Source organism: Chitinophagales bacterium, assembly GCA_017303835.1.
GTDB lineage: Bacteria > Bacteroidota > Bacteroidia > Chitinophagales > Chitinophagaceae > JAFLBI01.
Genome location: JAFLBI010000001.1, coordinates 979,175 through 1,036,845 on the forward strand (window position 1 = coordinate 979,175; position 57,671 = coordinate 1,036,845).

Sequence of the window (57,671 nt, forward strand, 5' to 3'; positions counted from 1 at the left end):
ATGTATTACGCGAGCAGCTTGGACTTCGTGCAACCTGACAATGATCAGTTTTCCGCAAGGGAATTTCTGTATCTTAGCCAGCATAAATGCTTGCTTGCCAGCAATAAACAGTTTATTCATTTTAAAAACCTAACACATGGGTAAGTACAGAGCCGGCGTATTGTACGGCGAAGAACTGAAAGCACTTTTGGATGATGCCAAAGCCAACGAATTTGCATTACCTGCAGTAAACACCATTGGTACCAATACCATTAACGCAACGCTGGAAACGGCTGCGAAAGTAAACTCTCCTGTGATCATTCAATTCTCTAACGGTGGTGCACAATTCATTGCCGGTAAGGGTATGCCAAATGACCAGTTGCAGGGTAATATCCGCGGTGCTATTTCCGGTGCATTGCATATCCACAACGTAGCCAAATATTATGGTGTGCCCGTTGTATTGCATACAGACCACGCAGCAAAAAAATGGTTGCCATGGATCAGTGGTTTGATTGATGCAGGTGAGGAATATAAAAAAGAAAAAGGACAGCCTTTGTTCAGTAGCCATATGTTGGATCTGAGCGAAGAACCCATTGAAGAGAATATCCATACATCAGTAGAATTTTACAAGCGTATGGCGCCATTGGGTATGGCTATCGAAATTGAATTGGGTGTTACCGGTGGTGAAGAAGATGGCGTTGACAATAGTGATGTTGAAAACGACAAACTCTATACACAACCACAGCACGTTGCTTATGCTTACACAGAGCTGAGCAAAGTAGGTTCACTCTTTACTGTTGCTGCTGCTTTTGGTAATGTGCACGGTGTGTACAGTCCGGGTAACGTGCAACTGCGCCCTGAGATTCTGAAGAACAGTCAGGATTATATTGAAAAAGAACTGGGTACTGGCAAAAAGCCTGTGTACTTCGTATTCCATGGTGGTTCAGGTTCTCCTCAGCACCAGATTCGCGAAGCCATCAGCTATGGTGCCATCAAGATGAATATTGATACCGATTTGCAGTGGGCATTCTGGGAAGGTATTCTCAACAACTACAAGAAAAATGAAGGCTATCTGCAAGGTCAGCTGGGCAACCCTGAAGGCGCAGACAAACCCAATAAAAAGCATTACGATCCACGTGTTTGGTTGCGTAAAGGCGAAGAAAACTTCATCAAGCGTCTGGAAGTTGCTTTCGAAGACCTGAACTGCGTGAATAGAAACGCTTAATGCTGCTATCGCCCCTACGGGTATAGCTTAAGACATCATGGATAACCCTGTCAGAATCAATTTCTTGGCAGGGTTTTCTTTTTATCCCGATTTCCACATTCAGGCCTTTGCAAAGCCTTTCAAAAACTGTTTTTCCCTACCTTCGTTGGCCCAACCAGAATTAGATGAAAAAAGACAAAGACTTTATCAAGGAAGACTTTGATCATAGCCTCTCCGGTGAGGAATCGACCAGTGCGCATGAAGAGGCCAAAGCAAAATGGTTTCAGCGACTCAGAAAGGGTATTACCACTTCTACATCCGATAAGAAAGAGACACCTGAAGGTTTGTGGAGCAAGTGTCCGGAATGTAGCTATATCTGTACTGCCAACGAATTAAAGGTGAACCGCTTTGTTTGTCCGAAGTGTAATTACCACCACCGCATTGGCAGTCATGAGTATTACGAAATCTTATTCGACAATAATCAGTACGAAGAACTCTTCTCGAATATTCGCAGCACAGACCACTTGGGTTTTACTGATCTGAAACCTTACGGCAAAAGATTGAATGAAATCCACGCCAAAAAACCTGAACTGCACGATTCCATGAAAGTGGCTGTGGGTAAGGTGAATGGCGAGTTGATTGTGGTAGCTTGTATGGATTTCGAATTCATTGGCGGCTCTCTCGGTAGTGTGATGGGTGAAAAATATTCCCGTGCTGTTGATTATTGCATTGAGCACAAACTCCCCTATCTCGTGATCTCCAAAAGTGGTGGTGCACGTATGATGGAAAGTGCATTCAGTTTGATGCAATTGGCCAAGACCAGTGGTAAACTTTCTCAGTTAAGTGATGCGAAGTTGCCCTATATCTCTTTGCTCACAGATCCAACTTTCGGTGGTATCTCTGCGAGCTTTGGTATGCTGGGCGATTTGAACATTGCTGAACCCGGTGCACTGATTGGTTTTGCCGGTCCGCGTGTGATCAAGGAAGCAACGAAGAAAGACCTGCCGCCAGGTTTCCAGAAAAGTGAGTTCCTGTTGGAACATGGTTTCCTGGATTTCATCGTAGACAGAAACCAGCTGAAAGACAAGATTCATCAGCTGATTATTCTTTTCAAACATTAAGCAGCAATAAGCTTGTATTTTTGCATCCCGCCGCGTGCGGGATTGCTTTTTTATGGCAGCGAAAGAAATGCTCAACAGACAGGCCCGGTTTAACTACCACATAGAAGATAAATATGTGGCGGGCATTGTATTGCTGGGTACTGAAGTGAAATCCATCCGTGATGGCAAAGTGAGTTTCAACGATGCATTCTGTTTGTTTGATGATGGTGAGCTCTGGATTCGTGGCTTGTACATTGCTGAATACACACATGGTACCGTGAACAACCATATTGCAGTGCACGACAGAAAACTCCTGCTTACCAAAAGAGAATTGAAAAGACTGCAAGCTGCATTAAAAGAAAAAGGCTTAACGATTGTACCACTGCGTGTTTTTTTCAACGAGAAGAATTTGGCTAAAGTTGAAATTGGTTTGGGTAAGGGTAAGAAACTGCACGACAAACGTGAGACCATCAAATCAAGAGATACCGAAAGAGAAATCAAACGTTACCTGAAATAATCAGGCATCGTACTTGGGCTTGTCTTCTTCTTGCCAGCTCAATTGTTCCATCAAGGATTCCGGTGTAGGCTGATTGGTAACTGATACTGCAATCAAAAACATGGCTCCCAGCAAAACCAGTGAGCCCAGCAATTCATCCCACTTAAACCAATAACCCCAAAGCCTGTACACGCTTGCTTTTTCTGGTGTACCTGTCTCAAAAATTACGGTCAGTTTTTCGCCTTGTGTTGGATAGATTAATGGATATCGTGCATCCACCGCATAGGTTTTGCTATTGTGTACATACACCGCATAAGGAATGGCATTGCGCAATTCAATGATAGCAGGAGATTGTTCTCCATCCAGATAGTCGGGCTGCCGGGAGAATAAGAGATAACACCCAAAACAGACAATGTATAAAGTGAGTAGCAGGGAACGCATTACACAGTTTGTAATGCCTGTTCTTCCAGCCATTTGTTTCTGCCATAGCCTGGAATCACATGCTTCTCGCTGTGGTATGAAGAACGTACGAGTGGACCACTCTCCACATAATCGAATCCAAGTTCGTAACCGATAGCACGCAGTTCTGCAAACTCATCAGGATGTACAAAACGATGTACGGGCAAATGCTTTTTCGTTGGTTGCAAGTATTGACCGAGTGTTAAAACATCTACGTTTACACCTCTCAAGTCTTGCATGGATTGAATTACTTCTTCCTTGGTTTCACCTAAACCCAACATGATACCGGTTTTGGTACGCATACCGCCTTCTTTCAGCATACGCAATACTTCCAGGCTTCTGCGATACTTGGCCTGGATACGCACTTGTCTGGTGAGGCGTTCAACCGTTTCCATATTATGGCTCACTACTTCCGGTGCAGCATCAATGATGCGTTGCACCTGATCAGCATTGCCTTTAAAATCGGGAATCAGGGTTTCCAGCGTAGTCTCAGGATTCAACTGCTTGATGGCTTTGATGGTATTGTACCAAATAATGGAACCACCGTCTTTCAATTCATCACGGTCTACAGAAGTTACTACAGCATGCTTTACACGCATCAAGTGAATAGCTTCAGCTACGCGTTGTGGTTCATCCCAATCCACGGCTTCCGGTCTGCCGGTAGCCACAGCACAGAATCCGCAGCTGCGGGTACACACATTACCCAAGATCATGAAGGTTGCTGTGCCTTCGCCCCAGCATTCGCCCATATTGGGACAATTGCCGCTTTCGCAAATAGTATGGAGTTTATGGGTATCTACAAGACCGCGTACATGTTTGTAGCTTTCGCCGATAGGCAATTTCACTCTCAACCAGCTGGGCTTTTTTACCCTGCTGTTCTCTTCCTGAATAGCACTAATTACCGGTAATTCCTGCATCCTGCTAAATTGATGGTTACAAAGCTGATAACAAGCCCGCGTATGAAAGGTTGCGGGCCGGGCAAAAGTACTATTTTCTTCTGCCAAACAGCACGTTTACATAAGCCCCCCAGAATAACTTCTTATCCTCCTGCAGGAGCATCTGCTTGATGGGTTGGCTATAATATTCAGCCCTTAAACCTACTTCCAGGGCAGAAACAGTTTCATTGAAACGACCATAATCAAATCGAACGCCGGCTTTCAGGTGACCACCGGGCTGAAATTTCGACTCACCTACGCCTTTAAAAATACCGGCACTACCCAGAATGCTGTTTGCATCCAGGAATTCGGCATCATTGGTATTGTCGTATTTAATTTGTTTGGATTGTCCACTCAAAGGATCTTCCACTTCAATGTAATATGGTTTCAGGATAGCAGCAGAAAGTCCGCCCCCATACACTGCAGAAACAGCCACACCATTCTTATTTCCCTTGCCACCAATCAATCGCTGCTGACCAAAACCGAGTTTCAGGTAGAAGAAATTATTGACTTTGCCATAGATAAATGGATTGCCAATGATAAAGCCGGGTAGTACCACTTGACCCACGGTTAATTTTTCTTCTTTTTTATGCCTGCGCTCACCAAACTCTAACCACCACAAATTAGTTTTGGTAACCGTTTTGTATTTGCCCTTTTCATACATAATGCCATAGCCGTCTGTATTGAAGCGGATACCAAAAATGCCTTGCTTATTGTAAATCAGTGCGCCCTCTTCTTCTTGTTTGATGAGTTGATTGATGCGTTCACGACGCTCCATTTTCTTCAACTCTTTTGCACTCAGCTCACGGCGCTGTGCCGATACCTGAAGAGATGCTACTAAAAGGATGACAAATCCGATCTTTCTGATCATAGATTGAGGTGATGCTTGTAAATTTAGACAAAAATAGCGCATGACTGCTGAGATAATTTATAAAGGAAACTTAAGAACACAGGCCACACATCTGCAAAGCGGCACCAGTATTGAAACCGATGCACCAACCGACAACCAGGGCAAGGGCGAACGCTTCTCACCTACTGATTTAGTGGCTACAGCATATGGCACTTGTATGATCACCACCATGGCCATTCGCGCTGCAGACATGCAACTGAATTTCGACAATACCCGTATTGAGATCACCAAGATCATGAGCAGTGACGCACCACGCCGAATTTCCGGTATCAAATGCCATCTTTATTTCTCACCCACATTTGAAGCAAGTGAAGAACAAAAAGAGCAATTGATACGTATCGCGCGTTCATGCCCGGTGGAAAAAAGCCTGCATCCGGATATTCAATTGGATGTTGCTTTTCATTGGTGAGATACGAATGGCAGCTGATTCGCTGCCATTGATTTGTTAATTCCTGTCAGGATTACGGTTCAGAATGGCGTGCCCCAGCGCGCAATCCAAACAGCGCTTTTGATTGCAGTATTGCTTGCGCAATTCCAGCATGGCTTGGGTATCGCCTGCATGCTGCATCTTCACGCCTAATTGCTTCCAGAAGCGGATTTCTTTATTTGCCTCAGCCGGTAACTGCATCAGGAAATCAATCGCTTTTTCAATGGTTGTAGCGTCCTGCATAACCTGACCATAGCAAAACAAAACAGGAATAACAGTATTGATACAAATATTTTCAATCATGTCTGCACCTAGTTTCTTGACAGTATAAGCACTCATTTCATCAAACCGGTAATGCGCCGACCAATAATCAGCCGCTTGCACGGTAAACAAGGATTGCATTTCCTGCACTGATTGCAGCGCTAAAAGCTTACTGAATAAATTCGGGTGTTGATGCAATAAAGCTGCCAACTGCGCAAGTCGTATGGTAGGAAAAGCTGCAGGCCGCATTCGCAGAAAAACAGGATAGGCAGACACTGGAACCAAATGATATTTTGCTTTTAAGAAATGGTATTGCTCTTGTAACGACATAGGATATGCATCTGCGAACTGCTGATCCAATAAATGTGCCTGCCCCATTAACATAGCTTCCAAGAGCATAGGATCATGTCTGTTTCTTGCAATCAATAAGTATGGTAGCGATTCAGCAATTGCCTCGAACAAACCTGCATTTGCCTTCAATCCAAAATTAGCTGCAAGCATTCGCCAGAGTAATTCATCCCAATGATACACATCAGGCAGTTTTGTCCTGAATGAGGCTGTTTTTCTGATCAGCCTTTCACCAATCAATCTATCCTTCCAGGACTGCATGATGAGTGGAGCAATATCTTTCCATGCAGCACCGCATGGCACGGTTTCAGGAGAGTGCATCCAGGATTGGTATTGTTCAAGCAGGATACCTGAAATTCGAGAAGACAAATCCAAAACGGGTATGGATGCACCGTTGGCTGTGTGTACTTGAGCATTGTGATGCAAGACTACATGGAGTATCACATTGTTGTACTGCTGATCATGCTGATGTTGGTGTTGCAACCAATCACTGGCGTGCAGGTGTAATTCAATATTGCCCACAAACTGGGTTGTGCCAATGGTAATTTTCGCCAGTAAAAAATCTGGCCCCTGATCAAAATTCCAATGCCCGGGAAATTGAATACTAAGCGGTTCTCCCTGCTCAGTAGTTAAATTACGATTGTTAAATAGCTGGTTTTTCCAGATATACTGGAGTAATTGTTCAGTCATGGTGATGTATTTATGCAAATACTTCACCGGGGGTTAATGCTACAAATTACTGAAACCGTTTCAATTCTTGTAATACCCTGCTTACAGGTAAGCCCATCACATTATAAAAATCACCGTGAATTTTTTTGATGCCCGCAACACCAATCCATTCCTGGATGGCATAAGCACCGGCTTTATCGTAAGGCTGATATTTGTCTACATAGAAAGCAATTTCTTCTTCTGTGATCTCGTGAAAACTCACTTCTGTGGTATCTGCAAAAGCAACACGGGTCTCTCCTTTCAATAAAACCACCCCAGTAATCACCTGATGGGTATTACCGGATAAAGCTTGCAAAGTGGCAATGGCTTCATTCCGATTGGCTGGCTTTCCAATGATGGTATTGCCAAGCACCACCACGGTATCCGCAGCAAGAATAATACTGTCTTTATACACCCCATGAAAAGCTGTTTGCACATGCTGCTGCACGGTTATCGCTTTATTGTGTGCAATATGCACCGGCACTTCAGGTATGGTTAAATCAGCTGGATAATCTTCTGCTGTTTCTTTGACAATTACTTCAAAAGATACTTCAGCCCATTCGAGTAAGGTTTTTCTTCTGGGCGATTGTGAAGCAAGAATAATGGATGGATATTGCGGCATCAGAGATAAAAATAAAAAAAGATCATAGATAGAATACCCGTCAACATCACCAGTTTAATCATGGTGCTGAGGCGATGAAATTCAGCAGGCGACTGTGCAGGATACATTTTTTTTAAGACCATCAGTAGCGGCACCACAATAGCTGCAACACAATACAATGCACTGATCCACCACTGGAATTGAGATACGACATACACTTGCAAGACTACAAGTACTGCCATCAACACAATGATCCAAACCGCTACAAATACTTTGGTGGCATTCATCCCCCAGGCAATGGGCATGGTTTTGCAACCGTGTCTGCGATCGCCTTCCCGATCTTCCATATCCTTCACCACTTCGCGGATCAAAGAGATGATGAATGCAAAGCCGGCATACAACACACCTAGTCTGAATATTTTCCGGTGCGCTTCCTGAATGGCTTCAGGCTCTGTGCGAATAGAATGCATTTCCGCCAATGCCAATACCAGTATCACCCAGGCGGTGAGTAAAGAAATCAGCAGATTACCCGAGAGTAATTGCTTTTTCAAACTCATGGAATAGATAAACAGTAATACAATGCAAGCAGCATTGGCAATGGCCAACCAATAGCTATCAAGTTTGATAGACACATAGCCACTTAACAATAAACCAATCAAGCTCAAGAGCAGGTGCCAGAGTATTACCCATCGTCTATTGATGATTTTCTCTACCACCAACTTATCCGGTTTATTCACCAGATCTATGTTCAGGTCAAAATAATCGTTGATGATATAACCTGCTGCAGCAATGAATACTGATGCAGCAATTAACCAAATCAGCATGGTCGTATTTACAGTAGCCACACCACCAGCAGCCTGCATCACCGGCAATAAAATACAGAAGTAAAACATTGCCTGTGTAATGGCAATGAAAACAAGGTTGGGCCAGCGAATCAATTGTAAAAATGCAAGTGGTAAACGCACGGCAATAATTTATGCTGATGTAACAGTGGTTTCTTCGCCCCAATGTCCGCGAATGCGCAGTACCTTCTCAATCACATCCCGCACACAACCTCTTCCGCCAGCGATAGGAGAAATGTATTGAGCAGCTTCTAACGCATCTACTGTAGCATCTGCCGGACAAGCAGCAATACCCGCCATACGCATGATGGGAATATCAGGCACATCGTCGCCCATACACAAAATGGCTTCGGACTTTGTACCCGTCTTTTGCATAAACGCATTCAACACAGCTGCTTTGTCGCGAATATTTAGGTGAATTTCTTGTATGCCGAGTCGCTCAAATCTCTCACTCACTTCAGGAGCATTGCCTCCGGTGATGATGAGTACATGATAGCCTTTCTTTACAGCTAATTGCAACGCATAGCCATCCTTGGTATGCATGCTGCGTGCAAACACACCATTGGGCAGCACCACCAATGATCCATCGGTGAGTACGCCATCCATGTCGAATACAAACGTGGTGATTTTGCCAAAAGCTTCGCCCAAATGATTCATGCAGGCAATTTACGGCATGGGGCGCAAAGCCCATGCTTATTTCTGATTATCGCGCCATTCGTACACCCAACTGCTCTGGATCATTTCCAGATGGCCTTCGTTACTTTCTTCACGCTTACCCACAAAACCGGGCAGGGTTAATACCCACTCCAGCAAATCGGTAAAGCGCACACGATAGATTTTGGCTTCGGTAAATTCATCGCCGAACTTCTCATAAAGTTTCAGGGCAATGTCTTCATAATCGTTCCAGTGAATGGGTGGTTCAAACTGTGCCATAGTATCTTTTTTATTCACCCAAGAACTGGGTCTGATCAGGTAATGTAATATGAATACTGCCGCTGCCTTCTTGTAAAACGCACTGACAGCCGAGGCGACTGTTCAGTCTTGGATTCACGGCGCGGTCGATAAAATCTTCTTCCTTATCGGTGATTTCGGCCAGGTGCTCCTCGCCTTTTTCTACATATAAATGACAGGTACTGCAGGCACAAACTGCACCGCAGTTGTGGTGGAGTTCAATACCATTGTCCAGACAGATTTCCAACAAACTATCTCCTGGTGCTACTTGCTCCAGCGTAACCGGCTCCAATCCTTTTTGCTCGAAATTTACATGTATCGTATACATCACAGATTCGTTTTGGCGTGCGAAATTATCTGAATTTGGGGCTTGTTCCCAAAGAACCGCCTGCTTTTAACCTACGAAATGAGGAAAAGTTCTATTTCCGCACATCTAAGCGCGATTTTTTGTAATCAAGCGCTTATTTTCTGCACAAAATTGGAAACTTAGTTTTTTGGGGAATTCTTGTCAGATTCAAAAAGAATCCTAAATTGCTTTGTCTTAAATCAATCAGCATAGCTGTTAGGACCACAAACAAGTTTTTTTCGGTTGCTTGCTCATAACTCCCCGCCTGGTTCGTCCGGCGGGGACATTTTTTTTATAGCTTTTTACCAGGATGATAGGTATTGAGAATCTGCTGGCTCATGTACGCATATACTTCCTGCAGCGCAGGATCATCTGTCAATAACTGCAATTGCTCTTGCAATTTGGCAATATCTCCCCTGAATGCCGGACCAGCCTGTTGTGCCGATGGCGCATGCTGTTGTAAGCCTTTGAGCATATTGTCCAGAATACCCAATAAAAAATGCGGATCGATATCATGCGCTGCTGCATGTTGCCAAACCAGGTGCAATAAGTGATTGCTGAAATTCACCGCCGTTGCAGTTAACAAATGCATGCGACTTCTTTTTGCATCATCAGCATATAATGTTTTTGTTGAGAGCGCCGCAGCCAACACTTCCAATTGCTGCAAAGCTTTGGCATTATTTGCATCTACTACAACCGGAAATGCATCGGGTAAATTTTGTCCTTTTCGAATCATGTGCACAGGCCAAAGCACGCCATAGTGATTGCTGCATTGCAACAAAACATCTTTAGGTACTGCACCGCCGCAATGAAACACCAATTTGTCCTGAACCTGTAATTGTTGAGCAACAGCAGTAATTGCCGGATCTGCAACCGCAATCATATAGGCATCTGCATCTTTTGGTAAGGCAGCAATTGAATCATAAGCAGTTGCTTGCAAACTTGTCGCAAGCTCCTTTGCTGCAGCGGCATTCCTTCCCCACACACCAAGAATACTATGGCCTTTTGCTTGAAAAGTTTTGCCCAGCACCGTTGCTACATTTCCTGTACCAAGGATTGTCAACTGCATATCTTTGATCAATTATGTCGATGAAATTAGCACAAAGGTTGGTGATCGGTTATTATAAAACCAAACTCAATACTATTGCATTGGTATCACCCGCCAAAGCAGCCGAAGCCGCTTTTCGTTTGTTCTGTACGCCTTATAGCGGCAAGCCCAAAAGAAAACGCCCGGCCATATTTCATCATGGAGAGAAATTGCAATTCAAAGTTGCCAATCTCCGCATCAATGGTTATCGCTTTACAGCGGAGCAGGGACATGGTAAGAAATTATTGATTGTACATGGTTTCGATAGCTGCATGTATAAATTCGATCGATACATTTCACCCGCAAGGCGTGAAGGCTGGGATGTCTATGCATTTGATGCGCCAGGCCATGGCACCAGCGAAGGCAAATACCTCAACGCAGTTAGCTATAGTGAGATGCTGCTGGAAGCAGAAAAGAACTACGGTCCTTTTGATGGCATTCTGGCGCATTCCATTGGCGGATTGGCTGCCGTGCTGGCTTGGGAGCAATTGTCAACTGCAGGTCGAAAAATGATCCTCATCGCACCGGCTACAGAAACCACCAGCGCCTTGGATAATTTCTTTTCACTCATCAAAGTGAACCCCGTTATTCGTACTGAATTGGAAAAACTGATTATTGAATTGGCCCAACAGCCCATCAGCTATTTTTCCATTCGCCGCGCCATCCGAAATATTCCCGCCAATATTCTCTGGCTGCATGATGAAGACGACCGTATTTGTCCCTATGCAGACGTGCTGCCCATCCAATCAGACGCCCATCCCAATATCCAGTATTACACTACAAAAGGGCTTGGGCATAGCCGCATTTACAAGGAGAATAAAGTGAAAAAAGCCATCCTTGCTTTTTTGACCGAACCGGCCTGATTTTTTGGATTTTCGATGTTTCACCTAATATTGCAGGCGTGAAGCCCTGTTTGCAGTACTATTAATAGAGTATCAGCGCAGCTGTTTCATGATAGGCTATATTTTGTATAAGAGATTAATTATCAAGCACTCATGGCGAAGAACCTGTTGATTGTAGAGTCACCTGCCAAGGCAAAAACGATTGAAAAAATCCTGGGAAGCGATTTCCAGGTGAAGAGCTGCTATGGCCATATCCGCGATCTGGAGAAGGACGATATGGGCATCGATGTCAACAATCAATATCAGCCCAGGTATAAAGTGCCGGATGAGAAGGAAAGAGTGGTGAAGGAATTGCGCCAATTGGCTAAGAAAGCTGAGGAAGTTTGGTTGGCATCTGATGAGGACCGTGAAGGTGAAAGCATCTCCTGGCACTTAGCCGAAGTGTTGGGCCTGGACCCCAATACCACCAAGCGAATTGTCTTCCATGAAATTACAGCACCTGCCATCAAGAAAGCCGTTCAATCGCCCCGCCGTATCAATATGAATTTGGTGAATGCCCAGCAGGCACGCCGCGTGTTGGATCGTTTGGTGGGTTTTGAACTCAGCCCCGTACTCTGGCGCAAGATTGGTATGCAGCGCAGCCTGAGTGCCGGCCGTGTACAAAGTGTGGCCGTTCGCTTGATTGTTGAAAGAGAAAGAGAGATTAATCAGTTTATTGCTGAAAGCGCGTACAAAGTAGATGCAATTTTAGAAGCCACTGATATCAATAAAAAGAATATCGCCTTCAAAGCTGAAGGTCCGGCCAAATTGGGCACGCAAGAAAAAGCACAGGCTTTTCTGGATAGTTGTAAAGGCGCCAATTACCGCGTAACCGATGTTCAAGTAAAGCCTGCGAAGCGTACACCTGCTGCCCCATTCACTACTTCTACCCTGCAACAGGAAGCGAGTAGAAAACTGGGTTATGGTGTGAGCAAGACCATGTTGTTGGCGCAGAAACTCTACGAGAGCGGTTATATCACGTACATGCGTACAGATAGCGTGAATCTGAGTGATACTGCCCGCGCGGATATTGAAAAGCAGATCAGCAATCAGTTTGGTGCTAACTATCATCAGCCACGTTATTACAAGAACAAGAACGACAATGCACAGGAAGCACACGAAGCCATCCGTCCTACGTACATGAGTAACCAGACTGTGGCCGATCCTGATGCAAGAAGATTATACGAACTGATCTGGAAACGCACGATTGCTTCTCAGATGAGTGATGCGGTGTTTGAAAAGACGATTGCCAAAATCAATATCTCTACCAATAACGAAGAACTCACTGCTACCGGTGAAGTATTAAAATTTGATGGCTTTCTGAAAGTATATTTTGAAGGCAGGGATGAAGATGAGGATGACGAGAACACAGAAGGCATGCTGCCACCATTACAAGTGGGACAACAATTGGGCTTCCGTGAAATGTTAGCCACAGAACGTTTCAGCAGACCACCTGCTCGTTATACAGAAGCATCGCTGGTGAAGAAACTGGAAGAACTGGGTATTGGTCGCCCTTCTACGTATGCGCCAACCATCTCTACCATTATCAAGCGTAATTATGTAGAGAAGCGCGATAAGGAAGGCGTGAAAAGAAATTTCCGCATCCTGCGATTGAATCAAGCACAGCAAGTGGAAGTGGCAATGGAGCAAGAGAATACCGGTGCTGAAAAAGGCAAGCTCTTCCCTACTGATTTAGGTGCTGTGGTAACAGATTTTCTAAAGCAGCATTTCAGCAAAGTAATGGACTATAGTTTCACTGCCAAGATTGAAGAAGAGTTTGATGAGATTGCTTTGGGTAAGATGCAGTGGAGCAATATGATTGATGGTTTCTACAAGCCTTTCCATACCAATATTGAGCATACGCTGGAAACAGCAGAGCGCGCCAAGGGCGAAAGAGAACTGGGTGTAGAAGAAGCTACAGGAAAACGCATCATTGCACGCATGGGCCGCTTTGGTCCGATGGTGCAGATTGGTGAAGCTACCGATGAAGAGAAACCACGCTTTGCCAAATTGAAGCCTACCCAAAGTATTGAAACCATTACCATGGAAGAAGCCATGCAGCTCTTCCAGTTGCCCAAAGTATTGGGCGAATATCAGGGACAGGAATTAACGGTGAATGCCGGCAGATTTGGTCCTTACATTAAGTACGGCGAACAGTTTGTGTCTATCCCACGCAATGAAGATCCATTGGAAGTGGATATGGATCGTGCTGTTGCATTGATTCAGGAGAAGCAAGAAGCAGATGCACCGGTTGGTTATTTCAATGAATTGCCTGTAACAAAAGGTAAAGGCCGTTTTGGTCCATTCATTAAGTGGAATGATTTGTTCATCAATGTGCCGCGCAAATACGATTTTGACAATCTTTCGCAGCACGATTTGAATGAACTGATTGAAGCCAAGGTTGCGAAAGAAGCCAATCGTTATATACAGCAATGGCCTGCAGAAAAAATCTCGATTGAGAATGGCCGTTGGGGACCATTCATTCGCTTTGGTAAAAACATGCTGAAGCTGGGTAAGAAAGCAGATGGTACTAAGTATGCGGCGGAAGACTTAGCCAATGTGGAACTGGATGAAGTGAAGAAAATGATTGAAGCCCAGCTGCCCAATGCATTTAACAGCAAGGCCAAGAAAGCAGCACCGAAAAAAGCTACTGCGAAAAAGGCAGCTACCAAGAAAGCCGCGCCGAAGAAAAAAGTAAAATAATGGCTGTAGAATCCCGACTGAGTGTCGGGATTTTTTGTCTAAGGACTTTAATGTATTTTAGAGTTGGCTGTAATTTTTCAGACAACCTCAAACTATGAACCAATTCTCCCAAAAAGTAATTGACACATTTTTTCAGACGTTTTATCACGAAAGAATTGAGATTGCTAAACAAGTCGGGCAACATTATCATAAGCAGCTTGACACATCGTTATTGACTTTTTGGTTTTCGGTCCTTGACTTCTATGGCGGACTTTATTTCATTGGAAAAAAAGACACCAAGAAAACTTATAGAGACGGCAGGTTGAAACTTGCAGACAAAGCAACATTCACTATATTCATCCATGATTTTTTTCCTGAGCCTGAAAATGAACTTGGCGAATTTATTTATACGGTTTTTCGGTCAGGATTAGTTCATCAATTATCACCCAAAAAAGGAGAAATCATATGGGATGCAACCAACTCAAAACTTTTATGGCTAAAGGTGGACACAAGCAACCCAGATAACACTGCAAACAAAGTTGCGACTATAAACATTCATCAACTTGAACTTCTTGCATTCAATGCGTACAAAGAATTTAGGCGTAAAGTTGAAAATGATGAATTAATTACAGAATGTGAACGCATCTTTAATTACTTGCTAGCAAATCCCGACGGACTAGAAGATGGCAGTACTATTCATAATCAATACACGAAGTTGCCAGCTTCAGTCCAGACTGACATTACGATATAAAACTACATGCAACAGTGCATTTGCAATGCTATGACAGACCTCAAATATTTACTCTACATTGACATTTTAGGGTTCGCTGACCTTGTTAAAAGCGACTATAATAAAATCAGAAAATTATTTAAAAAAATAGACGAACTAAATGTTCATAGACATAACGCTTTTCAAACAATTGTTTTCTCTGACACAATTCTAATCATTAACAAGCAAGCACCAAGAAATACAGACGAACATGAATATCTTGTAATGTATGCTTGTGAGTTTGCCCAAGACTTAATGTTTCGCTGTATTGATTTAGAAATTCAGTTTAGAGCTATTTTGACGTACGGCGAATTTTACTATGAAAAACTTGAAAATATTGAGGCGTACCACGGTAAGGCTCTCGTAAACGCTTACTATAAGGAGAATGATATAAATTGTTTGGGCTTTTTCATTGACAAATCCATTTTGCAATACAATATCATTTTTAAAACAACTCAATTTGACAAGGACTTACATTTCGTTTTTCTGACACAGAATCTTGAACGGCTTTGTAATTTTTATGACGCAGCATATTTGCCCCTTGACCCAATTTTAATTGACCAAGCAGACGAATTTCCATATTTAAAGGAGGAGGTAAAAATTATTGAAACGTTAAAGAAAAACATTGACACTCAGATTGACTCAAGGGTTAGAGGAAAATATTTACAAGCATATCATTTTTACAATCAGCGTTACAAAGTATTTATTGACCAATTAGAAAAAAATAATTTTGACTATAAAATCGTTTCACCGACAGCAAAATGGACGAGGTAGAAGCACTACATACAACATTGGGTTTTATGCAAGTTGGGCATGACCAGCAAACTTCAGCAAAGTTGCATCGCCAGGCTGTGGTTCGGAGCTGGACCAGCAACTTTGAGCTATTGTACTTAACTTCAATCGGCAGCGGTTGTGTAGGCGGACGGAAGTCTATTTCCCAACCTACATAAAGCCCTGCCCGTTGGGTGAAGGCCTAAAAGACAACGACAGTGAATAAAATGAACGACAGAAATATAAAACCAACCGCACATTCAGGCACATTTGCTTTCCCTAACGCACAAGCGACCGCTTCCCAAGCAAAAGAGCCTGAATTTTTCCAACTACTTGACCCTAATACTAATGATTCAGAACTTGGACAATGCTAAAACGACTTGTAATATTTAATTCAGACATTTATTCAAAGGCTGACATTGAGTTAGCTGATTGCGATTCGTTACAAATAGTTGGACCAAACAATATTGGTAAAAGCACTCTGATTTATGCCTTGAACTTTCTTTATATCATTGACGGAAAGCAAATGACTTTCAGTGGCAACAGAACAGGCGACAAAACGACATTTAACCATTACTTCCCTTCAATCAGTTCAAGTTACATAGTTTTTGAAATTTTTAAAAAGAGATATTACTGCATCTTGGTAAAAAAGAACGCAGAGGGAAGTTTAGATTACTACAAAATTGACAGCGACTTTAAAGACGAACATTACTTTAAACAATCTACCGAAGGACAAACGCTAAAGAAATTTGATTCGTTGCTTGCTGACTTTTCTTCGTCAGGTGTAGAATACAGCAAATTCCCAAACAGACGAGACCTTTTCAACTTTGTTTATCAAAAGGGAAAGAAAAACAACGGTGTTGTGTGGCTTAATGAAGGTGCATCGCAAGACCAAAGAGAGATAACTAATAACTTTTCCAAAATTTATCGTTACCTAATAAACTCAAAACTTATTGACAACAAGACATTAAAGGAGTCTTTAATTATTGCTGATAATAAAGAAAACGAGCAAGTTGAATTTTCTAAGAAAAATCAAAAGGACATTCAAACACTCTTGAAACACAACAGAGAAATCAAAGTAATTAAGAGTATTCAAAAAAGTTTTACGGATTTCAAAGAACTAGTCAATCAATACAAAGCCAAAAATCAAATTTTATCTGAGACTGTATTTGCGTTTGACAAGCTCTACTCTTCTGTAAATATTGACATTAACACAAGACTGTTCGAGAAAAAAAATGAACGAGACAGAAACAGAACGCAATTAAGTGAGGATTTAATCCCAAAACAAAACAATCTGAATCAAACTATTGGAGAATTTAAAGCGACTATTTCTCAAAAAGGTTCAGCGAAAGAAATACTTGCAGAGAAAATCAGAAATATAAAATCATATGAGGGAATCAACTTTTTAAAACAGTCTTTTAGCAATTTAGACAACCAAAGAAAAGATATTGAAAGTCGACTAACTCAAATTGAAAACCAAAACCTAAACAGTCGAGATTTAGAAAACAAAATTTCTAAACTCAATCAAGAAATTTCAAAACTCGACGGACAAATTCAAACTTACTCAAATTTGCTTATTCACCAGATAAGCAAAAATGGGAAAGACAAAGAATTGCTAAACGCAATTCTTTCCGATTCCATTACTGCACTTCCGAAAGAAAATATTCAATCGGGAATTGAAAATCTATCTGATATAATGAAAATATTTGACGGAGCAATTAACATTCCCAAAGATTTTAAAGGGAAACCGATTCCGTCTATTGATGACTTAAAACTACAACGAGAAACTGCAATAAAGGAGAAAACAAGTAACGAAAAACTCTTGCCGATTGCAAAAGATTTAGAAAAATACCGTTATGAACTTTCTTTTATTCAAACAAAAATTAAAGAAACCGAGAAGAAAATTGAGGAACTTAATTCGTTACCCGAACTTGAAAAAAATCTTGCAGCATTAGAAGAAGAACTAAAAAAGCTTTTTCAAGAAAGAGATAATATAGAAAAAGAACTAAAACAAACAACGGAACTCATTTCGAGAATAAATGAGGCTATCACTATTCTTTCGGAAGACATTAATAAAGCAGAAAGTCGTATTAAAGAAATTCAAGGTTGGAAAGTAAAAATTGAGCAATCAGGAATAATCCAAATTGAATATCAAACAAACGAAACACTTGATAATCTTTTCAAAAATTTTGAACGGAACTTTATCGAGCGAGAAAGAATTAAGAATGACAAAGAAAGATTATTTGAAAATCTGAAAACAAAAACGGAAACCGTTTTTGCTTCGGAATATGAATTTATTAAATATCTTGATTCTGAACTTGCAACGCTTGATGACAAACAAAAAAGTATTGACGCTTTATTGAAAAACATTTCAACGCAATTTTCTATTCCTTGCAAAACGCTTCATTCAAAATTTCAAGAGTTTGAAGCGTTCATTAATAATCAATTCAATTCCAAAATCAGAAAAATTAAAATTTCTGACATTGATTCGCTGAATATTGAGATAATTCCGAACGAAAATCTAATCAAAGACCTAAAGAAGATTATGGAGATTAGAGACCTGACTTCTGAACTAATCTTTGACGACCAAAGCGAAAATCTAAATGTTCTAAACAGATATTTGGATAATCAATCCATAATCGAATTTAAAGACCTGTTTGATATTAAGTTACACCTTGACAAAAAAGGACAACACAAAATTGTTGATTTAAGAAATCAAATAGAATCGGACGGAACAGATAAAATGATTAGAATGGTCATCATTATGTCTATCATTCATCAAATTGTTATCAACGATGAAGAAAACAAAATAGTAATTTTCGTTGATGAAATAGGAACGATTGATGAAGCCAACAGAATTGAAATTTTAAATTTCTGCAAGGAAAATAATTTTCTTCCTATTTCAGCCGCACCGTTGCACCCATATGACGGTTTTGATAAATACTATTTAGTTAGAAGAAGTAAAGGAAAAATTGTTTTAAGTGAAAACAATGGAAATGTAATTTCCCGAAAAAAGAAAGCGAAGTGAATCAAACGGATTTTAATACATACAAGAAATTAAAAGAGGATTCTTTTCTTACAGAAAAGACAATCCCTAAAACTGTTATCAACTCGCCACATTTTAAAGGGTTGGTTTCTTCTTTAATTCTTGTTAAAACAAAATCAGGCAGAGGATTCAGATATAAAGTAAACAAAACAAAGGAATTTGAAAACTTCTTTGCAACTCATTTTCCCGAAGACATTGTAGTTAAAAACAAGTCCGACAATGTTAGAAAATTCAGGAACTCAAAAATTCAAAAAACAGCTTCAACCCCAATTTTTATGCTAAGAGGTTTTGAGCCGATTAGAGTAAATGGACTTGAATTGAATTTAGAATATTACACAAATAAATTTCAACTATTCGCCTGTAATGCCGAAAAAATTAAAGCTAGTCAAATCTGTATTGTAGAGAATTTAGACACGTTTTTAGTTGCGGAAAAATTATTAGGCAAAAGTTATGTTTTTCTTCATAAATATGGACGAATAGGAAAAGAATCACTTGGCAGTCTTTCTACAAAGCAGTTGCTTGTTTTTGTTGACTATGATTTTAACGGTCTTGAAGAATTTTTAAGAATCAAAGAGGTATTTGAATTTGCCCAATTATTCATTCCTGAAAACTATGATGAGCTATTCAAAAAATATTCTCAAAGTTTAAAAGGAAACAAAGCCGAAATGACAAACAGAATTAAGCAAAGTTTAGATAGCCACGTAATTAAAATTAGAGAAAGCATAATACGGAACAATCGATTTTTAGAGCAACAATATTGGAAATATGATTAAGTCCGAACCAAAATCAATATTGCAGTTTATAGCAAGTCATTACGATTTGCTTCGAGACCTTTTTGATTTACAGGTTAAGAATAATATTATTACTAAAGAAGCTCTAAGTATCTGTTTAGAAAACTACGATAAGAACATTCACGCACAACTAACTGAATATCAAATATTGGTTGAGCTGAATGATGACTTTGCATTTAACGAGCCTTATTTAATTCTTTTCGAATTCATACATCAACAATTTAAACCACTATTGCCTGAAGAAATTGAGCATTTCGGAGAAGCAATCAAAACGATATTTCTAAAAATTAAAGAAGGAATAAATGAGGATAAAAACATTTTATTAGAAAGAATTGAAGCCTTATCCAGTCAAATTAAAAAGTTTACAAATGCTGTTGTAAATAATACGAAAAGTTTATTGGCTGAATCAAAGGAGTTGAAAGCAAACAACAAAAAAATTGACTACCAAGAAAAGATTCAAAAAGCTCGGCATCTGATTGAAAACTACATTTCTCCACTCAATACAATATTGGATGTAAACCATAGTCAATCTATTTATAATGAGTTACTTAATATTTCTCAATTTACGAACGTAAAAAGGTTTGACTACATAGATGAAAGTACTAGAAGGGAATTTGAAAAGCTTTATCACTTGCTCCGTCAAGTTGTAAAAGATTTGAATTTACAATCAATAATTCTTACAAATGAATTATTGCCTTTAATTGACAGAATAAAAACCGAAAGTGAGTATTTAAGAGGTTTTCTTCACTATTTAACAAATGGTAGGTGTTACAAAGAAATTCAACCACCCAAAATATTCGTTCCAACGCGAGACAACATTTATAACAGATTTGTTTATGAGAACACGAAAGAATACTTTGAGCAGTTTAAATACGAAGATGAAATTATTGTTGTTGAAGATTCACAACAAACAAGTGATTGGATTTTTGACAAGTCAAAGTATAAAGAATCTTTGAACAAAAATTTACCAGTAGAAGATTTTTTCAAATGGTGCGAAAGTTCTATTAAGCAAGAAAGCGAGAATTTTTCGTTAGACAATTTTTTTATGGTAACAAGTTTACTTTTTGAAGATGATTATGAGATTTCTGTAAATAGAGACGATAAAAAGATTTCGGTTACTAACGAAAATTCGGAACTCCTAATGCCAAAACTTATAATTAAAAGACAAGAAGATGTATCCAGATAAGCACAAAGAAATAGTAACCTCTTTAATGGAAGGTAAATTTGTTACAGTTGAGGACTTGTTGTTTGAGACAATCAAGAAGAATGAAGAATTTTACATAACTTTTTTTGAAAATTCTTTCGGTTTTGAATTAATCGTCAATCAAGACTTTTATTATCTTGTATCAAACGAGACGAATGAAAACACTTCAAGAGACATTTCAATTTTCTTTTCAATCTTAAGTTATGAACTTGACAAAAACGGAAAGAACTTTTTAGAAGAACTTAATTATTCTGAATTCCACATTGACGAAATTGTTGAATACTTCAACAATTCTTCTTGGACAGATGTAATCAAAGCGAATAAACAACTAAACAATGAAGAAAATCTAAAACGACACATTGGAACAATGGTAAAAAGAAATATAGCTGTAAAGCAAAGTAATGACAGATATTCTTTTACCAAAGCACACAAACTGTTTATTGACTTTGCAAAGAAGTTAATTAAAGACAACAAAAATGAATCCATCGCATAACAGTCACACACATTGCTAAGTCGCACCTGCCGACACGCAAGCCAAAACTTAGCAAAGAGTGTGCCTGTTTCAACGACAACTGACAGACAATCAATACGCAAGAAAGAAGGCCAGCACCCAACAGCGATTTTGTGTAATGGCGGGTTCAATGGTAAATTCAAGCGCAGCTTTTCAAATCAACATTTGTGGTGGGTTGACAGTTTTGTGCTCCGAAATCCGCCACTGCGCCAAGCCGCAAACCGTTGTCAGCAAACCGATGGCACTCTACCCATTAGCTTAACATTATATTTTATAAATAAATTTTCATTAACACTTTAGTTATCGAATTTTAGATAACAATCAAACCTCATGAGAAAAACATTTCTTTTTCTTTTTACGATCATTTTATTTCAATCAAGTTTCGGTCAAATCTCTAAAGGAAATTGGTTAGTCGGCGGCTCCGGACAATTGTCAGCATATAGCAGCACGAATACAAATGTTTCACCTGCAAGGGAACAGAACGTAAAGGCTTTATACATAAGTGTTTCACCCAATATTGGCTACTTTATCAAAGACAAGTTTGCAGTTGGACTACGACCTGCCTTAACTTGGGAAAAAGGAAAAGCTGGAGATGCCTTTGCTCCTGATGGCTCGGTAGTAGGAAGCGGTGGGAAGCTTACACAAATCAGATTTGTGATAGGTCCGTTCTGCCGCTATTATTTGCTTGACACGGAAAAGCCATTTAATATTCTTATAGAAGCAGCTTACCAATATGGAATTGGTTCTCCAAAACCGCTTAACGAGAGACAAAGTATCTTTTCGGCAGGACTAGGACCAGTCATTTATTTTAATTCATCCGTCGGTTTGGAGTTCCTTTTGGGTTATAACAACACGATATTGAATGCAGAAGGATATTATAGAACTTCAAAAAATAGTATTCAACTAAACATAGGGGTTCAAATTCACTTAGAAAAATAAGTAGCATGACTTTATGAAGAGAGAAATCTGCTGACAACATCAGATTTTGTGCAATTGTTGCTAGACGTTGAAGCAATCAGCTGCAGTGCATATCCAAGCTTTGGTTTCGGCGGACGTGATTATGCCTACAATTAGCTCAAAACTTCGGCTTTTCTTGTCCCCACAGTGTCTTCCCCACCGCCGGAGACGCTGAGGAGACTAAATCGGCTCCACCCTTTCAGCTCAAAATAATCAGCGATTAAAAATTGCTTACTTTTATTTTATGAAACTCACGCCTGAAGAAATAGTAGCTATCCGTGAATACTTTAAGGACAAGCCAGTTCTTAAAGCATTTCTGTTTGGCTCATTTGCCAGAGCGCAGGCTTTGAGTAATAGTGATATAGATATACTAGTAGAATTAGATTATTCAAAACACATTGGTCTTGGCTTTGTGAATATGAAATTTGATTTAGAAGACAAGCTTCACAAGAAAGTAGACTTAGTTTCAAGCAATGCTATCTCAAAACATATACTCCCTTTCATTAACAGTGACAAAGTGTTAATTTATGAAAGGTAAGATCGGTGACAAACAAAGATTATTACACATACTCGAGTCCATCTCCCAAATTGAACGCTATGTATCCGGGGCGGACTTCAATATATTTTGCCAACATTCGATGATGCGATTTGCTACGATTAAGCAAATTGAGATTATTGGCGAAGCAGCTAATGCTATTACAGAAGACACCAGGAGCGCATTCAGCGAAATCCAATGGCGCCAAATCATAGGATTACGTCATATACTTGTGCACGAGTATTTTGGCATTGACGATAGACTTATTTGGCAAATTGTATCAAATGATATCCCTGTACTTAAACAGGAAATTAAGAAGATGCTTACTTCAATAGATACGGAATAGCAATTAACTGATATATTAAGGGAACCGTCTATCCATTATATATTTTAGCGTGACCCAACTAGCGCAAGTATGCAGGTTTGGCTTTGCCTATGGCGTGCTTGTGCATTAGCCGTTACCATCACTTTTTGCTTTTGAATTTTACCTTTTGACTTTTTGATTCATCTCTTTCCTCGCAAATAGACAAATCAACTATTCACGAAACCCGCATCGCATCACCAATCTCCAACTTATACCCTTTTCCGCGAATCACGCTGATACGAATATTGGGATCCAGCTCCAGTTTCTTTCTGAGTTTTGAGATAAATACATCCAAGCTTCGGCCTACAATGACGCCTTCGTCTTCCCAGATTTCTTTTTGCAATCTGCTGCGCTCGATGATTGCATTGGGCGCCAACGCAAACATGTGCAGCACACGAGCTTCTGTTTTCGTAATCTCAATGACGGTATCCTCATACAAGAGTGTACGCGCTTCCAGATCAAATACAATCTTGCCCAGCATAAACTGGCCTTCAGCTGCATGCTGCAAACTGTCCGATTGATGTTCAGCTACACCATTGCGCAGCTTTGCCGGCTTCCAGAAAACATAGCCCACCAGGGCAAGAAATGCCAGGCTTCCGAGCAACAAACCGTTCTTCGTATTGATTGGTCCCGCATTGGGGAATTTAATCCGGATAATATAACAGGCTTTCGGTTGCTTTCTGCCCAGGCAGGAAATGATATCGTCTTGTTTGTTCCCTGAAACTGCATATCCATAGACAACACCAGCATTACCGCAACGCAACACATTCACCACATGATCACTTGTATTGGCATCTTTGGCCAATAATCTTTGGGTAGTATTCACCAATTGCTCGGGTTGAAAACTAAATGCCTGTTCAAACCTAAGCTCGTATTCATTATCTGAAATTTGCTGCACAGGCAATACCCTGGATACACTATCACCTGATTGAAGCAATAGTTCATGCCCTATTCGGCGCAGCAAAATCTCCCTTCTGGCTAAAGTATACTCATCATTACCTGTGATGCTGAATGCCACACACACCAGACCAACAAACAAAAGCAATAGGATTATTCCTGTATGCTTTCGCCTGTTTGGCAGCAGATTTTCTTTGATCAACATGGTATTCTTCAATTATTTACAAAGTTTACAGCATTATTTACAAAGCATTTACCATCATCCGTAGCCGACCAGCGTAGTTTTATCTAACCAAGCACAGACGGCATAAAAGCAAGAAAGCTTCCTGTGTTTGGATGAATTGAAAATTAAATAAGTCTTCACTAAAACCTCCACAATTATGACAAAAGGTATCTACGCGCTGCTCTTTCTCTTGGTTATTGCTAGCGGACTGGCACTGGCTAATCGTGCAAACGAACCTGAAAAACCTCAAAAGTTTAGTTTGCAACCTGCAAATATTGCTGAAAACAAAGCTGCATTGAAAAGATGGGAAGCCAGTCCGGATGGCATTGCTTTTAACAAATGGAAAGCTTCTCCAGAGGGTAAAAAAGTGGTGACCAGTGCTGCTAAAATCTTACCTCATACCAAAGATGGCAGTAGCATGGAAGCAGTAGTTACTTCATTAACACTCCCAGCCGGCTCCAGATTAGGCTATGGTGTGATGGTGAAAATTGATGGCGAAGCATTCATTCTGAGTTTCGGCGTTTTAAAATTATCTGAGATGCAGCAACTCAATAGCCTGAAAGTAAATGACAAAATATTAATCAAAAGCCGCGCTGTTTCCTACGCACCCAAGTATGCTTATGCGATTGTAGCAGGTGATTATGTGGAAAGAGAAAAGAAAATTCTGTATAAGCGTATTCCACCAAAGGATGGATGCTGATCGCAGGTTTGATCTTCATCCTTAATAGCTTTATTAATAGTCTTTTATAGCATAATGCACGCCGATGAATTCCATCTAAAAATGACTTAGCAAAGCATTCAACGCATTGACCCGGGCTTCCGGGTCAATTTTATGTTTGGTATGGGCAAAGACTCCTCAAAGGCAACAAAATCGGCATTTTGGTATAAAACAAAATCGGCGTTGTTGTATACAAAAAAAGCAATATTTGGGTACATTCTATTCACTGAAAATCAGCCCTTTGTTCCATCATTAAGCAGTGAAAAAAGCTTGCATATCCATGCTGATTGCGGAAATGCTTATTGCCATTGAATTTCATTGAGCACCAAGATTTTAGTCAAATCGTTAGTTTTTGTTTTAGCATCCTAAGCGTTCTATTTTCTCAGCATTGTTGCTGATAATGCTCATATTTTTATATTGGTTCTCTGCTTATCTTAAGTCCGATTTGGGTATTACTTCAACGCCGGATAGCTCGCTGAGCACTATCCTCAAGTTAGACGTTTATGGAAAAACAGAATCTGGTCAGTTTGTTTCAATCCATGGCTATAGGTATTGTTTACCAAAACAGCAATGGTCAAATTATTTCTGCCAATCAGGCTGCTGAAGAATTATTGGGGCTGTCGCAAGATCAAATAATGGGTCGCACATCGATGGATCCGGAATGGCATGCCATCCACCCAGACGGGACAAATTTTCCGGGGGAAACCCACCCCGCAATGATCGCGCTTAAAACAGGTAAGCCTGTTTACAACACCCCAATGGGTATCTACCATCCTTTAAAAAAGAAATATACCTGGATCTTAATTAACGCTTATCCAGAATTTGAAAAAGGCGCAGAAACCCCGCATCAGGTTTATGCAACATTTACAGATGTAACAGAACTGATAGAAACAGAAAAAAGATTAAGAAAAGAAAGACGCTTACAAGAACTGCTGGCACTTGTTTCCAAAACATTCATCCATGTTGCACCGGGTGAACTCGATAAACAAATCGACAATATTCTGAAAGAATTGGGTGATTTTATTGAGGCAGACAGGATGTACATTTTTACATACGACTTTGTAAAAATGACGGCCACCAATACGTATGAATGGTGTGCCCCGGGTATTGAACCACAGATTGCCTATTTACAAAATACACCAGTTGATTTACTGACAGATTGGACAGAAAACCACAGAGAAGGCAAGACGATGTGGATAGATGATGTCTTTGCATTACCACCAAACAGCCAATTGCGTGTGATCCTTGAGCCGCAGGAAATCAAGAGCATGATTGCTGTTCCATTGATGGACGGCAAGACCTGTTTAGGTTTTGTGGGGCTTGATGCTGTTACCCACCACCACACATTCAGCAATGAAGAGGAAACACTCTTACGCGTTTTCGCTGATGCCCTGGTGAATCTGTACAAGCGAATTGATGCGGATAAAAGGCTGCGTTCTTCCAGCTACATGCTGAATGAGCGTATCAAAGAGCTTCGCTGTATCCATGCAATGACAGAACTGAGTGAAAAAATCAACCTCAGCACTGATGAGTTTTTTGAAAAAACCCTGGTGATCATTCCGCCCGGTTATGAATTTCCAGACAAGGTTAGAGTAAAGATTGACTATAAAAAGAAATCCTACACAACACTGGCTTATAGTCCTACAGACATATACATGGAAGCCGATTTGGTTGTGAACAATGAATTACTTGGAAAAATACGCATAGACAATCCATCGGGCTATCCTTTTATGGAGGAAGAATTTAGCCTGCTGGATAATATCAAAAGAAGTATTGAACTATATTTTGAAAAGAAAGAGTCCAGAAAAAATCTGGAAGAAGAGCGAGAGAAGTATTCCATTATTGCGAACAATACTTTTAACTGGGAATTCTGGAAAGACAGCAATGGCGACTATATTTTTATGTCGCCTGCCTGTGAAAAGATTTCCGGATACAGTAGCGAAGTTTTTTTGAATGGCACGCTGAATATTTACGATATCATACATCCTGATGATGTAGAATCACACAAGCAGCATCAGGAAGCAGCCATTAAGCAGAGCGAACCAGTTACATTCCAGTTTAGGGTTATCACAAAATCCGGTGCTGAGAAAATAATCGAACAAGTCTGCTTCCCTGTTTATGGTTTCAAGGGAAAGTTTCTTGGACTCAGGGGAACCAATGTTGATATCACTGAGAAAGCGCAAAAAGACAAGCTACTTGCAGAAAGTGAAGCAAGGCTGAGCAGCCTGGTCAACTCTCAATCGAATTATATTCTCAGAACTGATTTACTTGGCCGTCACACATTCTGGAACAAAAAATTCGAGGATGATTTTGGCTGGCTTTACGGAGGCACCAGGGGTCTGGAATTATCCAGTTCCATGGCATCTATCTGCTCTTACCACCAAGACAGAGCAAGAGAAGCCGTAAAAATCTGTTTACTGGAACCCGGAAAAGTTGTACCAGTAGAATTAGACAAGCCTACGCAAGATGGTGGCACTGTAGTTACCTACTGGGAATTTGTCTGCATCACAGATAGCGAAGGCAATCCTTCAGAGATGCAATGTGTAGGCATTGATATCACTGAACGCAAAAGAGCGGAAGAAGCTTTAAAGACAAGTCAGCAGCGATTGCTCAATCTGGTGAATAGCCAAACCAGTTATGTCTTACGAACAGATCTCTATGGCCAGCACACTTATTGGAATAATAAATTTGAAGAAGAGTTTGGTTGGATCTATGGTACTGATTTGGATCATGGTGATGCATTAAAGTCTATCTGCGACTATCACCACGAAAGAGCCAGAGTGGTGGTAGAAAAATGTATCCATCAGCCAGGCACTACTTTTAAAGTTGAGTTAGATAAACCCACCAAGGAAAAAGGCATCAGAACTACACTCTGGGAATTTGTCTGCCTTACAGACAATGATGGCATGCCAACCGAGATACAGTGCATTGGTGTGGACATTACGGACAGAATTCAGATGGAGCAAACACTCAGAGAGAGTGAAGACAAATACAGAACCCTGATTAACAGTGTCGATGCTGCCATTATGCAATTTGATCAGGCTGGCAATTGCCACTATATGAATTCCATAGCAGCAAGGCCGCATGAAGTAAGTCCGGAATCTTTGATTGGGAAGAATATTCGTGATTTACTGCCGGAGAAAGATGCTGTAAATATCCTTGCCATTATAGAACAGGTAATGCTCACCAATGAAGGAACTGTATTAGAATTATTGATTCATCCTTCTAATAAAGAGTTATGGGTAAGGAATAGTTTTCAGCCAATACGTGATCTTTCCGGTAAGCCCATTGCAGTACTCTCCTATGCCAGTGATATTACAGATAAGAAAAAAGCAGAAATCAAGCTGCAACAAAGTGAGCAGAAATACAAAGTGCTTTTTGAAGACTCACCAGACCCTTACTTAATATTCCACGAAGGAAGATTGATTGAATGCAATCAGCCAACCCTGGAACTACTCAAAATTTCGAAACAGGAGATTCTGGGCAGTGCTCCACATGAGTTTTCGCCAACTTTTCAGCCAAATGGGAAACGCTCAGAGGAATATGCCAAAGCACTCATTGAGGAAACGCTCCGGGTAGGAAAAAGCACTTTTGAATGGACGCATCTGCGAAAAGATGGTAGCACTTTTATTGTTGAAGTAAGTCTAAGCATGACGGAGTATAACAATATCCCTGTCATGTTTACTACCTGGAGGGATATTACAGAATTAAAACAAGCAGAGGATGCCATTAAAGCTGCTACAGATAGATTCAATGAAGTAACCAAACACAGCAAATCTGTGATATGGGAAGTTGACACAGTAGGCAAATACGTATATATAAGCGATGCAACTGAATCTGTTTTTGGCTACTCCCCTGACGAATTAATTGGTAAATACTTTTTTGATTTACATCCAGAGACCGAAAGAGAACAATATGCCCAAAATGGATTATCCCTAATCTCAACCGGAACAGAAATCGTTGATTTCCATAACCCAATAGTTAGAAAAGATGGCCAACTAATATGGGTTTCAACCAATGGTACACCTATCAGAAACAGTGAGGGTAAGGTTATTGGTTACAAGGGCGTGGATACAGATATCACTGCCAGAAAACTTGCTGAAGAAGACTTACGCAAGTTTAAAAATATCTCTGACAAAGCCAATTATGGTACAGCTATTGCCAACTTAAATGGCGAGTTGGTTTATTGCAACGAAGCATTTGCTTTAATGCACGGTTGGGGTATCGAAGAGCTATTAGGGAAAAAGTTGGATACAGTAATTGGCAGTACCCAATCTGCAGAAAACCAACAACAAGCGCAAAAAGCATTACTGACCGATGGGTATATTTATCAGGAGGTAACACACAGAAGAAAAGATGGTACTGAATTCCCAGCTTTTGTGAATATCAAAATCATCAATGATCCTGATGGCAAGCCTGAATACATGTCAGGAACAGTGGTTGACATCTCTGATATAAAAAATGCGGAATCTGCATTAAGAGAAAGTGAGGGCAACTTAAATCAGGCACAACAAATTGCCAAAATGGGCAGCTGGGAGTTGGACCTGAGGACTTATACAACTCAATGGTCTGACAACTATTACAACATCATTGAATTAGACAGAACAGTAAAACCTGATGCACGTTTGTTTAATGCCATGGCGCATCCGGATGATCGAGCGAATATGGCTGTTCAGGAGACCGCACTACTTCAGACCAAAAAGCCTGTATCATTTGAAATGAGGCTGGTGATGCCCGATGGGCGCATCAAATGGATTCAGAATAATGTGGTAGGGACATTTGAGCAGGATCAGCTGGTTGCTTTAAAAGGTGTAAACATTGATATCACCGAGAAAAAATTACAAGAAGAACAAATCAGGATTCAAAATGAACGCTTGTCTGCCATTATTGAGGCCATGCCGGATCTGATCTTTATCAGCGACAGAGAAGGCAATTATCTCGAGTTTATTCGCTCAGGTCATAAAACAGATAAACATAGCTACGCAAATGTGGTAGGAAAGAATATTGGTGATATCTATGGGGAGCAGGAGGCTAAAAAGCATATTAAAAATATTCAGCGTTGCTTGGAAACAGGTGAACGCATTACCTATGAATACGAATGGCTCGACAATGGCGAACGGATTTTCTTTGAAGGAACCATTGTTCCTTTAGATAAGAATCGTGTACTGCGCTTTGTGCGTGACATTAGCGACAGGAAAAAGATTGAACACGAATTGGTTGAGTTGAATGCGGGCCTCGGAAAAAGAATTCATGAACGTACCAGAGAACTGGAGCGTTCAAACATCGAACTCTTATATGCACGTGTTGAAGCGGAAGAAGCCAACAAATCGAAAAGTGAGTTTCTTTCCAGAATGAGCCATGAGTTGAGAACACCTATGAATTCAATTCTTGGTTTTGCACAGCTATTAGAAATGGGTGAACACTCTGAAGCGCAACTGAAAAGTGTACACCATATTTTAAGGAGTGGTAAACACTTATTAGACTTGATCAATGAGGTGCTGGATATTGCCCGTATTGAAGCAGGTAGGGTGTCCATTTCCGTAGAAGCTGTATCTGCGAAAGATATTATCACGGACTGTCTGGATACCATTCAGCCTTTAGCTGCATCAAAAGGTATTCGCATTCATACAGATGTTGCTGCGGAAACATTTATCAGAGCAGATAAGCAAAGACTGAAACAGGTATTGATCAATATCATGAACAATGCCATTAAATACAATAGAAACAATGGCGATGTTTGGATAAAAGCGATACCACTGCCTGGTCTTCAGAGCAATATGGTGAAATTGGTTATCAAAGATTCAGGATTTGGTATTGCTGAAAAGGATATCTCCAAAGTATTCCTTCCATTCGAACGTATTGGCGCAGAAAACCACAATATCGAAGGAACCGGACTTGGATTAGCTGTTGTAAAACAATTGACTGAGTTAATGGGCGGTAATGTTGGCGTAGAGAGCGAAGAAGGCAAAGGGTCTACTTTCTGGATAACACTTACTGAAAGCATTAGTGAACTCCAAAGAGTAAGAACCAATGGCGATATACATCAGATTGCAACCATTAGCAATTCAATCGGCGGTACTGTACTCTATGTGGAAGACAATGCATCAAATGTTGAATTAATTGAACAAATCGTACTCACAAAACGTAAAGATGTAAAACTGGATGTGGTGATGTATGGTAAACAGGCTTTACCGAGGGCCCTTGAGATAAAACCGAGTCTGATACTGCTTGACCTGAACCTGTCGGATATTCACGGATCAGAAGTATTGACTCAGTTGAAATCCAATGTACAAACTTCGGCTATACCTGTTGTTGTGATTAGTGCTGATGCCATGCCTGCACAAATCACCAAACTGAAAGAATCGGGTGCTGCAGGCTATCTGACAAAACCCATTGAACTGAATGAGTTATTGAAAGTGATTGATAATTACCTCACACAATCTTAGTCCAATGAATGCCAGTCTGAAAGACGCCAGAATATTGATTATTGATGACCAGCAGGCCAACGTGGAAGTATTGGAAAACCTACTGATGGTAAAAGGCTACTTACACGTTAAATCTGTAACGGATGCCCGTAAAGCCATACCTGCCATTAAAGAGATACAACCTGAGTTGATCTTATTGGACCTGATGATGCCCCATTTATCAGGATTTGAAGTGATGGCTAAAATGAAAGAAGAAGGGCTTATGAGTCGCTTTATGCCCATCATGGTACTTACTGCTGATGTGAGTATGGAAGCCAAACAAAGGGCGTTAGCGGGTGGTGCAAGCGATTTTACCACCAAACCCTTTAATCTGGTTGAGGTAGACTTGAGAATCAAGAATCTGCTTTTCAATGTGTATTTGCTCTCACAGCTAAAAGATCAGAATCAGGTACTGGAAGATAAAGTAGCTGAACGTACCCGTGATCTGGAACAAGCAAAAACCGCAGCAGAAGAAAGCGAAGAACGCTACAGAAGCTTGTTTAATGCCAACCAGGATTGTATTACCCTCTTCTCTATCGACAATAATGAACCATCAAAATTGATCAGCTGTAACGACGCTGCACCTAGATTGCTGGGATACACAAGAGCAGAGATGCTAACCCTTACCATTTTTGACATTGACGTTTCCTGTACACCGGATGTAATTGGTGGACATATTGATCAACTGAAAGCAACCGGTCAGCTCAATTTTGAAACACAATACCGATGTAAAGATGGAAGCCTGAAAGAAATGGATGTGAAAGCTTCTTTTGTACACCTGCAGGGCCAAAACATAGTCATGAAAATTGCCCGCGATATTTCCGCGCTGAAAGCGCAACAAAAAGCCATTCAATTGCAGAATGAGAAGCTCAAGGAAATAGCATGGGCACAATCACATCTCGTAAGAGCACCATTGACTAAAATCATGGGTGCAATTGACTTGTTAAGCAGTAATCCGGATCAGGATAAAGAAGGCAGACAAGTATTAATCCAAGCATTGGAGCAGTCCTCTGCTGAATTAGACAATATCATTCAAGATATCACAGAAAAAAGCTATGCTGAAGGCATTCGCATCAGCAAAAAAGCGGATTAATTTCTTCCCATATCTCTGAGAAAACGAACGTGTGCTACCACTGCCCTACGCATGGTTGGATATTCAATGTATTGCAACTGGTATTCGCGGCAAACATCTCTTACAATTTGGCTAATGGCAGGATAATGCACGTGTGAGATCTTAGGAAATAGATGGTGCTCAATCTGGAAATTCAATCCACCTACCAACCAGCTCACCAATTTGTTTCTGGTAGCAAAATTGGCTGTTGTCTTAATTTGGTGAATTGCAAATTCGTCTTCCATTTTATTGGCTTCATCTGCTAAGGGGAAATGTGCATCTTCCACAGTATGTGCTAACTGGAAAACAATACTCAATACAAATCCGGCCAATAATGTGGTTACCAAAAAACCGGTTAACCAAGCTAACCAACCACAAGCCCAAATAGGGATTACCACAAAAATGACTGCATGTGCCGCTTTCGTTAACCAGAAACCAGCATGGTCGTACCAAGCCATTTTCTTCAACGGAATGGGACCGATTTTCTGACTGAAATACTTTTTGTAGTCGGTAAAAAATACCCAGAACAAATACAGCATTGCATATAACATCCAGAAATACCAATGCTGAATACGATGTAGTTTTAATTTTTTCTGGGTAGGTGCCAAACGCATGAAAATGCCTGTTTCAATATCATCATCTACCCCATCAATATTGGTAAAGCTGTGGTGGATCATGTTATGCTTAACATTCCACATAAAATGCGCAGCACCCATGATGTTCACAGAGTGTGCAGCAATTTTATTCACCCATTTGTATTTGCTGAAACTGCCATGACTGCCATCGTGCATTACATTAAAGCCCACACCGGCAATTAAACCACCAAGTGTGAAGCACTCTAAAATAGCCCAATACCACACTGGCGTAAAAAATACGACATGAATATAGATCGCAATAAAAGCAGCAATCATGATAATGGCCTTCAAAAACAATTGCCAATTACCTGTTGGTGCAATTTTATTTTCTTCAAAATATTTCGCAACTCTTTGCTTTAATTCTGTGTGGAGCGAATGTTTAACTGAGGGGAACTTAGGAACAGAAAAAGACACTGACATGAATGAGGGTTGAGTACCCAACAAAGAAAAGTATTCATAGGCGCATTACCCAATAAAGCAGCGAAAAATATATGCACCTCCAATTGAATTAACATTCACATGACAAAAGCCCCTTCATTATTGCAATGAAAGGGCTTTGTGTTGAATATTAGTTTATCAAAAGTTTAACGTGCATCAGCCATATCAGGAATGGCATCTACACGGTATGCACCAGCATCCAATTTCTCCTTGGTTTCGCTAAATGCTTTCAGTGTGATTTCAATATCCTCATCTGTATGTGCCGCTGATGGAATCAGGCGATAAATGATATGTCCTTTTGGAATTACAGGATACACTACGATAGATGCAAACACCCCATAGTTCTCACGCAGATCCATCACCATGGCAGTCGCTTCTTCTACTCCACCCTTCATGTAAACTGGTGTAACAGGACTATCTGTTTTACCGATATCAAACCCACGCTCTTTCAAACCGTTTTGCAATTTTCTTGCATTGCTCCAAAGCTTGGCTCTCAGCTCAGGCATGTTGCGCAACATTTCCAAACGCTTGAGGTTACCAATCACGATTGGCATTGGTAAGCTCTTCGCAAAAATCTGTGAGCGAATATTGTAACGGATATAATCAATGATGATTCTTGGACCAGCTAGGAACGCACCAATAGAAGCCATTGATTTTGCAAATGTGCTGAAGTACAAATCGATGTCTTCCTGACAACCCTGCTCTTCACCGGCACCTGCACCTGTAGCACCCAAAGTACCAAAACCGTGTGCATCATCTACCAACAAACGGAAATCAAATGCATTTTTCAGTTCGCAGATTTCTTTCAACTTACCCTGATCACCAGCCATGCCAAACACCCCTTCCGTGATCACCAGAATACCGCCGGTCTTTTGCTTTTCAATCAAAGCAGTTGCGCGCTCTAATTGCTTGCGGCAATCTTCCACATCATTGTGCTTAAACACATAACGGTGTCCCGGATGTAAACGCAATCCATCAATAATACATGCGTGGCTTTCAGCATCGTACACAATCACATCATGGCGACCGCAAATTGCATCAATCGCACTCATGATACCCTGGTAACCGAAGTTCATCAGGATGGCGTCTTCTTTCTGCTCGAATGCTGCCAGTTCTGCTTCCAGACGTTCGTGGTGATTAGAATTACCACTCATCATACGCGCACCCATTGGATAAGCTAAACCATATTGTGCGCTGGCTTCTGCATCCACTTTTCTGATTTCAGGATGGTTGGCCAGTCCCAGATAGTTATTGAGACTCCATACAATCATTTCCTTTCCACGGAAATGCATGCGGCTGCTGATATCACCTTCCAGCTTAGGAAAAGCGAAATAGCCATGTGCACGCTCACGGTGCTGTCCGATTGGACCATAATTCTTCACCAGCTTCTCAAAAATATCTGCCATATGATTTTTTTATGAAATGTGATAAAACTGGCGCAAAGTTAACCCAAAGCAACGGAAAGGGCAAGGCCATTTATACACGGTTACTTACCTTCATGGCTCATTTTAACAGCATGTATAAATCAATGTTTTCGATGCTCTGCGGGCTTGTTTGGCTAACCGCAACAGCACAACCCAAAACCAAGCCGGCCAAAGCAAGTACGTTAGACAGACCCAAACTCGTGGTGGGTATTGTGATCGACCAGATGCGCTGGGATTTTCTCTACCGTTATTATGATCAGTACAAACCCAATGGCGGGTTTAAGCGCATGCTGGGTGAAGGCTTCACCTGTGAAAATAACATGATCCCTTACGCCCCAACCATCACTGCTTGCGGACATACCTGTGCTTACACAGGCAGTGTACCCAATGTGCATGGCATTACAGGCAATGCCTGGTGGGATAGTAAAAAAATGCGCAGTGTGTATTGCAGCGAAGACAATGAAGTGGAAACCGTAGGCAGTAACACCGCAGCGGGTAAGATGAGCCCCAAGAATATGCTGGTTACCAGTATTTGTGATGAGCTGCGCTTGGCAACCAATTTCAAAAGCAAGGTGATTGGAGTTGCCATCAAAGACCGCGGTGCCATTCTGCCTGCAGGTCATAGCGCGAATGCAGCTTATTGGTACGACAATAAAACCGGTAACTGGATCAGCTCTACCTGGTACATGCAGCAATTACCAAAATGGGTACAGGATTTTAATAGCAGAAAAATCACGGATAGCTTATACAAACTCGGCTGGTCTACTTTGTATCCAATGGATCAATATACACAAAGCACCGCCGATGAACAAGCGTACGAAGGCAAACCCTTTGGCAGCAATGCAAAAGGATTTCCGTACGACCTGAGCGGCTTTGTTGGCAAAAATTATAACAGCATTTCTACTACGCCACATGGCAATACTTTAACCATGCTTATGGCCAGTGCGGCTTTAGAATCTGAGGAATTGGGTAAGGATGCTATTACAGATTTTTTGGCAGTAAGTTTTTCTTCTCCAGATTATGTGGGTCATTCATTTGGCCCTAACTCAATTGAGGTGCAAGACACCTATCTCCGCTTAGATCAGACACTCGGCGATTTCTTCAATAAACTGGATCAACAAGTGGGTAAAGGCAATTACACTGTTTTCCTTACTGCAGATCATGGTGTGGCGCATGTGCCCGGCTTTATGAAAGCCAATAAACTTCCTGCAGAGCCTTTTGATGATGTGGCTTTGATGAAGCAACTGAATGCATCACTGAAAGAGAAATTTGGCGCAGATAGTCTTGTTGTAAGCATGTACAATTACCAGGTGCACATCAACCATAAAAAAACTGCTGCCAATAAGCTTGACGAAGAAGCTGTTCGGGAACAGATCATTCAACAACTGCGTCAGCACGATCAAATCTCGCATGCATTTTCATTAATGGAAATGGATGAATATCCGCTTACCGCAACCATCAGAGAAAGAATTAAGAATGGCTATTACCCAATGCGTTCTGGTGATGTACAGTTTATCTTGAAACCCGGCTATATTGATGGAGGCAATACAGGTACCACACATGGTCTGTGGAATCCTTATGACAGCCATATTCCATTGGTTTGGTATGGTTGGGGTATCAAGCAAGGCAAGCTGAACAGAGAAACTTATATGACAGATATTGCACCTACCCTTGCAGCTTTATTGCGCATACAAATGCCGAACGGCGCAGTGGGCCATGTGATACCTGAGGTGATGAAATAATTGCAACAGTGTGTCGAATATGGAAAATTATTTCGATGATTTTCCTAAATTGCTAACCTCAATGCACATGAGAACCTTAAAACAACCAGTAGTAACACTGCTGGTTACAAAAAAGTCCCAACGATACCGTTGGGACTTTTGCTTTAAAACTATTGACCACTAAGCCAGCTTAGCTTGCAGGTTTTTATCCAATTCATCCAGGAACTCTTCTGTGTACAGATAATGTTCACCATGATTTACTTTATTGCCATGGATACATACTGCTAAGTCCTTGGTCATCTTACCACTCTCTACAGTTTCCACACAAACTTGTTCCAAAGCCTGACAGAAACGAATCAGCTCCTGATTGCCATCCAGCTTACCACGGAATTCCAGACCGCGTGTCCAAGCAAAGATGGAGGCAATTGGGTTAGTAGAAGTAGGCTTACCCTTTTGGTGCTCGCGGTAGTGACGTGTTACTGTACCGTGTGCAGCTTCTGCTTCCATTACTTTACCATCAGGTGTAACTAATGTAGAAGTCATCAGACCTAAAGAACCGAAGCCCTGTGCAACAGTATCACTCTGCACATCACCATCATAGTTTTTACAAGCCCAAACGAAATTACCATTCCACTTCAGTGCGCTGGCCACCATGTCATCAATCAGGCGATGCTCATAAGTTATACCGGCTGCATCAAAAGAAGCTTTGAATTCTTGCTGGTATACTTCTTCGAAAATGTCCTTGAAACGACCATCGTATTTCTTCAGGATGGTATTCTTGGTTGATAAGTACAAAGGCCATTTCTTCATCAGTGCCTGATTGAAACAAGCACGTGCGAAACCGCGGATACTTTCATCAGTATTGTACATGGCCAAAGCAACGCCATCACCTTTGAAATTGTATACTTCAAACTCTTGTACGGTACCGTCTTCACCTTCAAACTTTACAGTGAGTTTACCCTTACCCTTGGTAACAAAATCTGTTGCACGATACTGATCACCAAAAGCATGACGACCAATACAGATAGGTGCAGTCCAGTTAGGCACTAAGCGAGGCACATTGCTACAAACGATGGGCTCACGGAAAACTGTACCATCCAGTATATTGCGGATAGTACCGTTAGGGCTCTTCCACATTTGCTTCAGGTTAAACTCTGTTACACGTGCTTCATCGGGAGTGATGGTGGCACACTTGATACCAACACCATATTCGCGAATCGCATTTGCTGCATCAATAGTTACCTGATCATTGGTGGCATCACGATGCTCGATACCGAGATCGTAGTATTTAATATCTACATCAATGTAAGGGAGAATCAATTTTTCCTTAATGAATTTCCAGATGATCCGGGTCATCTCATCGCCGTCCAGTTCCACTACCGGGTTGGCTACTTTGATCTTTGTTGCCATTCTTAGCTTGTTTTAATTGAGGAGCAAATGTAAAGAATTCATGGTTTTTAGCGGGTAAGCTTGCCAGCAGGCTTTGTATCAGACATTCACAATCAGAACAGGCACGTTCAGTTCATGTCTAACTGCTTCAATGGTTTCACCGAAGAGATAGTCCTGAATACCCCTGTGCCTGTGTGCACCCATAATAAGTAGTTCAGCACCTGATTCCTGCACAATGCGAACAATTTCCTGCACACGCTGGTGATAGCCTGCAACAGCAGTTACCTGGTAATTCATGGCACGCAATTGTGCAGCATATTCTTCCAGCCGTTGCAAATCTTTCTGCGTTTCATAATCATCAGAAGCTTCTCTCAGATAACCGGCAGAAACACTTTCCACTACGTGAATCAATGTATAAGCACTTTTAGCACCACCTTGTGCAAGGGCATGGGCAATCATTTTCTCATCACCTTCTCTAAAATCAAGGGCCACAGCAATGTGGCGATACGCTGGCAGATCCAGATTTTGCAAAGGCGTTGCATCCACATGCAAATTCAGCTTGGCTTTTGCTCTTTGCTTGCGTAACAAAGGCAGGAATGTCATGGTGAGAAACAACCAGGCGAAGATTAGCCAAAGTAATATGACCAATACTTTTTGCCAAGTCTGACCTGCGGTATCCATCACCTGCATAGACTCCATCCAAACCAACCGTACATTCAGGAAAACAAGAATCAACGCCACCAACCAGGCGGCAATCTTGGTCTTTAAGCCAATGACGAATTGCCCCATCGTTTGTTTATCGCTCACAAAATGTATCAATGGTATCACAGCAAAGCCCAGCTGCAGACTTAGAATTACCTGACTAAACACCAACAAATTATCCAGCTCACTATCACCAAATACATAAATGACTATTACAGCAGGTACAATCGCGATCAATCGCGTAAGCAATCGTCTTAACCACGGATTGATGCGCAAACGCAGATAACCCTCCATCACGATTTGTCCGGCCAATGTACCTGTTACAGTAGAGCTTTGTCCCGCAGCGATCAGCGCCACAGCAAATAGTATTGGTGCAAGCGAAGAACCGAGTAAGGGTTGCAACAAACGGTGTGCATCTTCAATACGGGCAACTTCTGTATTACCTGTAGCGTAAAAAGCTGTAGCGGCTAAGACAAGAATAGCAGCGTTCACAAAAAATGCTGCATTTAATGCCACAGCACTATCAATAAAATTAAAACGCAATGCTCTTTTGATACTAGCTGTATCGGTACCAATTTTACGTGTTTGTACCAAGGCTGAATGCAGGTAAAGATTATGCGGCATCACAGTTGCACCAATAATACCTACAGCGATATACAATGCTTCTTCAGATAAAGCAGTGGGCACAAAACCCTTCACCACTTCACCCATATCGGGCTTGGCCAGTAATATCTCAGCAAGAAAAGAGCATCCAATAATTGCTACCAGCGAAATAATAAAGGCTTCCATTTTGCGGATGCCGTAACGCTGCAATACCAACAATAAAAATGTATCAAGTACGGTAATCACCACGCCCCATAAAATGGGCATGCCTGTAAGCAAATGAATCCCGATGGCCATACCCAGTACTTCGGCCAAATCTGTTGCAGCAATGGCTAATTCAGCCAATACGTATAAACAGAAATTCACCACTGGCGGATAGAGTTCTCGATTGGCCTGGGCCAAATCGCGCCTGCGCACAATACCCAATCTGGCACTCAAACTTTGTAACAACAAAGCCATGAGGTTACTCATTAATAAAACCCAAATGAGCTGATAGCCAAATTTGGCACCACCCTGTAAATCTGTGGCCCAGTTACCCGGATCCATATAACCAACGCTTACTAAGTAAGCAGGACCGATATAAGCCAGGAATCGCTTCCACCCACGCGGATGCTTGGCCGTATCTACCGTACCGTGAACTTCGCTTAAAGATTTCTCTGTGTGATGCACTCTTTCCATACTACACTTTCTTTACGAACAATACCTGCGCTAATTGCTGACTAATGGTAAAAGCCGGTTGATTCTTGAGTTTGATTTCGATGGAATGGTCAAAACCAAACTGCTTTTTTACTTCTAATCGGGTACCTATGGTGATCTGCTTATGCGTTAACAGTTCCAGCAATTCTGCCGACTGACTTCCCACAGAACAAACTTCTGCAGCTGTATGCAATGGCAGATCAATCAGGTTGATTTGTGGCTGCGCTGCCATTCGGCCTGCACTGTCTGGTATAGGATCACCATGCGGATCAAATCGTGGAAATTCCAGATAAGCGTCCAGTTTATCGATTAGCTTTTTAGAACGGATATGTTCCAATTCTTCGGCCACATCATGCACTTCATCCCAACCAAACTGCAGTTTCTCCACCAAAAAATACTCCCACAAGCGATGCTTACGAACAATACCCAGCGCCAGCTTTTTCCCTTCTGTAGTAAGGCGCACACCCTGATAAGGCTCATAATGCAGCAATTTCTTTGTCTTCAGCTTTTTCAGCATATCTGTTACAGACGCGGGTTTGGTCTTAAGCTGATCTGCCAATGCATTGGTACTGACCGTGTCTGCATCCTGCTGCAGGTGGTAAATGGCTTTGATATAATTCTCTTCAGAGACAGAAAAATTTGCTGCCACAAAAAATAATTTTAGGCAAATCTAAATTTTATTTCCGTTAAAAAAACAGCCGTCCATCTTTGGATGGCTGAAAACTGTATTTTTAACGCCCAAGGTGCTGTATGAAACAATTTCTCTTCAGTTGTTTATTGTTAAGCCTGCTTGCCTGTAAAGACAAGCCGATTGATCTTTCCGGCGACAGCCCGGTAAAATCAGAAGATTTTTTCAAAGCCATTCGTACGCTTACCCTGCCCTTTGGTGTTGCCGATACCAATTTGCATAAAGCAGCAGATACTTTACGTATTGGCACCAAGGTGCTGGCCCAGTTTATTCCCGATAGTGTGCTCAAGCCTTTAAAATTGGCGGATAAGAAAACAGTGATCAGACCAGTTGGTAAGATTGTGAAGGAAAAAAATAAGGAGCAGGAAATTTATGTACTGTTGGACTTGATCAAAAACAAGACACACCAACTTTATGTATTTGTTTTCAATACCCAGCTGCAATATGTGACTTCCAAAATCTTGCTGGATAATACTGCGCGCGATGGTTATGTGCATTCCGTATCCATCAACAGGGAACCTACCTTTTTAATTGGCCGCGAGAAAATCACTTCAGATAATCAGTTGCAGTATACGCGCAATGGCTGGGCGTACAATGATGCAGGCATATTCATGGTGGTGATCAATGATTCTAACGAGGACCTAAAAAAACGCAATGAGATCATCAACCCTATTGATACACTACCGGCCAAGAATAAATTGAGTGGCGATTATATTCGTGATAAAAAGAATTTCATCTCTATACGTGATGGAAAAAATGCAGACAATTATTTGTTCTTTATTTATTTCGAGAAGAACGGAGGCAATTGCATCGGCGAGCTGAAAGGCGATCTGCAACTGCGCGATAAAACCAATGCACAATACAAGGAAAGCGGAGACCCCTGCGTGATTGATTTTCGCTTTGAAGGCAACCGACTCGTAGTAAAAGAACAAGGCAGTTGCGGCAACCACAGAGGTATCAAATGCTTTTTTGATGACAGCTATACCCGGAAGAACCCACCGAAAAAGCGGAGACGCTAATTATCCACATTTTCAGCGAGCGCAAACCATTGCATAAGCCATCTAATGTGTACAAAGTACATTATAAGAAAATAGACCTATCTTGCATCACCTAAACCGATAACCAAAACGGCATTTATGAATTTTAGAAATTATCATGTTCCTTATCAGATCAATGAACAATATGCCAAAAAAGCCGTGTACTTCTCCATGGAGTTCGCAATTCACCAGCCATTGAAGATCTATAGTGGCGGTCTGGGTTTTCTGGCCGGCTCACATTTGCGTAGTGCTTATGAACTGAGACAAAACATGATTGGTATTGGTATTCTTTGGAAATACGGATACTACGACCAAACACGTAACCAGGATCAGACTTTACAGCCTGCCTGGATGGAAAAAATTTACTCTTTTCTGGAAGATACTGGCATCAAGTTTCAAATCCTCATCCACGACCATCCGGTTTGGGTGAAAGCCTGGTACTTGAATCCGGAAACCTTTAATAGTGCTCCACTATTCCTGTTAAGTACAGACCTGCCTGAGAACGACTATGTATCTCAGACCATCACGCACCGTTTGTATGATGCCAACGTGGCTACTAAAGTTGCGCAGTTTATCCTGCTGGGCGTTGGTGGTGCAAAGTTGGTAGATGAGCTGGGCTTTAATCCGGATGTGTATCACCTCAATGAAGCACACGGTATTTCTGCTGCATTCTACTTATTGAATAAGTTCAAGAGTGTAGAAAAACTGAAACAGCATCTGGTATTTACCACACATACGCCAGAAGAAGCCGGTAACGAGAAACACGATATCTATCTCTGTCACAAAATGAGTTATTTCTGTGGACTGAGTCTGGATGAAGTGCGTAAACTCACCGGTATTGAAGATGATCAGTTCAACCATTCACTGGCTGCATTACGTTTTGCAAGAAAGGCCAACGGTGTTTCTGAACTGCATGGTCATGTAAGCCGCGATATGTGGAAGAAGCACGAAGGCATTTGCGAAATCACTTCCATTACCAACGCACAGAACTGGCGTTACTGGGCTGATAAGCAATTGTATCGCTATGCAGAAGAAGGCAATGATGCTGCTTTCGACGACAGAAAGAAATACCTGAAAAAGCGTGCATTTGAAATCGTGGCTGATCAAACAGGTAAAAAGTTTGATCCGGATACATTAACCATTGTTTGGGCAAGACGTTTTGCCGGTTATAAGCGTGCAGATATGCTGACTTATGACATGGAGCGTTTTGAAAAATTGATCAACAGCATCGACAGACCTGTACAGGTAATTTGGGCTGGTAAACCCTACCCTGTTGATTACCCGGCAATCACGCAGTTCAACAACCTGGTTCACTTAAGCAAGAATTATAAGAATGTTGCAGTACTCATTGGTTATGAGCTCGGTTTGAGCAAACGACTAAAGCAAGCTGCTGATATTTGGTTGAACAATCCACGTGTACCAAGAGAAGCTTCCGGTACCAGTGGTATGACCGCTGCCATGAATGGTGCAGTGAACTTCTCAACTGATGATGGCTGGATTCCTGAATTTGTAAACCACGGCAATAATGGCTTTGTGGTACCAAAAGCAGATTATGCCAATATGCATGTGCATGAGCAGGATGAATACGATTTGAATAAATTGTATGAAATTCTGGAAGAGCAGGTTGTGCCTTTGTATTACGATAATTACGACACCTGGCGTCAGATCATGAAAAACGGCATGCGCGATGTTCGATTCAAATTCGACAGTAACCGAATGGCAGAAGAATACTACGAAATCATGTACAAATAAATACAACCCCTGCAATAACTGCAGGGGTTTTTCTTTTTGATCAGAACAGAAGCCGTCAGGATTTGTTAGTATTGCAATGATGACCAAACACAAGATTGTTGTAGCCATTACCGGAGCAAGCGGTTCTATCTATGCCAAACTATTGCTGGATAAGCTGGCTACAGCTGCAGACCAAGTAGCTGCTGTTGGAATTGTGATGAGCAAGAATGCGGAAACTGTATGGCAAACTGAATTGGGTAATGAATCTTATAAAGACTATTCATTCAATTTCTACAGCAAGCATGATTTCAATGCACCCTTTGCCTCCGGATCGGCACAGTTCAATACAATGATTGTGGCACCTTGTAGCATGGGCACCCTCGGCAGAATTGCCGCAGGTATCAGTGATGATTTAACCACGCGTGCAGCGGATGTGATGCTGAAAGAACGTAGAAAGCTCATACTCATGGTGCGCGAAACACCCTATAACCTGATCCATATTCGCAATATGGAAACTGTTACACTTGCCGGTGGCATTATTTGCCCGGCCTCCCCTTCTTACTACAGCCAACCAGCAACCATTGAAGCGGCAGCGGCCACCGTAGTAGACCGTGCATTGGATCTTGCCGGACTTCAGTTAAATGCGTATCGCTGGGGACAATAAAAAAGCCCCCGCCAAAAGGCAAGGGGCCATCTATCGGGGGATTGAGTCTCCAATTATCCTTTCGCTGCGAACAGGTAAACTGTCAGCTGCACATCATTAGCAGGGCCTTTGTAATTAATGCCCAGTAAAGTGCGGTCGATAGAGAAGAATGCCTGACCAAAGAAACCCTTGTCATCTGCTGAACGAACCACAGCTGGGAATTTCAAAGGCACATTCAAACCTTTGATGCTCAGGTTACCACTGATTTCTACGTTTGTAGCATTTGTGTAGTTAACACCAGAAATCGTGAAAACTGCTTCAGTGTTTTTTGCTACATCAAAGAAATCTGGGCTTTTCAGGTGACCAGCCAGACGATCTCCACCACCAGCGTCAGTTACTTTAATGCTAGTAAGATCAATCACAAAGCTGCCGCCAGTGATTTTACCACCATCAGTTGTAATGCTACCGCTTTTCAGGTTGAAAGTACCAGTATGGTAGTCCTTGGCTTTAGCACCAATCCACTCTACACGGCTTCTTTCAGTGTTTACAGTGTAGTTGTCTGCAGGCTTTACAGTAAACGCAGAAACACCAGCCATCAGGGCCAATGCTGCAACTGCTGAGAAGATTTTTTTCATGCTTGTCTATTTGTTTTGAGTGTCGAAAATAGGGAAATTTTACTAATTACATGTACATACATCAATTTGTTGCAAAAAAACCAAAACTTTAACATTCACAGGGGTTGAAAATGGGCAGATGCCCATACCTGAATTCACCTATCTTCGCGAAAATTTTTGACTACCTATGAACCTGCACGAATACCAGGCTAAAGAGCTCCTGAAGAAATTCAATGTTCCAGTACAGGAAGGCATTGCTGTAGATACAGTAATGGCTGCGGAAGAAGCTTACAGACAAATCAAGACCCAGACCAATAACAATTTTGCGGTAGTGAAAGCACAGATTCATGCCGGTGGTCGGGGTAAAGGCAAGATTGCCGGTACAGAGCAACGTGGTGTGGCTGTTGCCAAAAGCCTGGAAGATGTGAGCACGATTGCCAAGAATATCCTTGGTGGTACCCTGGTAACCATTCAGACTGGTGCTGCTGGTAAAAAAGTGAATAAGGTTTTAGTGGCACAGGATGTATATTATCCAGGCCCCAACCCTGTTAAAGAATTTTATCTCTCCATCCTGCTGGATCGTTCAAAAGGTCAGAACGTGATCATGTACAGCACAGAAGGTGGTATGGATATTGAAGAAGTTGCACACAACACACCTGAAAAAATCTTCAAGGAGTGGGTACATCCCGGCGGTAAGTTGCAGGGCTTCCAGGCAAGAAAAATCGCTTTCAACCTGGGCCTGAGCGGTGAAGCTTTCAAGAACTGTGTGAAGTTTGTAACCAATTTATACAATGCTTACGTGACTTTGGATTGCGGTATGTTGGAGATTAACCCGCTGTTCAAAACCAGTGATGAGAAAATCATTGCGGTTGACTGTAAGATGAATATTGATGATAACGCTTTGATGCGTCATGCTGAAACAGCTGCGCTGCGTGATATCACAGAAGAAGATCCAACAGAAGTAGAAGCTGGCCAGTACAACCTGAACTTTGTAAAGCTGGATGGTAACGTAGGCTGTATGGTAAACGGTGCAGGTTTGGCAATGGCTACCATGGATATGATTAAACTGAGCGGTGGCGAGCCTGCTAACTTCCTAGATGTAGGTGGTACAGCGAATGCACAAACTGTAGAAGCTGGTTTCCGCATCATAATGAAGGATCCAAACGTGAAAGCCATCCTGATCAATATCTTCGGTGGTATTGTTCGTTGCGATCGTGTTGCTGCCGGTGTTATCGAAGCCTACAATAAGCTGGGTAATATCAATATCCCCATCATTGTTCGTTTGCAGGGCACCAATGCAGAAGAAGCAAAGAAACTGATTGATGAAAGTGGCTTGAAAGTACAATCAGCTATCCTGCTCAGCGAAGCAGCCGATCTGGTGAAGAAAGCAGTAGCTTAAATCATTCTACCTATTATTCAAAACCCCGAGCATGTCTCGGGGTTTTTTATTGTGCTTGAATGGGCTTTACTTCTGTAATGGGGCTGAAAGAATAATGCAGTCCTGTACGCAGTTCCACACATTCAATTCTTGTCCTGCGTTTATGCAATTTCCTGAATTGCTTCCCCTTCTCAGTTTCAAACAAAGCTCCATCGGGTAATTCTTCAATCATTATACCGTTGCGCTGTTGTACAGGATTGTATCGACGCAATACTTTCAGCAATTCCATCTCTCCATTGGCCGTTGCTGCCGGGTTCATCACAGATTTGCGCAAAGCTTTTACAATATCCTCGGGAAAGAACTGGCGGCCAATAAAATCTTGTAACAAACCGGAGTAAGTTCGCTTCCACTCGATCCCATGAGGTTCTACCCTTCTCCCAAATTGTTCAAACGTGAGCAAATGGGCCAGCTCATGCAATAAGGTAATCAGGAATTCATACTGGTTAAGATCACCATTAACAGTAATTCGGTGATTGGCTCCATGGTGTGCGTGGCGATAATCGCCCAGCACTGATTTTCTTTTCTTCGTAACAGTTAAATGCACCTGATAGCGATGCAAGTAATCTACGACTGGATCGAAACTACCCGGAGGTAGAAATCCGGCCAGTGCCTGCATGGGATGTTCAGAGATCGGCATTTTTCTTTTTCGCATTCCTTCTGAGCACGAGTATTACTTCAACTGTTGTGTATGCGATATACATAAACATACCACCGAAAATACCGCCCATATTGAGTAATTCACCAGAGGCATAGAAGTAGATAAATATGGATGCAACGATAACCAACAATTTCAGCACTGTTGCCCCCATGACATTGCGTACAAATGCAAATTCATTTTTAGTAGTATAGGATGCATTGTGCATGCGCATACTGATAATGGTTAACACAAACAGCATGGCATTGGCAGATAGTAATACCCTGGGGCTGATGGCTTTCTTTTCAAAACCTGTCCAACCCAAGCCAGTAATACCCAAAATGACAATAGCCAGTAAGCCTAGCCACATCCAGTCTTTAATCTTGTCTATCTGCATAATTATTTATTTGAAGTATCCCTGATTACTTTCACCAACATGCCAATCAGGATAAGCAAAGGTAACAGCCAGGCAAAAACTGGCATAGTTAGCGCCATCTTTTTATCCAGCCAGAATCCACCATATACAGCGAGAAGTAATGCGGCCACCAATTGTGTTGCCAAACCAAGGTATTGCAGCAGTAATGAAGGGCGTTGTTTTGGAGGCACTTGCTTAGTCATTCGATGTCTCAACATTAGGGAGTTGGAGCAAAGCTGTATCCCTTTCAGTAGGTGCAGTACCATTGAGTACTTTCTTAACGCTTTCCAGGTATAAATCTTTTTGCCGAATGGTTTGCTCCAGAGAGTCTGTCCTGATTTTGAGGAGTTGCAAAGCAGAACGGCTTTCGCGCGTTCCATATCCGGGGATATAGTATTTCAGCGGGGTAAAAACAATTAAGCCAATCGTTAATCCAACCATGAGGATAAAGACAGTACTAAGCCCGATATAGACACTCAACCTGCTCAGCCTGAACGTGACCATTTCCTCGAATGTATCATCGTTCATGATCACCAGCCTGTAGCGGTTACGCAGTCTTTTTACGGTATCCTGATTGAATAATTCTGCCATAATCTTTTCCCTTTGTTAAAGGTAATATTCTGGCACTGAACTGCATCGTTTACCACATAAATAGCCGTATTTTTATTGCTGATGAACGTATGTGCACAGCTTAGATGGCTCTCAGGCATTCTTACCTTTGTAATAATCTTTGGTACGACATGTTTTACGCGCCTGAATGCCCAGCCGAATAACAGCATTACCCTTCAAAAACCGAAGAAGTTCGAAGACAGGCAACTGGCTTCAGAGAAAACTGCTGAGAAAAAGAATACAGTACTCCGCCGTTTTACCCAAAGTGGCTTCACACATTACAATTACTTTTTTAATGCAGATCAGAAATTAAAAGACATACTGCTCGCTGCAAAATCCCAGTTCAAAGAAGATTATACCCAGCTCCTTCCCTTTTATAACTATACACTTGATGCAACTGCAAATGAACAGTCGATGCTGGATTCACTTTTGTACAAATGCACTGCAGGCATTCTGCTCCACGATTTGCGCAATGCATGGATAGATGATTTGTATTTGTTACTGGGTAAAGCATATTTCTTCAGAAAGGATTTTGACTCTGCCGCATTTACTTTTCAATACATCAATTACGCCTATGCACCTAAGGATGATGGGTATGATATTCCCTTAGGCAGCAATGCATCCAATACCAACGGCGTATTTACCATTGTTACCAAGGAACAAAGAAATCTCTGGAAAAAAATCTGGACCAATCCACCTGTTAGAAACGAAGCATTACTCTGGCAGGTCAGAACCATGATTGAGGAAAGTAAGATTGCTGAAGCTTCTGGTTTAATCGAATTACTTCAGGCAGATCCTTATTTCCCAAAAAGACTTCATCCAGAATTGCATGAGGTACAAGCTTATTTATTCTATACACAAAAGATTCATGACAGTGCTGCCTTCCATTTACAGGAATCACTTTCACTTGCAGACGATCAACCAGAAAAAAGCCGCTGGCAATACCTAATTGCACAACTCTGGGAATTGGCAGGTAAGCCCGGACAAGCTGCAGGTTTTTATGAAAAAGTGGCGAATAAGACCAATAACCCTGTGATGGAAGTCTACGCCAGATTAAACCTTGCAAAAATTCAGGCACAAGCAGGCAGTAATAAAACAGCTGTGCATATACAATCGCTTTTGCAATTATCCAAGCGGGAAAAATACCAGGCTTACCAAGACATTATTCTCTATGCTGCAGCCCAACTGGCTTATCAGCAAGGGGATCTTGCATTAAGTGAACAAATTCTTGGAAAAGCTACCAAAGTACTGGATGCAGATCCTGAGCAAAGAGCCAGAAACTTTCTGCTTCTCGGTAATATCGCTTATCAACAAGAAGATTTTGTACTTGCTGCTTCTGCCTATGATAGTATCAATATTGCATTGTTACCAAATGCTGAACAGCAATTAATCAATATCAGAAAATCACCTCTCGCCAAAATTGGCAAACTGCAAAACAATATCAATCTGCAAGATAGTTTACTACGTATTGCAGCTTTACCGCTAGACGCAAGAAATGCTTTGGTGAAGAAAATTGTTCGACAATTAAGAAAAGAACAAGGCCTCAAAGAAAGTGCTGATGAAACTTTCTCAGACAACCTTAGTATCAATCAGCAAGACAATACCAATCTATTCAGCAACAATAATGCTGCCGATTTCTATTTTTCAAACAATGGTGTAAAAGCAAGGGGCTTTTCTGAATTCAAAGCCAAATGGGGTGAAAGACCGGATGTAGATAACTGGCGAAGAATGTCGGCAGTTGAAAGAACCATACAAAGTTTCCAGACTTTACAGCAGAACAATGATGCAGCTGTAGAAAATAAACCTACTAATAGCAATGCTGATATCACTGTTGAAACTGTATTAAGTCAAATCCCACAGACGGAAGAGCAAAAAGCAATTGCCGACTCCATGATTGCAGACGCATTGCTTGAAACAGCCAATACCTTGTTACGTGATTTAGATAATTATACCGCTGCCGCGAATGGCTACCAGCGTTTATTGAAGCGTTATCCCAACAGAAGAAGCCTGGATATACTGAAAGACTTCTATCTAAGCTGTCAGTATGCTGGTATGCAAAAAAGGGCCGACAGTGTGTTAGGCTTAATGCGTATTTACTATCCAAACAATACCATAGTTCAGCAATTGCTCAGCGGTACCAAGCAGCAAACCAAGGATGCAGGCACCACTGCTTATGAAGCGATTTATCAGGACTTTATTGCTGGTGACTTCCAAAAAGCACTGGCTAAAAAGCAGCAGGCAGATGCACAGTTTGGTCAGCAGTTCTGGACTCCACAGTTACTCTACATAGAGAGTTTATATTATATCAAACAGGGCAAAGACAGTCTTGCAATACAGCAACTAAATAATATTGAGACCAAATTTCCATCTTCACCCTTAAAGGAAAAAGCTGCTACTATGCGCGATGTGCTTAGCAGAAGAAAAGAAATTGAGTCTTATCTAACCAATCTGGAGGTAACACGCGAAGAAGATCTGGTTACCAAAAGTGTGGATTTAACGGATACAAAAGCCATTACTACCCTACCACAAAAAACTGTAGATACAGCGAGCCTGCGCAAAACTGTCGTAACCATTCCGCAACAACCGGCTGCAGCTGCTATCAAATTGCCGGAACTGAATAAAAAGGAATACCAGTTTAACCCAGTTGACACACAGTATGTGGGCATATTACTGGATAAAGTAGATGATATCTTTATCACCGAGGCTAGAAATGCATTCAATCGATACCATCAGACAAACGGCCAGTACTCCCGCTTGCGATTACAAACCAACCGATTGGATGAAAAGCGGGTATTGTTGATTACTGGACCTTTCCTGAATGCCGGAGATGCCATGGATTATCTGGACAAAACCAAACCAGCCGCCAGATCAAGAATTGTTCCCTGGTTACAGCCAGATAAATACAGTTTCAGCTTTTTCTCCAACAACAACCTAACACTACTTTTGGAGCGAAAAGACTGGGAAGTGTACCAGGCTTTTCTCAAAACGGTTTTCCCGGATAAATTTTAACTTACGAAGAATGGCGAAAGCAGGGTTCTGCCTTAGTTTTACGCCGGATATTAAAACCCTGATATGACGAACGCGGTGCGTATTTTTTGGAAGGTGTATTTCATTGGCCTTGGCATTGCTGCACTATTACTGGTGGGCATGAATTATGGACTTTTCGGTAAGATGCCATCTATTGAAGACATTGAAAACCCCTCAGCTTCTTTGGCCAGCCAGGTGTATGCTCAGGATGGTAATCTCATGGGTAAATATTACCTGGAGGACCGAATTAATGTCAAATACCGCGATATCAGCAAGCACATTGTTGAAGCACTGGTAGCAACAGAAGATGAACGCTTCTATGAACATAGTGGTATCGATCTACGCTCCTTGATGCGTGCAGCTAAAGGTCTTGGTCGCGATGGTGGTGCCAGTACCATTACCATGCAGACTGCCAAGAACCTCTTTACTGAAAACTGGAGTACCAAGAACTTTTTATTGAGGGGTATTCAGAAAATTAAAGAATCTATTATTGCCATAAAACTGGAACGCGCATTTACCAAAGAAGAAATTATCACCCTTTATCTCAATACGGTTGCTTTTAGCGATAATGTTTTTGGTATCCGTAATGCAAGTAAAACCTTTTTCCAAAAAGAGCCCGATCGTGTCACAGTGGAAGAAGCTGCTGTACTAATAGGCATGGTGAATGCGCCTTCTCTGTATAATCCAAGAAGAAATCCGAAGCTCTCAATGGATCGCCGCAATACTGTGCTTAACCAAATGGTTCGTAACAATTACCTCACAGATGCGGAAGCAGACATACTGAAGATGAAACCCATTGTACTCAATTACAAAAAATTGGATGAGACCAATGGACTTGGCCCCTATTTCAGAATGGTACTGGGTGAAGAAATGAAGCGTTGGTGTAAGGAGCATAAGAAAAGCAATGGTGATAACTATGATCTCTACAGAGATGGTTTAAAAATTTATACCACCATCAATACACGCATGCAATTGTATGCGGAAGAAGCAGTTGCTAAGCACATGAGCTATCTGCAGAAAATTCTGAACAGCCAGCAAAACATCAAGACCGGCAGTGTGTGGAAGGATTATGAGAATGTGATTCAGGCTGCGATGAAGCAAAGCGAAAGATGGCGTGCCCTCAGTAAAGAAGGTCTGGAAGAGGATGCAATCAAGAAGACATTCTACCAGAAAATACCCATGAAAGTATTTGCCTGGAATAATGAGCGATTGAAAGATACAGTGATGAGTCCGTATGACTCAATTAAATACCATCGTCAAATGATGCAGGCCGGTTTTATGGTGATGGATCCGATTACCGGTGCAGTAAAAGCCTGGGTGGGTGGTATTGATTTCAAGCATTACAAATATGATCACGTTAATATCAATACCAAGCGTCAGGTAGGTTCTTCTATTAAACCATTGCTGTATAGTCTCGCTATTGAAGAAGCAGGCTTTACACCAAATACGATGGTGGAAGATGTACAGCAGAATTTCGACGGCTATGGTTTGGTACCAGCCACCGGTAAAACCTGTACCGGTAGAACCATGCCAATGGCTTCTGCATTGACTTGGAGCCGTAACTGCGCAACTGCGTATATCATGAAGCAATTGGACAATACGGGCAACAATGGTGCAAGACGCTTTGTAGATTATCTGCGCAAACTGAATGTACAGAGCAAGATCGAACCATACCCTTCTATTGCCATCGGCAGCTGTGAAATTTCGCTCTACGAAATGATGCAGGCTTATACCATGTTCCCAGGCAGAGGCTTTAATGTGAAGCCCATGTTTATTGCTCGTATTGAAGACAGAAATGGTAATGTATTGGAAACCTTTGTACCAGAACGCAAGGAAGTCATCAGTGATATAACTGCTTATTCCACAATAAAGATGATGCAAGGTGTAGTACAATCCGGTACGGGCAGAGGCATTTATGCTTATGGTGCTGTTGGTGAACTCGCCGGCAAAACTGGCACGACCAACGATAATAGCGATGCTTGGTTTATGGGCTATTCACCACAACTTCTTGCAGGTGCATGGGTAGGTGCTGATGATCGCTTTATCAGATTAAGTTCAAAATTGGGTGAAGGTGCTTCTGCTGCATTACCTATTTGGGGCTATTTCTATGGTAAGGCTATCAATGATCCTAATTGCGGATTAGACAGAAACCTCACATTCACCAAACCAGAATCCATGGCCAATGATATCATCATGGATTGGATCAATGATGTGCAGCCTGCACTGGGTGCAGAGGGCGAAGATATGGGTGCAGGAACCAGTGATGATTATGAAATGGAAAACATCAAGCCAGAAGATATCAAAGCAGAATCTGAGATACTCATTGAAGACAAAAAGGAATCCAAACCTGCAGCTATCCCGTCAAACAATAAGCCTGCAGATAATAAGCCAGGAAATACACCGGCCACTAAACCGGGACAACAACCAGCGGTAGTACCCAAAGCTGTTATGCCACCCCCACCCAAAAAACCAGGTGGTGGAAACAAATAATTCAATCGTGCTCATGAAACAGTTCATTGCCTTTGTTTGCTTACTGAGTATTCAAACACTCTCTGCGCAGGAGATACCATCGCTGCCAGGTGTTCCTGAAAAACTATTCTGGGAAAACAAACCAATTAACTGGAGTTTCCAGAACAAGACATTAACCATTAAAGCCGGTGCGAAAACAGATATGTTTCGCGATCCGAATGTTACTTACAACACAGATAATGCGCCAAAGCTTTTGTTTCAACCTGATAGTAATTTTATCCTCACTGCAGCTGTTGAGCATGCATTTGCCAATAAATGGGATGGCGGCGCATTGGTCTTAAAAGTTGATAGTCTTCGCTGGGTAAAATTTTGTTTGGAAAAGGATTATACTGGTGCCAGACGTATCGTATCCGTTGTAACCAACAATGTGTCTGATGATGCCAACTCAATAGCCATCACTGGTAATAAGGCCTACTTCAAAATGGCTAAAGCCGGTAATGTGATTACCTTATACGTTTCAACAGATGGCAAAAAATGGTTGCTGGTGCGACATGTGCAAATGAATATCCTTGAAAAATTTGCAGTTGGTTTTCTGGCACAATCGCCTACAGGTGAATCCTGCACAGTACGATTCAGCAATATTCAATACGCAGCTAAAAAACTGAAAGACCCGTATGTGGCGGAGTAAGTTTCAGCTATGCTGTTTAGTTGCACTGCTTTTAAGTGCCTGTACTGGAACCAGACTCAAACAGCGCTGGCTGAATACGCCAGCACCGGATAGTTTTTCCGTAAGATTTCATACAACCAAAGGCCAGTTTACAATTGCTGTGAAAAGGCATTTAAGTCCGGCAGCAGCAGACCGCTTCTATCAACAAGTGATTCACCGGTTTTATGATGATGCATTTTTCTATCGCGTTGTGCCTGGTTTTGTAGCGCAATTCGGACCCACCGATACCCTACTAAAAAATGCATGGGCCAATCACAAAGTTCCTGATGAACCTGTAGTGTCGCCCAATGTACGAGGTGCACTGGCATATGCACGCAGCGGTAAAGAAACTAGAAATGCTGATTTGTTTATCAATCTGCAATCCAATTCGCCGAGACTCGATACCATTCGCTACAATGGTGTAACAGGTTTTCCGGTATTTGGGCATGTGGTACAAGGCATGGCTGTTGTAGATAGTTTGTATAATGGTTATGCCAACCAACCGCTGCGCTTCATTGATAGTGTACATAAACGCACTAAAGTATTGAAAGCACGCTATCCCAAACTAGATCAGATCAAAAAAGTACGGCTCATCAGAAATTAATCTGTACCTGCAAGCGCAGCAATCGTCCTTTCTGTCGGTTATTCTGCAGCACAAAATCTTCGAATCTACGATCAGAAAAAGTGTACATCGCAACAAGCTCCAGTGTTTTTGCAGGCTGCCACTCAACGCCCACTTCTAATTCGCGAACAGTATAACTTCTGGCATCTAATTCATGCTTTTTACCGCCCTCATAGTATTGCGCTCTTGTAAATGGCAGGAATGTTTGATTCCCTTTACGAATCATGTAGTAACATTGGAAATAGCCACCGGTTAAGGATCTGAGCTCAATAGAATCTGTCAACTTATTGAATTCTGGACCACGGCCAATATTGTACTCGGCCTGAATACCAAATGGTTTTGGATACAAGACAAAATTCATTGCTGCGCGCTGATCCAAGTACTCGTTATTGGCAGCCCTTTTCACTCCATTACTGGTTGATAAGAGCACAAACTTGCCAGAATAAGCTTGAATACCCGGCTCAATGATCTGATTGCCGATACGGATAGGGTATGAAAATCGTGTAACAATATGCGGTTGATTATTTCGCTCAGGCTGATTGGCTGTTTGACCGTTATAAGCACCAAAAGCAAAGACGCCATAATCACCAGAGCCTTTCAATCCATCATTCACCAAAGAAGCATACAATTTGCGCACTGATTCTGGTGCCCAATAAAAGAATGCACCCAGATCGCGTTCGTTTGTAACTGCACTATTAAGCGCATCCGCACGGTCTAATGCAATTCTGTTTTGGCTGGATTGCATATTCTCAAACCCAAACGGTACCTTACTCTGTCCTACCCTAATCCTGAATTCATTTTTCTTATCAAAACCAAGATCCATATAAGCATCACGCAATTGCGCGATGTGTTGTGTTGTACCAACAGAAGAGGCAAAGTCTGGCTGAACATAGAAATATACTTTCTCAGAAATTTGCCCAAAAAAGATAATACGCATACGGCGTATAAAGAAACCACCACCATCGCCCCAAGAGCGGTCGCACTGCTCACACTTAAGATTGGGATTCGTCTCCATCAGCCTGTTATACCGGCCTTGAGTATACCCTCTGATGGCAAAGCGATCAAACCACTTTAGGCCTGCAGCTTGAGTACCATTCTTCAAGGGCAATTCCGGCTGCTGTTGAATCTGGGCTGAAACAGACAATGTGACGCAATACAAAAACAGTATGAACAGAAGCTTTTTCAATTGTTATCTTTTTGTAAACAGACGCAAAGGTGTAGGCTTCTGTCCGCTTAACAATCAGTTAACAATAACTTAATATTTAATATTCCTTTAGGTAATCTTACTCACTTAATCAATTGAGCCCCATCGGCAATTCTAACCTTGATTTCATGGGGCAAGGCCCCAAACTGCTGCTTGAATCTGTCAGCTAATTGATCTAGTATAAATGGTATTTGTTGAGTCTCAGCAAGCATTAACACACATCCCCCGAATCCACCGCCCATTAACCTTGCACCGTAAACACCGGCCATTTGTCTAGCAGTATCCACAAGCAGATCCAATTCAACACAGGAAACAGCATACTGATCCTTAAGTCCAGCATGGGTTTCGAATAAATACTTACCCAGCCTTTGCAAATCACCCGCCTCCAAGGCTTTACAAGCTTTGAATAATCTCTCTTTTTCTTCTATTACATAAAGGCAACGCTGGTACACTGTTTCGGTGATCAACTCGCTTACTTGATTGAGCATGCTACTATCTGCATCCCTGAGCGCTGCAACAGCAGGAAACTTCTGTTGGAGAACGGCAAGGCCTGATTCACACTCCTGCCTTCTTTGATTATATGCAGAACCGGCGAGACTGTGCTTTACCCCTGTATTGATGAGTAAAAATTCAGCATCCGCTAATTCTATCGGGATGTATTGATGCGTGAGGCTTCTGCAATCCAATTGCAATGCATGTCCCTGTTTACCAAACATACTTGCATACATATCCATGATGCCACAGCGAACACCTGCGTATTGATGTTCTGCTTGCTGTGCCATCAGCACAATATCCATATCGCTAACTGGGACTTGAACAAAAGCCTGCAAAGCCTTACCCATGGCTACGGATATGGCAGCAGAAGAAGACAATCCGGCGCCAAGCGGCACTTCACTATGCAGTACAACTGTACATGCAGGAATATGTATACCACGCAGTTGGAATTGATCCATCATACCCAGGAGATAATTGCTCCAATGTCCGCGCACTTGTGGTTGAATTGCGTCCGAAGCAATTTGGATAGTTTCATTCAAATCTGCAGCATGTAAAGTATATCCAGACTTTGTCTCAGGTAATAGTAGTATCCAAGCATATTTGTCAATAGCTGCCGGCAGTACAAAGCCATCATTGTAATCGGTATGCTCACCAATGATATTGATTCTACCAGGAGCACAGGCAACAATGGCCCCTTCTCTGTAAAGGCTTGCAATTTGTTCTGGAAGCTGCATGTATGAATATAAAACAAATGCCTCCTTGCGGAGGCATTGTTCTGTTTATTTTTTGGGTTGATCAATCTCTAAACCCCAGTCAATCCCTTTCATGGTAGCAGGCACGCCTTCTGTCATCCACTTGGGTGCAGGTGCACCTTTGAGGTAATGATCGAAGAACTGACCAAGACGAATGGATAAATCTTTTGCATTTCTTCTTTCAGACAGATTGTGTAATTCATCATTGTACTGCAACAACCAAACCGGCTTACCCAAACGCTTTAACGCAGTGAAGAATTCAATGCCTTGGTACCAGGGCACAGCATCATCTTTGTCGTTATGCGTCATCAGCAAAGGTGTTTTCACCTTATCTGCCTGGAACAATGGCGAGTTCTTGATATACAAATCAGGACGCTGCCACAAGGTAGCGCCAATACGGC

Annotated in this window: 52 protein-coding genes (2 of these 52 running past the window's edge); 28 read left to right on the forward strand and 24 right to left on the reverse strand. The window is 41.6% G+C overall.

The window, feature by feature from the left end; genetic code table 11:
* The 4 genes from J0L83_04395 to smpB all read left to right on the forward strand — a co-directional run.
* A protein-coding gene (locus J0L83_04395; protein ID MBN8663786.1) for an ABC transporter substrate-binding protein crosses the window boundary here: on the forward strand, positions 1-38 show its 3' portion. 757 nt of this gene lie to the left of the window's left edge; the window shows 38 of its 795 coding nt (coding positions 758-795); its start codon lies beyond the left edge, outside the window; the stop codon is at positions 36-38.
* A gap of 98 nt (positions 39-136) precedes the next feature.
* Complete coding sequence (gene fbaA / locus J0L83_04400; protein MBN8663787.1) at positions 137-1,204, forward strand: class II fructose-bisphosphate aldolase; 1,068 nt, start codon at positions 137-139, stop codon at positions 1,202-1,204.
* Between the two features lie 164 nt (positions 1,205-1,368).
* Positions 1,369-2,304, forward strand: a complete 936-nt coding sequence (locus J0L83_04405; protein ID MBN8663788.1) for an acetyl-CoA carboxylase carboxyltransferase subunit beta — start codon at positions 1,369-1,371, stop codon at positions 2,302-2,304.
* 52 nt (positions 2,305-2,356) lie between these two features.
* Positions 2,357-2,800, forward strand: coding sequence for an SsrA-binding protein SmpB (smpB, locus tag J0L83_04410; GenBank protein ID MBN8663789.1), 444 nt, complete (start codon positions 2,357-2,359; stop codon positions 2,798-2,800).
* Here smpB and J0L83_04415 read toward each other — a convergent pair whose 3' ends face one another.
* The 3 genes from J0L83_04415 to J0L83_04425 form a co-directional block, all read right to left on the reverse strand.
* Entirely contained in the window at positions 2,801-3,220 is a 420-nt protein-coding gene (locus J0L83_04415; protein MBN8663790.1) for a hypothetical protein, read from the reverse strand. It abuts the gene before it with no gap.
* Entirely contained in the window at positions 3,220-4,155 is a 936-nt protein-coding gene (lipA, locus tag J0L83_04420) for a lipoyl synthase (protein ID MBN8663791.1), read from the reverse strand. The genes J0L83_04415 and lipA overlap by 1 nt, the downstream gene beginning before the upstream one ends.
* Positions 4,156-4,225: 70 nt before the next feature.
* Positions 4,226-5,044, reverse strand: coding sequence for a hypothetical protein (locus J0L83_04425; GenBank protein ID MBN8663792.1), 819 nt, complete (start codon positions 5,042-5,044; stop codon positions 4,226-4,228).
* 40 nt (positions 5,045-5,084) lie between these two features.
* On the opposite strand from J0L83_04425, the gene J0L83_04430 reads away from it, so the two are divergent.
* Positions 5,085-5,492 carry an OsmC family protein gene (locus J0L83_04430; GenBank protein MBN8663793.1) on the forward strand — a complete coding sequence of 136 codons (408 nt, stop codon included), beginning with the start codon at positions 5,085-5,087 and terminating at the stop codon, positions 5,490-5,492.
* Positions 5,493-5,528: 36 nt separating this feature from the next.
* Here J0L83_04430 and J0L83_04435 read toward each other — a convergent pair whose 3' ends face one another.
* The 7 genes from J0L83_04435 to J0L83_04465 all read right to left on the reverse strand — a co-directional run bounded on the left by J0L83_04435 (position 5,529) and on the right by J0L83_04465 (position 10,636).
* On the reverse strand, positions 5,529-6,809 hold the full coding sequence (locus J0L83_04435) for a DUF2851 family protein (GenBank protein ID MBN8663794.1): 1,281 nt from the start codon (positions 6,807-6,809) through the stop codon (positions 5,529-5,531).
* Positions 6,810-6,855: 46 nt separating this feature from the next.
* Positions 6,856-7,449, reverse strand: coding sequence for a septum formation protein Maf (gene maf, locus J0L83_04440; protein ID MBN8663795.1), 594 nt, complete (start codon positions 7,447-7,449; stop codon positions 6,856-6,858).
* A complete protein-coding gene (locus J0L83_04445) occupies positions 7,449-8,393 on the reverse strand; it encodes a geranylgeranylglycerol-phosphate geranylgeranyltransferase (GenBank protein MBN8663796.1) in 945 nt (314 codons plus the stop codon). The genes maf and J0L83_04445 overlap by 1 nt, the downstream gene beginning before the upstream one ends.
* Before the next feature lie 9 nt (positions 8,394-8,402).
* Complete coding sequence (locus J0L83_04450; GenBank protein MBN8663797.1) at positions 8,403-8,927, reverse strand: HAD hydrolase family protein; 525 nt, start codon at positions 8,925-8,927, stop codon at positions 8,403-8,405.
* 36 nt (positions 8,928-8,963) lie between these two features.
* Entirely contained in the window at positions 8,964-9,203 is a 240-nt protein-coding gene (gene iscX, locus J0L83_04455) for a Fe-S cluster assembly protein IscX (protein ID MBN8663798.1), read from the reverse strand.
* Positions 9,204-9,213: 10 nt separating this feature from the next.
* Complete coding sequence (locus tag J0L83_04460; protein MBN8663799.1) at positions 9,214-9,549, reverse strand: 2Fe-2S iron-sulfur cluster binding domain-containing protein; 336 nt, start codon at positions 9,547-9,549, stop codon at positions 9,214-9,216.
* Positions 9,550-9,859: 310 nt separating this feature from the next.
* Complete coding sequence (locus J0L83_04465; GenBank protein MBN8663800.1) at positions 9,860-10,636, reverse strand: DUF2520 domain-containing protein; 777 nt, start codon at positions 10,634-10,636, stop codon at positions 9,860-9,862.
* Positions 10,637-10,656: 20 nt separating this feature from the next.
* Between J0L83_04465 and J0L83_04470 the strand changes: the two genes are divergently transcribed.
* The 11 genes from J0L83_04470 (at position 10,657) to J0L83_04520 (ending at position 23,147) form a co-directional block, all read left to right on the forward strand.
* Entirely contained in the window at positions 10,657-11,517 is an 861-nt protein-coding gene (locus J0L83_04470; GenBank protein ID MBN8663801.1) for an alpha/beta fold hydrolase, read from the forward strand.
* 132 nt (positions 11,518-11,649) lie between these two features.
* Positions 11,650-14,238: a type I DNA topoisomerase gene (gene topA, locus J0L83_04475; GenBank protein ID MBN8663802.1), complete on the forward strand. Its 2,589-nt coding sequence runs from the start codon at positions 11,650-11,652 to the stop codon at positions 14,236-14,238.
* Between the two features lie 94 nt (positions 14,239-14,332).
* The gene (locus J0L83_04480) at positions 14,333-14,968 is read left to right on the forward strand and encodes a hypothetical protein (GenBank protein MBN8663803.1); all 636 of its coding nucleotides are present in this window, start codon (positions 14,333-14,335) and stop codon (positions 14,966-14,968) included.
* Positions 14,969-14,974: 6 nt separating this feature from the next.
* Positions 14,975-15,760, forward strand: coding sequence for a hypothetical protein (locus J0L83_04485; GenBank protein ID MBN8663804.1), 786 nt, complete (start codon positions 14,975-14,977; stop codon positions 15,758-15,760).
* A gap of 364 nt (positions 15,761-16,124) precedes the next feature.
* Positions 16,125-18,785: an ATP-binding protein gene (locus J0L83_04490; protein MBN8663805.1), complete on the forward strand. Its 2,661-nt coding sequence runs from the start codon at positions 16,125-16,127 to the stop codon at positions 18,783-18,785.
* The gene (locus J0L83_04495) at positions 18,782-19,576 is read left to right on the forward strand and encodes a hypothetical protein (GenBank protein ID MBN8663806.1); all 795 of its coding nucleotides are present in this window, start codon (positions 18,782-18,784) and stop codon (positions 19,574-19,576) included. Before J0L83_04490 ends, J0L83_04495 begins: the two co-directional genes overlap by 4 nt.
* Positions 19,569-20,780, forward strand: coding sequence for a hypothetical protein (locus J0L83_04500; protein MBN8663807.1), 1,212 nt, complete (start codon positions 19,569-19,571; stop codon positions 20,778-20,780). Before J0L83_04495 ends, J0L83_04500 begins: the two co-directional genes overlap by 8 nt.
* The gene (locus J0L83_04505; GenBank protein MBN8663808.1) at positions 20,767-21,291 is read left to right on the forward strand and encodes a hypothetical protein; all 525 of its coding nucleotides are present in this window, start codon (positions 20,767-20,769) and stop codon (positions 21,289-21,291) included. The genes J0L83_04500 and J0L83_04505 overlap by 14 nt, the downstream gene beginning before the upstream one ends.
* A 348-nt stretch (positions 21,292-21,639) precedes the next feature.
* Complete coding sequence (locus J0L83_04510; GenBank protein MBN8663809.1) at positions 21,640-22,248, forward strand: hypothetical protein; 609 nt, start codon at positions 21,640-21,642, stop codon at positions 22,246-22,248.
* Between the two features lie 262 nt (positions 22,249-22,510).
* Positions 22,511-22,804 carry a nucleotidyltransferase domain-containing protein gene (locus J0L83_04515; protein ID MBN8663810.1) on the forward strand — a complete coding sequence of 98 codons (294 nt, stop codon included), beginning with the start codon at positions 22,511-22,513 and terminating at the stop codon, positions 22,802-22,804.
* Complete coding sequence (locus J0L83_04520) at positions 22,794-23,147, forward strand: DUF86 domain-containing protein (GenBank protein ID MBN8663811.1); 354 nt, start codon at positions 22,794-22,796, stop codon at positions 23,145-23,147. Before J0L83_04515 ends, J0L83_04520 begins: the two co-directional genes overlap by 11 nt.
* Before the next feature lie 193 nt (positions 23,148-23,340).
* Here J0L83_04520 and J0L83_04525 read toward each other — a convergent pair whose 3' ends face one another.
* On the reverse strand, positions 23,341-24,267 hold the full coding sequence (locus J0L83_04525; protein ID MBN8663812.1) for a winged helix-turn-helix transcriptional regulator: 927 nt from the start codon (positions 24,265-24,267) through the stop codon (positions 23,341-23,343).
* A 175-nt stretch (positions 24,268-24,442) separates the two neighbouring features.
* Between J0L83_04525 and J0L83_04530 the strand changes: the two genes are divergently transcribed.
* The 3 genes from J0L83_04530 (at position 24,443) to J0L83_04540 (ending at position 32,560) form a co-directional block, all read left to right on the forward strand.
* Positions 24,443-24,985 carry a hypothetical protein gene (locus J0L83_04530; protein MBN8663813.1) on the forward strand — a complete coding sequence of 181 codons (543 nt, stop codon included), beginning with the start codon at positions 24,443-24,445 and terminating at the stop codon, positions 24,983-24,985.
* A 521-nt stretch (positions 24,986-25,506) separates the two neighbouring features.
* Entirely contained in the window at positions 25,507-31,449 is a 5,943-nt protein-coding gene (locus tag J0L83_04535) for a PAS domain S-box protein (GenBank protein MBN8663814.1), read from the forward strand.
* A gap of 4 nt (positions 31,450-31,453) precedes the next feature.
* Entirely contained in the window at positions 31,454-32,560 is a 1,107-nt protein-coding gene (locus tag J0L83_04540) for a response regulator (GenBank protein MBN8663815.1), read from the forward strand.
* Here the strand turns inward: J0L83_04540 and J0L83_04545 are convergent.
* Together J0L83_04545 and J0L83_04550 are read right to left on the reverse strand one after the other, a co-directional pair.
* Positions 32,557-33,633: an acyl-CoA desaturase gene (locus J0L83_04545; protein ID MBN8663816.1), complete on the reverse strand. Its 1,077-nt coding sequence runs from the start codon at positions 33,631-33,633 to the stop codon at positions 32,557-32,559. The two genes, J0L83_04540 and J0L83_04545, sit on opposite strands and share 4 nt — an antisense overlap.
* Before the next feature lie 164 nt (positions 33,634-33,797).
* Complete coding sequence (locus J0L83_04550; protein MBN8663817.1) at positions 33,798-35,057, reverse strand: aminotransferase class I/II-fold pyridoxal phosphate-dependent enzyme; 1,260 nt, start codon at positions 35,055-35,057, stop codon at positions 33,798-33,800.
* Between the two features lie 110 nt (positions 35,058-35,167).
* Here J0L83_04550 and J0L83_04555 point away from each other — a divergent pair, with 110 nt between their 5' ends.
* The gene (locus J0L83_04555) at positions 35,168-36,817 is read left to right on the forward strand and encodes an alkaline phosphatase family protein (GenBank protein ID MBN8663818.1); all 1,650 of its coding nucleotides are present in this window, start codon (positions 35,168-35,170) and stop codon (positions 36,815-36,817) included.
* A gap of 159 nt (positions 36,818-36,976) precedes the next feature.
* Here J0L83_04555 and J0L83_04560 read toward each other — a convergent pair whose 3' ends face one another.
* From J0L83_04560 to J0L83_04570, 3 genes are all read right to left on the reverse strand, one after another.
* A complete protein-coding gene (locus tag J0L83_04560) occupies positions 36,977-38,206 on the reverse strand; it encodes an NADP-dependent isocitrate dehydrogenase (protein MBN8663819.1) in 1,230 nt (409 codons plus the stop codon).
* Positions 38,207-38,284: 78 nt separating this feature from the next.
* Positions 38,285-40,168: an Nramp family divalent metal transporter gene (locus J0L83_04565; GenBank protein ID MBN8663820.1), complete on the reverse strand. Its 1,884-nt coding sequence runs from the start codon at positions 40,166-40,168 to the stop codon at positions 38,285-38,287.
* 1 nt (position 40,169) lies between these two features.
* Positions 40,170-40,835, reverse strand: coding sequence for a metal-dependent transcriptional regulator (locus tag J0L83_04570; protein ID MBN8663821.1), 666 nt, complete (start codon positions 40,833-40,835; stop codon positions 40,170-40,172).
* Between the two features lie 101 nt (positions 40,836-40,936).
* On the opposite strand from J0L83_04570, the gene J0L83_04575 reads away from it, so the two are divergent.
* The 3 genes from J0L83_04575 (at position 40,937) to J0L83_04585 (ending at position 44,306) form a co-directional block, all read left to right on the forward strand.
* Entirely contained in the window at positions 40,937-41,893 is a 957-nt protein-coding gene (locus J0L83_04575) for a hypothetical protein (GenBank protein ID MBN8663822.1), read from the forward strand.
* A gap of 117 nt (positions 41,894-42,010) precedes the next feature.
* Complete coding sequence (gene glgP / locus J0L83_04580) at positions 42,011-43,663, forward strand: alpha-glucan family phosphorylase (GenBank protein MBN8663823.1); 1,653 nt, start codon at positions 42,011-42,013, stop codon at positions 43,661-43,663.
* A gap of 79 nt (positions 43,664-43,742) precedes the next feature.
* Positions 43,743-44,306 carry a UbiX family flavin prenyltransferase gene (locus J0L83_04585; GenBank protein ID MBN8663824.1) on the forward strand — a complete coding sequence of 188 codons (564 nt, stop codon included), beginning with the start codon at positions 43,743-43,745 and terminating at the stop codon, positions 44,304-44,306.
* 53 nt (positions 44,307-44,359) lie between these two features.
* On the opposite strand, the gene J0L83_04590 is transcribed toward J0L83_04585, so the two are convergent.
* Positions 44,360-44,920, reverse strand: coding sequence for a YceI family protein (locus J0L83_04590; protein MBN8663825.1), 561 nt, complete (start codon positions 44,918-44,920; stop codon positions 44,360-44,362).
* 166 nt (positions 44,921-45,086) lie between these two features.
* Between J0L83_04590 and sucC the strand changes: the two genes are divergently transcribed.
* Positions 45,087-46,298, forward strand: a complete 1,212-nt coding sequence (sucC, locus tag J0L83_04595) for an ADP-forming succinate--CoA ligase subunit beta (GenBank protein ID MBN8663826.1) — start codon at positions 45,087-45,089, stop codon at positions 46,296-46,298.
* Between the two features lie 46 nt (positions 46,299-46,344).
* Here the strand turns inward: sucC and J0L83_04600 are convergent, their stop codons facing one another.
* From J0L83_04600 to J0L83_04615, 4 genes are read right to left on the reverse strand one after another with little or no spacing between them, the layout of a single operon-like run.
* A complete protein-coding gene (locus tag J0L83_04600; GenBank protein ID MBN8663827.1) occupies positions 46,345-46,974 on the reverse strand; it encodes a SprT-like domain-containing protein in 630 nt (209 codons plus the stop codon).
* Positions 46,961-47,368 (reverse strand): hypothetical protein, encoded by a 408-nt coding sequence (locus J0L83_04605; protein ID MBN8663828.1) that lies wholly within the window; start codon positions 47,366-47,368, stop codon positions 46,961-46,963. The genes J0L83_04600 and J0L83_04605 overlap by 14 nt, the downstream gene beginning before the upstream one ends.
* A gap of 2 nt (positions 47,369-47,370) precedes the next feature.
* Positions 47,371-47,589 (reverse strand): AtpZ/AtpI family protein, encoded by a 219-nt coding sequence (locus tag J0L83_04610; protein MBN8663829.1) that lies wholly within the window; start codon positions 47,587-47,589, stop codon positions 47,371-47,373.
* On the reverse strand, positions 47,582-47,977 hold the full coding sequence (locus J0L83_04615; GenBank protein MBN8663830.1) for a hypothetical protein: 396 nt from the start codon (positions 47,975-47,977) through the stop codon (positions 47,582-47,584). The genes J0L83_04610 and J0L83_04615 overlap by 8 nt, the downstream gene beginning before the upstream one ends.
* Positions 47,978-48,058: 81 nt before the next feature.
* Here J0L83_04615 and J0L83_04620 point away from each other — a divergent pair, with 81 nt between their 5' ends.
* From J0L83_04620 to J0L83_04635, 4 genes are all read left to right on the forward strand, one after another.
* Positions 48,059-51,004, forward strand: coding sequence for a hypothetical protein (locus J0L83_04620; protein MBN8663831.1), 2,946 nt, complete (start codon positions 48,059-48,061; stop codon positions 51,002-51,004).
* A gap of 63 nt (positions 51,005-51,067) precedes the next feature.
* Positions 51,068-53,512, forward strand: a complete 2,445-nt coding sequence (locus tag J0L83_04625) for a penicillin-binding protein (GenBank protein ID MBN8663832.1) — start codon at positions 51,068-51,070, stop codon at positions 53,510-53,512.
* A 13-nt stretch (positions 53,513-53,525) separates the two neighbouring features.
* The gene (locus tag J0L83_04630; protein ID MBN8663833.1) at positions 53,526-54,179 is read left to right on the forward strand and encodes a DUF1349 domain-containing protein; all 654 of its coding nucleotides are present in this window, start codon (positions 53,526-53,528) and stop codon (positions 54,177-54,179) included.
* The gene (locus tag J0L83_04635; protein ID MBN8663834.1) at positions 54,166-54,801 is read left to right on the forward strand and encodes a peptidylprolyl isomerase; all 636 of its coding nucleotides are present in this window, start codon (positions 54,166-54,168) and stop codon (positions 54,799-54,801) included. Before J0L83_04630 ends, J0L83_04635 begins: the two co-directional genes overlap by 14 nt.
* Here J0L83_04635 and J0L83_04640 read toward each other — a convergent pair.
* The 3 genes from J0L83_04640 to J0L83_04650 form a co-directional block, all read right to left on the reverse strand.
* Positions 54,791-56,005, reverse strand: coding sequence for a hypothetical protein (locus tag J0L83_04640; GenBank protein ID MBN8663835.1), 1,215 nt, complete (start codon positions 56,003-56,005; stop codon positions 54,791-54,793). The genes J0L83_04635 and J0L83_04640 overlap by 11 nt on opposite strands.
* A gap of 101 nt (positions 56,006-56,106) precedes the next feature.
* On the reverse strand, positions 56,107-57,252 hold the full coding sequence (galK, locus tag J0L83_04645) for a galactokinase (protein MBN8663836.1): 1,146 nt from the start codon (positions 57,250-57,252) through the stop codon (positions 56,107-56,109).
* A 45-nt stretch (positions 57,253-57,297) separates the two neighbouring features.
* Positions 57,298-57,671: the end of a S9 family peptidase gene (locus J0L83_04650; GenBank protein ID MBN8663837.1), read on the reverse strand. The gene runs 2,584 nt beyond the window's last position; 374 of the gene's 2,958 nt are visible here — the last part of the coding sequence; the start codon falls outside the window, past its right edge — the gene reads right to left on this strand; it ends in the stop codon at positions 57,298-57,300.

Coding starts and splice junctions, on each gene's coding strand:
- fbaA (MBN8663787.1), top strand. CDS start 137: ATGGGTAAGTACAGAGCCGGCGTATTGTACGGCGAAGAACTGAAAGCA.
- J0L83_04405 (MBN8663788.1), top strand. CDS start 1,369: ATGAAAAAAGACAAAGACTTTATCAAGGAAGACTTTGATCATAGCCTC.
- smpB (MBN8663789.1), top strand. CDS start 2,357: ATGGCAGCGAAAGAAATGCTCAACAGACAGGCCCGGTTTAACTACCAC.
- J0L83_04415 (MBN8663790.1), bottom strand. CDS start 3,220: ATGCGTTCCCTGCTACTCACTTTATACATTGTCTGTTTTGGGTGTTAT.
- lipA (MBN8663791.1), bottom strand. CDS start 4,155: ATGCAGGAATTACCGGTAATTAGTGCTATTCAGGAAGAGAACAGCAGG.
- J0L83_04425 (MBN8663792.1), bottom strand. CDS start 5,044: ATGATCAGAAAGATCGGATTTGTCATCCTTTTAGTAGCATCTCTTCAG.
- J0L83_04430 (MBN8663793.1), top strand. CDS start 5,085: ATGACTGCTGAGATAATTTATAAAGGAAACTTAAGAACACAGGCCACA.
- J0L83_04435 (MBN8663794.1), bottom strand. CDS start 6,809: ATGACTGAACAATTACTCCAGTATATCTGGAAAAACCAGCTATTTAAC.
- maf (MBN8663795.1), bottom strand. CDS start 7,449: ATGCCGCAATATCCATCCATTATTCTTGCTTCACAATCGCCCAGAAGA.
- J0L83_04450 (MBN8663797.1), bottom strand. CDS start 8,927: ATGAATCATTTGGGCGAAGCTTTTGGCAAAATCACCACGTTTGTATTC.
- iscX (MBN8663798.1), bottom strand. CDS start 9,203: ATGGCACAGTTTGAACCACCCATTCACTGGAACGATTATGAAGACATT.
- J0L83_04460 (MBN8663799.1), bottom strand. CDS start 9,549: ATGTATACGATACATGTAAATTTCGAGCAAAAAGGATTGGAGCCGGTT.
- J0L83_04465 (MBN8663800.1), bottom strand. CDS start 10,636: ATGCAGTTGACAATCCTTGGTACAGGAAATGTAGCAACGGTGCTGGGC.
- J0L83_04470 (MBN8663801.1), top strand. CDS start 10,657: ATGAAATTAGCACAAAGGTTGGTGATCGGTTATTATAAAACCAAACTC.
- topA (MBN8663802.1), top strand. CDS start 11,650: ATGGCGAAGAACCTGTTGATTGTAGAGTCACCTGCCAAGGCAAAAACG.
- J0L83_04480 (MBN8663803.1), top strand. CDS start 14,333: ATGAACCAATTCTCCCAAAAAGTAATTGACACATTTTTTCAGACGTTT.
- J0L83_04485 (MBN8663804.1), top strand. CDS start 14,975: ATGCAACAGTGCATTTGCAATGCTATGACAGACCTCAAATATTTACTC.
- J0L83_04490 (MBN8663805.1), top strand. CDS start 16,125: ATGCTAAAACGACTTGTAATATTTAATTCAGACATTTATTCAAAGGCT.
- J0L83_04500 (MBN8663807.1), top strand. CDS start 19,569: ATGATTAAGTCCGAACCAAAATCAATATTGCAGTTTATAGCAAGTCAT.
- J0L83_04505 (MBN8663808.1), top strand. CDS start 20,767: ATGTATCCAGATAAGCACAAAGAAATAGTAACCTCTTTAATGGAAGGT.
- J0L83_04510 (MBN8663809.1), top strand. CDS start 21,640: ATGAGAAAAACATTTCTTTTTCTTTTTACGATCATTTTATTTCAATCA.
- J0L83_04515 (MBN8663810.1), top strand. CDS start 22,511: ATGAAACTCACGCCTGAAGAAATAGTAGCTATCCGTGAATACTTTAAG.
- J0L83_04520 (MBN8663811.1), top strand. CDS start 22,794: ATGAAAGGTAAGATCGGTGACAAACAAAGATTATTACACATACTCGAG.
- J0L83_04525 (MBN8663812.1), bottom strand. CDS start 24,267: ATGTTGATCAAAGAAAATCTGCTGCCAAACAGGCGAAAGCATACAGGA.
- J0L83_04530 (MBN8663813.1), top strand. CDS start 24,443: ATGACAAAAGGTATCTACGCGCTGCTCTTTCTCTTGGTTATTGCTAGC.
- J0L83_04535 (MBN8663814.1), top strand. CDS start 25,507: ATGGAAAAACAGAATCTGGTCAGTTTGTTTCAATCCATGGCTATAGGT.
- J0L83_04540 (MBN8663815.1), top strand. CDS start 31,454: ATGAATGCCAGTCTGAAAGACGCCAGAATATTGATTATTGATGACCAG.
- J0L83_04545 (MBN8663816.1), bottom strand. CDS start 33,633: ATGTCAGTGTCTTTTTCTGTTCCTAAGTTCCCCTCAGTTAAACATTCG.
- J0L83_04550 (MBN8663817.1), bottom strand. CDS start 35,057: ATGGCAGATATTTTTGAGAAGCTGGTGAAGAATTATGGTCCAATCGGA.
- J0L83_04555 (MBN8663818.1), top strand. CDS start 35,168: ATGTATAAATCAATGTTTTCGATGCTCTGCGGGCTTGTTTGGCTAACC.
- J0L83_04560 (MBN8663819.1), bottom strand. CDS start 38,206: ATGGCAACAAAGATCAAAGTAGCCAACCCGGTAGTGGAACTGGACGGC.
- J0L83_04565 (MBN8663820.1), bottom strand. CDS start 40,168: ATGGAAAGAGTGCATCACACAGAGAAATCTTTAAGCGAAGTTCACGGT.
- J0L83_04575 (MBN8663822.1), top strand. CDS start 40,937: ATGAAACAATTTCTCTTCAGTTGTTTATTGTTAAGCCTGCTTGCCTGT.
- glgP (MBN8663823.1), top strand. CDS start 42,011: ATGAATTTTAGAAATTATCATGTTCCTTATCAGATCAATGAACAATAT.
- J0L83_04585 (MBN8663824.1), top strand. CDS start 43,743: ATGACCAAACACAAGATTGTTGTAGCCATTACCGGAGCAAGCGGTTCT.
- J0L83_04590 (MBN8663825.1), bottom strand. CDS start 44,920: ATGAAAAAAATCTTCTCAGCAGTTGCAGCATTGGCCCTGATGGCTGGT.
- sucC (MBN8663826.1), top strand. CDS start 45,087: ATGAACCTGCACGAATACCAGGCTAAAGAGCTCCTGAAGAAATTCAAT.
- J0L83_04600 (MBN8663827.1), bottom strand. CDS start 46,974: ATGCCGATCTCTGAACATCCCATGCAGGCACTGGCCGGATTTCTACCT.
- J0L83_04605 (MBN8663828.1), bottom strand. CDS start 47,368: ATGCAGATAGACAAGATTAAAGACTGGATGTGGCTAGGCTTACTGGCT.
- J0L83_04610 (MBN8663829.1), bottom strand. CDS start 47,589: ATGACTAAGCAAGTGCCTCCAAAACAACGCCCTTCATTACTGCTGCAA.
- J0L83_04615 (MBN8663830.1), bottom strand. CDS start 47,977: ATGGCAGAATTATTCAATCAGGATACCGTAAAAAGACTGCGTAACCGC.
- J0L83_04620 (MBN8663831.1), top strand. CDS start 48,059: ATGAACGTATGTGCACAGCTTAGATGGCTCTCAGGCATTCTTACCTTT.
- J0L83_04625 (MBN8663832.1), top strand. CDS start 51,068: ATGACGAACGCGGTGCGTATTTTTTGGAAGGTGTATTTCATTGGCCTT.
- J0L83_04630 (MBN8663833.1), top strand. CDS start 53,526: ATGAAACAGTTCATTGCCTTTGTTTGCTTACTGAGTATTCAAACACTC.
- J0L83_04635 (MBN8663834.1), top strand. CDS start 54,166: ATGTGGCGGAGTAAGTTTCAGCTATGCTGTTTAGTTGCACTGCTTTTA.
- galK (MBN8663836.1), bottom strand. CDS start 57,252: ATGCAGCTTCCAGAACAAATTGCAAGCCTTTACAGAGAAGGGGCCATT.